The sequence below is a fragment of the Pseudomonas sp. JR33AA genome, assembly GCF_021378985.1.
Taxonomy (GTDB): domain Bacteria; phylum Pseudomonadota; class Gammaproteobacteria; order Pseudomonadales; family Pseudomonadaceae; genus Aquipseudomonas; species Aquipseudomonas alloputida.
Genome location: NZ_JAJSAW010000002.1, coordinates 340,301 through 396,571, shown reverse-complemented (window position 1 = coordinate 396,571; position 56,271 = coordinate 340,301). Strand labels below are relative to the sequence as shown.

At 63.0% G+C, this 56,271-nt stretch carries 53 protein-coding genes and 2 pseudogenes (2 of these 55 only partly in view); 35 read left to right on the top strand and 20 right to left on the bottom strand.

The window, feature by feature from the left end:
• Window positions 1-853, bottom strand: partial view of a carbohydrate porin gene (locus tag LVS58_RS05125; RefSeq protein ID WP_233690141.1) — the 5' portion only. It extends 482 nt beyond the left edge of the window; the window shows 853 of its 1,335 coding nt (coding positions 1-853); the start codon lies at window positions 851-853; its stop codon lies off the left edge, out of view.
• Window positions 854-1,147: 294 nt separating this feature from the next.
• On the bottom strand, window positions 1,148-3,193 hold the full coding sequence (locus LVS58_RS05120; RefSeq protein WP_233690140.1) for a TonB-dependent receptor: 2,046 nt from the start codon (window positions 3,191-3,193) through the stop codon (window positions 1,148-1,150).
• A gap of 161 nt (window positions 3,194-3,354) precedes the next feature.
• Between LVS58_RS05120 and LVS58_RS05115 the strand changes: the two genes are divergently transcribed.
• Both LVS58_RS05115 and LVS58_RS05110 read left to right on the top strand, forming a co-directional pair.
• Window positions 3,355-3,576, top strand: a complete 222-nt coding sequence (locus LVS58_RS05115) for a VF530 family DNA-binding protein (RefSeq protein ID WP_003252112.1) — start codon at window positions 3,355-3,357, stop codon at window positions 3,574-3,576.
• Window position 3,577: 1 nt separating this feature from the next.
• Window positions 3,578-4,213: a Pr6Pr family membrane protein gene (locus tag LVS58_RS05110; protein ID WP_233690139.1), complete on the top strand. Its 636-nt coding sequence runs from the start codon at window positions 3,578-3,580 to the stop codon at window positions 4,211-4,213.
• Window positions 4,214-4,368: 155 nt separating this feature from the next.
• On the opposite strand, the gene LVS58_RS05105 is transcribed toward LVS58_RS05110, so the two are convergent.
• The 4 genes from LVS58_RS05105 to LVS58_RS05090 all read right to left on the bottom strand — a co-directional run bounded on the left by LVS58_RS05105 (window position 4,369) and on the right by LVS58_RS05090 (window position 11,894).
• Window positions 4,369-8,895, bottom strand: a complete 4,527-nt coding sequence (locus LVS58_RS05105) for a hemagglutinin repeat-containing protein (RefSeq protein WP_233690138.1) — start codon at window positions 8,893-8,895, stop codon at window positions 4,369-4,371.
• Window positions 8,896-8,922: 27 nt separating this feature from the next.
• Complete coding sequence (locus LVS58_RS05100; protein WP_233690137.1) at window positions 8,923-10,605, bottom strand: ShlB/FhaC/HecB family hemolysin secretion/activation protein; 1,683 nt, start codon at window positions 10,603-10,605, stop codon at window positions 8,923-8,925.
• Between the two features lie 160 nt (window positions 10,606-10,765).
• The gene (locus tag LVS58_RS05095; RefSeq protein ID WP_010952551.1) at window positions 10,766-11,320 is read right to left on the bottom strand and encodes a L,D-transpeptidase family protein; all 555 of its coding nucleotides are present in this window, start codon (window positions 11,318-11,320) and stop codon (window positions 10,766-10,768) included.
• 22 nt (window positions 11,321-11,342) lie between these two features.
• Window positions 11,343-11,894 (bottom strand): NUDIX hydrolase, encoded by a 552-nt coding sequence (locus LVS58_RS05090; protein ID WP_233690136.1) that lies wholly within the window; start codon window positions 11,892-11,894, stop codon window positions 11,343-11,345.
• Window positions 11,895-12,017: 123 nt separating this feature from the next.
• On the opposite strand from LVS58_RS05090, the gene LVS58_RS05085 reads away from it, so the two are divergent.
• The 5 genes from LVS58_RS05085 to purT all read left to right on the top strand — a co-directional run bounded on the left by LVS58_RS05085 (window position 12,018) and on the right by purT (window position 15,302).
• Window positions 12,018-12,617, top strand: coding sequence for a CoA pyrophosphatase (locus tag LVS58_RS05085; RefSeq protein ID WP_003252125.1), 600 nt, complete (start codon window positions 12,018-12,020; stop codon window positions 12,615-12,617).
• Window positions 12,618-12,661: 44 nt separating this feature from the next.
• Window positions 12,662-13,186 carry a gamma carbonic anhydrase family protein gene (locus tag LVS58_RS05080; RefSeq protein WP_233690135.1) on the top strand — a complete coding sequence of 175 codons (525 nt, stop codon included), beginning with the start codon at window positions 12,662-12,664 and terminating at the stop codon, window positions 13,184-13,186.
• On the top strand, window positions 13,176-13,379 hold the full coding sequence (locus tag LVS58_RS05075) for a DUF1289 domain-containing protein (RefSeq protein WP_233690134.1): 204 nt from the start codon (window positions 13,176-13,178) through the stop codon (window positions 13,377-13,379). The genes LVS58_RS05080 and LVS58_RS05075 overlap by 11 nt, the downstream gene beginning before the upstream one ends.
• Window positions 13,380-13,576: 197 nt before the next feature.
• Entirely contained in the window at window positions 13,577-14,044 is a 468-nt protein-coding gene (locus LVS58_RS05070; protein ID WP_003252131.1) for a VUT family protein, read from the top strand.
• Window positions 14,045-14,120: 76 nt separating this feature from the next.
• Entirely contained in the window at window positions 14,121-15,302 is a 1,182-nt protein-coding gene (gene purT, locus LVS58_RS05065) for a formate-dependent phosphoribosylglycinamide formyltransferase (RefSeq protein ID WP_233690133.1), read from the top strand.
• Between the two features lie 37 nt (window positions 15,303-15,339).
• Here purT and LVS58_RS05060 read toward each other — a convergent pair whose 3' ends face one another.
• From LVS58_RS05060 to LVS58_RS05050, 3 genes are all read right to left on the bottom strand, one after another.
• Window positions 15,340-16,638, bottom strand: a complete 1,299-nt coding sequence (locus LVS58_RS05060; protein WP_233690132.1) for an MFS transporter — start codon at window positions 16,636-16,638, stop codon at window positions 15,340-15,342.
• 266 nt (window positions 16,639-16,904) lie between these two features.
• Window positions 16,905-18,110, bottom strand: a complete 1,206-nt coding sequence (locus tag LVS58_RS05055; protein ID WP_233690131.1) for a transporter associated domain-containing protein — start codon at window positions 18,108-18,110, stop codon at window positions 16,905-16,907.
• A gap of 9 nt (window positions 18,111-18,119) precedes the next feature.
• Window positions 18,120-18,929, bottom strand: coding sequence for a cytochrome C assembly family protein (locus tag LVS58_RS05050; protein ID WP_233690130.1), 810 nt, complete (start codon window positions 18,927-18,929; stop codon window positions 18,120-18,122).
• Between the two features lie 299 nt (window positions 18,930-19,228).
• Between LVS58_RS05050 and ffh the strand changes: the two genes are divergently transcribed.
• From ffh to LVS58_RS05020, 6 genes are all read left to right on the top strand, one after another.
• Window positions 19,229-20,605, top strand: a complete 1,377-nt coding sequence (gene ffh, locus LVS58_RS05045; RefSeq protein WP_003252139.1) for a signal recognition particle protein — start codon at window positions 19,229-19,231, stop codon at window positions 20,603-20,605.
• Window positions 20,606-20,863: 258 nt separating this feature from the next.
• Window positions 20,864-21,115 carry a 30S ribosomal protein S16 gene (gene rpsP, locus LVS58_RS05040; RefSeq protein ID WP_003252142.1) on the top strand — a complete coding sequence of 84 codons (252 nt, stop codon included), beginning with the start codon at window positions 20,864-20,866 and terminating at the stop codon, window positions 21,113-21,115.
• Between the two features lie 5 nt (window positions 21,116-21,120).
• Window positions 21,121-21,657 (top strand): ribosome maturation factor RimM, encoded by a 537-nt coding sequence (rimM, locus tag LVS58_RS05035; protein ID WP_233690129.1) that lies wholly within the window; start codon window positions 21,121-21,123, stop codon window positions 21,655-21,657.
• 3 nt (window positions 21,658-21,660) lie between these two features.
• The gene (gene trmD / locus LVS58_RS05030) at window positions 21,661-22,413 is read left to right on the top strand and encodes a tRNA (guanosine(37)-N1)-methyltransferase TrmD (RefSeq protein WP_003252146.1); all 753 of its coding nucleotides are present in this window, start codon (window positions 21,661-21,663) and stop codon (window positions 22,411-22,413) included.
• 42 nt (window positions 22,414-22,455) lie between these two features.
• Window positions 22,456-22,806, top strand: a complete 351-nt coding sequence (gene rplS, locus LVS58_RS05025; RefSeq protein ID WP_003252148.1) for a 50S ribosomal protein L19 — start codon at window positions 22,456-22,458, stop codon at window positions 22,804-22,806.
• Between the two features lie 94 nt (window positions 22,807-22,900).
• Entirely contained in the window at window positions 22,901-23,308 is a 408-nt protein-coding gene (locus tag LVS58_RS05020; RefSeq protein ID WP_003252150.1) for an acyl-CoA thioesterase, read from the top strand.
• Window positions 23,309-23,311: 3 nt separating this feature from the next.
• Here the strand turns inward: LVS58_RS05020 and LVS58_RS05015 are convergent.
• Together LVS58_RS05015 and LVS58_RS25215 are read right to left on the bottom strand one after the other, a co-directional pair.
• Window positions 23,312-23,491 (bottom strand): annotated as a pseudogene (locus tag LVS58_RS05015) (hypothetical protein); the annotation flags it as partial.
• 17 nt (window positions 23,492-23,508) lie between these two features.
• Window positions 23,509-23,622, bottom strand: a pseudogene (locus LVS58_RS25215) (hypothetical protein); the annotation flags it as partial.
• Between the two features lie 93 nt (window positions 23,623-23,715).
• Here LVS58_RS25215 and xerD point away from each other — a divergent pair.
• The 6 genes from xerD to LVS58_RS04985 all read left to right on the top strand — a co-directional run bounded on the left by xerD (window position 23,716) and on the right by LVS58_RS04985 (window position 29,277).
• Window positions 23,716-24,612, top strand: coding sequence for a site-specific tyrosine recombinase XerD (gene xerD, locus LVS58_RS05010; RefSeq protein WP_014860525.1), 897 nt, complete (start codon window positions 23,716-23,718; stop codon window positions 24,610-24,612).
• A gap of 153 nt (window positions 24,613-24,765) precedes the next feature.
• The gene (locus LVS58_RS05005; protein WP_233690128.1) at window positions 24,766-25,509 is read left to right on the top strand and encodes a DsbC family protein; all 744 of its coding nucleotides are present in this window, start codon (window positions 24,766-24,768) and stop codon (window positions 25,507-25,509) included.
• A gap of 83 nt (window positions 25,510-25,592) precedes the next feature.
• On the top strand, window positions 25,593-26,897 hold the full coding sequence (locus LVS58_RS05000) for a homoserine dehydrogenase (RefSeq protein WP_233690127.1): 1,305 nt from the start codon (window positions 25,593-25,595) through the stop codon (window positions 26,895-26,897).
• Window positions 26,898-26,956: 59 nt separating this feature from the next.
• Window positions 26,957-28,366 (top strand): threonine synthase, encoded by a 1,410-nt coding sequence (gene thrC, locus LVS58_RS04995; protein ID WP_233690126.1) that lies wholly within the window; start codon window positions 26,957-26,959, stop codon window positions 28,364-28,366.
• Window positions 28,367-28,496: 130 nt separating this feature from the next.
• Entirely contained in the window at window positions 28,497-28,916 is a 420-nt protein-coding gene (locus LVS58_RS04990) for a histidine kinase (RefSeq protein WP_233690125.1), read from the top strand.
• A gap of 79 nt (window positions 28,917-28,995) precedes the next feature.
• The gene (locus LVS58_RS04985; protein ID WP_233690124.1) at window positions 28,996-29,277 is read left to right on the top strand and encodes a DUF3509 domain-containing protein; all 282 of its coding nucleotides are present in this window, start codon (window positions 28,996-28,998) and stop codon (window positions 29,275-29,277) included.
• Between the two features lie 186 nt (window positions 29,278-29,463).
• On the opposite strand, the gene LVS58_RS04980 is transcribed toward LVS58_RS04985, so the two are convergent.
• Complete coding sequence (locus LVS58_RS04980; RefSeq protein ID WP_233690123.1) at window positions 29,464-30,339, bottom strand: TIGR02285 family protein; 876 nt, start codon at window positions 30,337-30,339, stop codon at window positions 29,464-29,466.
• Window positions 30,340-30,359: 20 nt separating this feature from the next.
• Window positions 30,360-31,559: a CaiB/BaiF CoA transferase family protein gene (locus tag LVS58_RS04975; protein WP_010952569.1), complete on the bottom strand. Its 1,200-nt coding sequence runs from the start codon at window positions 31,557-31,559 to the stop codon at window positions 30,360-30,362.
• A 130-nt stretch (window positions 31,560-31,689) separates the two neighbouring features.
• Here LVS58_RS04975 and LVS58_RS04970 point away from each other — a divergent pair, with 130 nt between their 5' ends.
• From LVS58_RS04970 to LVS58_RS04960, 3 genes are all read left to right on the top strand, one after another.
• The gene (locus LVS58_RS04970; protein ID WP_003252169.1) at window positions 31,690-32,232 is read left to right on the top strand and encodes a YaeQ family protein; all 543 of its coding nucleotides are present in this window, start codon (window positions 31,690-31,692) and stop codon (window positions 32,230-32,232) included.
• A gap of 8 nt (window positions 32,233-32,240) precedes the next feature.
• On the top strand, window positions 32,241-33,950 hold the full coding sequence (gene recJ, locus LVS58_RS04965; protein WP_233690122.1) for a single-stranded-DNA-specific exonuclease RecJ: 1,710 nt from the start codon (window positions 32,241-32,243) through the stop codon (window positions 33,948-33,950).
• A gap of 248 nt (window positions 33,951-34,198) precedes the next feature.
• Window positions 34,199-35,305 (top strand): NADH:flavin oxidoreductase/NADH oxidase, encoded by a 1,107-nt coding sequence (locus LVS58_RS04960; RefSeq protein ID WP_233690121.1) that lies wholly within the window; start codon window positions 34,199-34,201, stop codon window positions 35,303-35,305.
• A 68-nt stretch (window positions 35,306-35,373) separates the two neighbouring features.
• Here the strand turns inward: LVS58_RS04960 and LVS58_RS04955 are convergent, their stop codons facing one another.
• The 7 genes from LVS58_RS04955 to ydcS form a co-directional block, all read right to left on the bottom strand.
• The gene (locus LVS58_RS04955; protein ID WP_233690120.1) at window positions 35,374-35,706 is read right to left on the bottom strand and encodes a type II toxin-antitoxin system HicB family antitoxin; all 333 of its coding nucleotides are present in this window, start codon (window positions 35,704-35,706) and stop codon (window positions 35,374-35,376) included.
• A complete protein-coding gene (locus LVS58_RS04950; protein ID WP_076403670.1) occupies window positions 35,703-35,957 on the bottom strand; it encodes a type II toxin-antitoxin system HicA family toxin in 255 nt (84 codons plus the stop codon). Before LVS58_RS04950 ends, LVS58_RS04955 begins: the two co-directional genes overlap by 4 nt.
• A 128-nt stretch (window positions 35,958-36,085) precedes the next feature.
• Window positions 36,086-37,510, bottom strand: coding sequence for a gamma-aminobutyraldehyde dehydrogenase (locus LVS58_RS04945; RefSeq protein ID WP_233690119.1), 1,425 nt, complete (start codon window positions 37,508-37,510; stop codon window positions 36,086-36,088).
• A gap of 17 nt (window positions 37,511-37,527) precedes the next feature.
• Window positions 37,528-38,334 carry an ABC transporter permease gene (locus LVS58_RS04940; RefSeq protein ID WP_233690118.1) on the bottom strand — a complete coding sequence of 269 codons (807 nt, stop codon included), beginning with the start codon at window positions 38,332-38,334 and terminating at the stop codon, window positions 37,528-37,530.
• Window positions 38,324-39,235, bottom strand: a complete 912-nt coding sequence (locus LVS58_RS04935; RefSeq protein ID WP_233690117.1) for an ABC transporter permease — start codon at window positions 39,233-39,235, stop codon at window positions 38,324-38,326. The genes LVS58_RS04940 and LVS58_RS04935 overlap by 11 nt, the downstream gene beginning before the upstream one ends.
• 1 nt (window position 39,236) lies before the next feature.
• Window positions 39,237-40,268, bottom strand: a complete 1,032-nt coding sequence (locus LVS58_RS04930; RefSeq protein WP_233690116.1) for an ABC transporter ATP-binding protein — start codon at window positions 40,266-40,268, stop codon at window positions 39,237-39,239.
• A 148-nt stretch (window positions 40,269-40,416) separates the two neighbouring features.
• On the bottom strand, window positions 40,417-41,568 hold the full coding sequence (ydcS, locus tag LVS58_RS04925; protein ID WP_233690115.1) for a putative ABC transporter substrate-binding protein YdcS: 1,152 nt from the start codon (window positions 41,566-41,568) through the stop codon (window positions 40,417-40,419).
• A gap of 215 nt (window positions 41,569-41,783) precedes the next feature.
• Here ydcS and LVS58_RS04920 point away from each other — a divergent pair, with 215 nt between their 5' ends.
• The 13 genes from LVS58_RS04920 to LVS58_RS04860 all read left to right on the top strand — a co-directional run.
• The gene (locus LVS58_RS04920) at window positions 41,784-42,458 is read left to right on the top strand and encodes a tellurite resistance TerB family protein (RefSeq protein ID WP_233690114.1); all 675 of its coding nucleotides are present in this window, start codon (window positions 41,784-41,786) and stop codon (window positions 42,456-42,458) included.
• A gap of 83 nt (window positions 42,459-42,541) precedes the next feature.
• A complete protein-coding gene (locus LVS58_RS04915) occupies window positions 42,542-44,164 on the top strand; it encodes a methyl-accepting chemotaxis protein (RefSeq protein ID WP_233690113.1) in 1,623 nt (540 codons plus the stop codon).
• A gap of 5 nt (window positions 44,165-44,169) precedes the next feature.
• Window positions 44,170-44,676: a chemotaxis protein CheW gene (locus LVS58_RS04910; RefSeq protein ID WP_233690112.1), complete on the top strand. Its 507-nt coding sequence runs from the start codon at window positions 44,170-44,172 to the stop codon at window positions 44,674-44,676.
• Window positions 44,673-45,947 carry a CheR family methyltransferase gene (locus LVS58_RS04905; RefSeq protein WP_233690111.1) on the top strand — a complete coding sequence of 425 codons (1,275 nt, stop codon included), beginning with the start codon at window positions 44,673-44,675 and terminating at the stop codon, window positions 45,945-45,947. Before LVS58_RS04910 ends, LVS58_RS04905 begins: the two co-directional genes overlap by 4 nt.
• A complete protein-coding gene (locus LVS58_RS04900) occupies window positions 45,944-46,609 on the top strand; it encodes a chemotaxis protein CheW (RefSeq protein WP_233690110.1) in 666 nt (221 codons plus the stop codon). Before LVS58_RS04905 ends, LVS58_RS04900 begins: the two co-directional genes overlap by 4 nt.
• Window positions 46,606-48,903: a hybrid sensor histidine kinase/response regulator gene (locus LVS58_RS04895; protein ID WP_233690109.1), complete on the top strand. Its 2,298-nt coding sequence runs from the start codon at window positions 46,606-46,608 to the stop codon at window positions 48,901-48,903. The genes LVS58_RS04900 and LVS58_RS04895 overlap by 4 nt, the downstream gene beginning before the upstream one ends.
• The gene (wspF, locus tag LVS58_RS04890) at window positions 48,900-49,913 is read left to right on the top strand and encodes a Wsp signal transduction system protein-glutamate methylesterase WspF (RefSeq protein ID WP_233690108.1); all 1,014 of its coding nucleotides are present in this window, start codon (window positions 48,900-48,902) and stop codon (window positions 49,911-49,913) included. The genes LVS58_RS04895 and wspF overlap by 4 nt, the downstream gene beginning before the upstream one ends.
• 51 nt (window positions 49,914-49,964) lie before the next feature.
• A complete protein-coding gene (gene wspR / locus LVS58_RS04885) occupies window positions 49,965-50,969 on the top strand; it encodes a Wsp signal transduction system regulator diguanylate cyclase WspR (RefSeq protein WP_233690107.1) in 1,005 nt (334 codons plus the stop codon).
• 143 nt (window positions 50,970-51,112) lie between these two features.
• Window positions 51,113-52,208 (top strand): peptide chain release factor 2 gene (gene prfB / locus LVS58_RS04880; protein ID WP_061405587.1). Its coding sequence is split into 2 segments (ribosomal slippage): window positions 51,113-51,184 and window positions 51,186-52,208, totalling 1,095 coding nucleotides; the frame shifts between segments, so codons are not numbered across the junction.
• 93 nt (window positions 52,209-52,301) lie between these two features.
• Complete coding sequence (gene lysS / locus LVS58_RS04875) at window positions 52,302-53,804, top strand: lysine--tRNA ligase (protein WP_233690106.1); 1,503 nt, start codon at window positions 52,302-52,304, stop codon at window positions 53,802-53,804.
• A 203-nt stretch (window positions 53,805-54,007) separates the two neighbouring features.
• The gene (locus LVS58_RS04870; RefSeq protein WP_003252210.1) at window positions 54,008-54,712 is read left to right on the top strand and encodes a TetR/AcrR family transcriptional regulator; all 705 of its coding nucleotides are present in this window, start codon (window positions 54,008-54,010) and stop codon (window positions 54,710-54,712) included.
• 30 nt (window positions 54,713-54,742) lie between these two features.
• Complete coding sequence (locus LVS58_RS04865) at window positions 54,743-55,291, top strand: hypothetical protein (protein WP_233690105.1); 549 nt, start codon at window positions 54,743-54,745, stop codon at window positions 55,289-55,291.
• A 26-nt stretch (window positions 55,292-55,317) separates the two neighbouring features.
• Window positions 55,318-56,271, top strand: the 5' portion of a protein-coding gene (locus LVS58_RS04860; RefSeq protein ID WP_233690104.1) for a flavohemoglobin expression-modulating QEGLA motif protein. 324 nt of this gene lie beyond the right edge of the window; 954 of the gene's 1,278 nt are visible here — the first part of the coding sequence; its start codon is at window positions 55,318-55,320; its stop codon lies beyond the right edge, outside the window.

Genomic DNA, 56,271 nt, shown 5'->3' with positions numbered 1-56,271 from the left:
TGGCGGCCGGCTGACCGTTGCTGTCCTTGAGAACATCTTGTGCCTTGGCATTACTGTAGTAGTAGCCGGCACGATATTCCCCTTTCAAGCCTTGGATGCGTGGGGCCCATACCAGTTCGAACGGCATTACCGCACCTTGGGTGCCGCTGCCGCTGAGCTTGAAACCATTGCCAGATTCGAGGTTGGAAGGGTTCTGCTCGTAGACGCCGACCTGTGCGTACAGCTCGGGGGTAAGGTTGTAGCGCACGCGCAGGGCCCACTGGCTGACTGGCCAGTTGTACCAGATGCCACCTACCCAGTTGCCCACCTGCGAGCCGCAGAAGGCCAGGTTCTGGAAGTCGCAAGGGAAGCTGTTGAAGTCCTCGCCTTCACCGAAGCGGCCGAATTTCACATCCAGCGCACCCTCGAAGTACTTCTGCTTGATCCACATCTGCGTCAGCCGCCAGGTTTCGCCGCGGCCCCAGACTTCCTGGGCGGAGGTGAAGCCGCCGACACGCGGGTCGTTGATGCGGTCGTTGCTGATGTTGTCGCCGTGGCGCTCGGTGACGGTCAGCTGGAATTCGGTGTCGTGCCAGCCGAGGATCTTGTCCAGGTCCAGGTGGCTGCCAAAGGTGAACTGGTCGCTGTAGCGCGCGGTGCGGTCGTGGTCGTAGCCGCCGTGCAGGTTGCTGCCCATCTCGCCGGTGTAGCCAAGGGTGAAGTCGTAGCCCTTTTCCAGCAATTCGCTGCGGGTTCCCCCCCAGTCGCCAAGCATCCACGGGGAATCGCTGGCGAACATTTCGCTGGCGCTGACGGGGGTTGCCAAGGCACTGAGGGCGAGGCCGATGTAACAGGTTTTAGGCAGTTGGAGCATGAGATAGCGCTATCTTTTGATTATTGAAAAAACGGCAAGCGCATCGAAGGGCGTACCCTTCAATGGATATGGCGACAAGGTTGTTCGATGAAGCGTTTCAGCTTGCGGCGGGAGGATATAGGGGAAGTTATAAGAAAAAAAGACAAATTGTCGCAGAGGATTGTTGTTGAACGGGCAACAGTCGTTGTTAATCGAGGCAAGTGTAGGAGCGGGTTCACCCGCGAATGCGCCGGTTGCACTTCCATCGTATTCGCGGGTGAACCCGCTCCTACACCGATCTTCGTCGTTTGTGGTTCAGAAGGTCGTACGCAACCCCACTTCCACACTACGCCCCGGTGCCGGTGCGATATCGCGCAGGATCGAACTGGCGTAGCGCACGGTCTGGTCGGTGAGGTTTTCGCCGCGCACAAACGCCAGCCACTGGCTCTGGCCAATGTCGAAGCGGTAGCCAACGCTCGCCCCCAAGGTGGTGTAGCCATCGGTGCCGGTTTCGTTGGCGGGTTTGCGGTGCTGCGACGCAGCGTGCTGCACGTCTACCCGCGCCTGCCAGCGGTCCAGTTCCCAGACCAGGCCGCTGTTCAGGCGCAGCGGAGCGATGCGGGGCAGTGGCTCGCCGCTGTCCAGGTTCTTGGCCCGGGTGTAGTCACCAGACAACTCCAGCGCAAAGCTGCCGTAACGGTTCTCGACCAGCTGCCAGCGGTCCTGGGCCTCAACCCCGTAGAAGCGCGCCCGCACCCCTTGATACTGATATTCCGGGTAGCCGTCGCCATGATCGTGGTCGTGGTCATCCTCGTCATGGTCGTGATCATGCCCCCCCTCACGCAGGTTGCCGGTGCCGATCAGGCCGATGTAGTTGCGAAAGTGGCTGTAGAACACCCCGACACTGCCCTTGTGGGTGCCGTTGTCAAAGCGCAGCGCCAGGTCGGCGGAAATGGCCTTTTCCTTGTTCAGGCTGGCATCACCGACTTCAAAGGCACCGGTGGCCACGTGGGCGCCGTTGGCATACAACTCGTAGAAGGTCGGGGCGCGCTCGGTGTAGCCGAGGCTGGCCGCCAGCGACCAGACCGGGTCGAGCTGGTACACCGCGCCTGAAGACAGGCTGAAGGCGTTGAAGCTGCTGGCGCTGTCGGCGTCGACGAAGTGCTCGTTGCCTTTGGCGTCCGGGTCTACGCGGGTGTGCTCCATGCGCGCGCCCAGGCTCAGGTTCAGGCGTTCGGTGGCTTGCCACTGCTCCAGCATGAACAGCGCCAGGCTGTCGGTATCGGTGTGCGGGACGAAAGCTTCCTCGCCCAGGGCGGAGAATTCGTTGCGGCTGACCTGGGCACCAATTACCCCTTCCACCGGCCCGAGCGGCTGGTGACGCGCTTCGATGCGCGCTTCGTAGCCCTTGTTCTTGAAGGTGGTATGGACCTCGCCCTCCTCGATTTCGCTGTGTTCGTAGTCGGTGTAGCCGGCATCTACCTTGACCGAGCTGAACGGGCCGTCGAGGTCGCGCAGTTCGGAGGCGAAGGCGTAGTGATCCTGTTTCATGTCCAGGCGCACGCCGGGCTCGGCCACCGAGCCGTAGTTGCTGTCGTAGCGGCTGTACGACAGGCCGGCGTAGCCGTGGTCCCAGTGGTAGGAACCACCGATTGCGCCGCCGTCCTGGCGGCCGTCGCTGTTTTCCAGGCGGTGTTTACTGCCGGGCTCGTCGGCATCGCGCACCTTGGCGCTGCGTGCGTAGCCCGGGATGCGCAGGTCGTTGAACTGGCGGCTGTTGGCGTCCAGATGCAGGGCGAAGGCGCCATTGCCGGCCTCCAGCTTACCGGCGCTGCTGCGGGTGGTGTCGGCACCGCCGTAACGCAGTTCACCGGCACCGTGGATGCCTTCGATCGGCGAGTCCGGAATGCGGTTGTCAAAGGTGTTGACCACGCCGCCGATCGCGTTGCCGCCATACAGCAAGGCGGCCGGACCACGGACGATTTCGACGCGGTCGACCGTCACCGGGTCCAGGGGGACGGCGTGGTCATAGGACAGCGACGAAGCATCCAGAGCGCCGACGCCGTTGCGCAGAATGCGGATGCGGTCGCCGTCCAGGCCGCGAATGACCGGTCGGCTGGCGCCAGGGCCAAACCAGGTGGAGGCGACACCGGGCTGCTTGTTCAGGGTTTCACCCAGGCTGCCGTGCTGTTGTTGCAGCAGGTTTTCGCCTTCGAGCACGGAACTGGGGGCGGCCAGTTGGCGGTTACCCAATGGGTTGGCGGTGATGACCTGCGGCTCGAGTTCTACAGCCTGGCTGGGGGATGCAGCCAGCCAGAGTGCGACGGCAAGGGGAGAGAGACGAAGCGGTGTGTACAGCATGAGGATGGGGCGTTCCTTGGCAGATGTTTTAATGTTACAACATAACATAACTATTCCATCACAGAGGTTTTGCCCCTGACCAGCGATTTTTCTGTCGACTCGACGGATCCCTCCCACCACTACACTCGTGTAAGGTGCGCATCTTTCCTACGGAGCACAGCATGAGCACGGCCCAACACAACGCGCTGCACGGCAAGACCCTTGAACAGATCCTCACCGAGCTGGTGGCGCATTACCAATGGCAGGGCCTGGCCGAGCGCATCGATGTGCGCTGCTTCAAGAGCAACCCGACCATCAAGTCGAGCCTGACGTTCCTGCGCAAAACACCGTGGGCGCGGGAGAAGGTCGAGCAGCTGTACGTGAAGCTGCAGCGTCAGGCCTGACATGTCGCGTCGCCCTTGGCTGACCGGCATGGCTGCGCTTGGCTGGTTCGGCCTGGCCGTGCAGGTGAACCTGGTACTGCTGGCGCGTTGGCAGGAACAGGCCAGCCTGATTGGCGGCCTGATCAATGTGTTTGGCTACTTCACCGTGCTGACCAATACCCTGGTGGCGACGGTGCTCAGCTATGCCGCGTTCGGTCGGGAAGGCCGTGGCAAACGCTTTTTCCTGTCGCCCTCGGTTAGCTCAGCAGTGGCTGCCAGTATCGTGCTGGTGGCGCTGGCCTACAGCGTGCTGCTGCGTCATTTGTGGCAACCACAGGGTTGGCAATGGCTGGCGGACGAGTTGCTGCACGACGTGATGCCGGTGCTGTATGCCTTGTACTGGTGGTGCGAGGTGCCCAAGGGCAGGTTGCGGCTATGGCATTTGCTGGTGTGGGCGGTGTACCCGGCGGTCTACTTTGGTTATGCGCTGTGGCGGGGGAGCGAGATTGGCGTGTATGCCTACCCGTTCATCGATGTGGCCAGCCTGGGATATGGGCAGGTGATGCTCAACGCCCTGGGGGTGCTGGCGGGTTTCTGGGGGATAGGGCTGGTGTTGCTTGGGCTGGATCGGTGGCGGGGGCTGCAAAGGCTGGTTTGACCTGTACCGGCCTCTTCGCGGGCAAGCCCGCGCCCACAGAGAAATCACATGCCCAGGGGGCTGTGGTATTCGCTGTGGGGCGGGGGACTCGCGGTGCCCAACAGCAGGGCACAAGACTTCTGGTGTCCCCAAATGGCCAGGGCCGCGATTGCGTCTTAGTGCTTCTTCCCTTGCATGCTCGAAACCCATTGCTCGCTGCGACTATGCCCACTGGTTCTCAACACGCCCAGGTCCAGCGCATTTTCACCATCCGCCGCCATTTTGCTTGTGGCTATCTCGGCGATCGCCGTGCCCAGATCCACCGGTGAGTTTGACGCATCCAGCGACAGGTCTCGGCGATAGTCATTACCGCTTAGCGTTTCCTGGGTAACTGAATGGGCGTCGAGCTTCACGTCGCCTTTGGCCGACTGCAAGCGTGCCCCCACCAGATGAGCATTGCCCCCGACCTGCAGGTCGATGCCGTCGTTGCTTTTAAGTGTGGTCTGACGCGCCACGTTGTCGCGCATTGCATGCGACACGTCGAGGCTGACGGTTGGCGAGAACCCTGGGTCTGCCTTGCTCAGGGCAGAACCGGCCGTTTTCTCGACCTTGCCTCCCAGCGGCCCTGCCACCGAGCTGGCCGCGTTGACATAGCCCTGCGGGTTTTTCTCTTGGCTCAGCCTGACATCGCCCTTCACGCTCAGGGCGTTGACGCTGTCTTTGAGGCTGGCGATGCGCAGGTCACCGTCGATCGTGCCGCTAATATGCCCGGCATTCAGGCTGGCACTCTCGATGCGGGTATCGCCGCGGCTTTGCAGGTCGATGCGCTCGGCGCGCAGGTCACTGGTATTCCAGGTGAGGTTGTCGCGTTTGTCGAGCTCTACCTTGAGCCGGCCATGCAGGCCGCGGGTGTCCAACGCGCCTTTGGCCATGTTGAAACCGGCGCCGGCCGAGATGTCGAGGTTGTCGCGCCGCTCCTGGCTGGAAGAGGCTTCAACCAGCATGCCGCCATTCGAGGCGTCGAGGGTTATCTGTTCGGCCGAGGCCTGCAGGCCTTGCAGGTGCAGGGCGATGTCCTCGCGGGCGCTGCTGGTCAGGGTCAGTGTGCCGTTGCTGGCAAACCGGGCATCGACCGCCTGCCGTGCCTGTTCGTCCTGCTTGCCGTGGCTGAAGTGGCCGCCTAGGGCCCCCCCTTTGGTCTGGCCCACCTTGGCCGCCAGCTCCATGCCGCCCCCCAGGTTGGCGCCTGTGGTCTGCTGGGTGTGGCTGGCCGCCTTGACCTGCAACTGGCCGCCGCTTTGCACCCGTATGTTGCCGGTCTTGGCCTCGCGGTTGCCCATGCGGGTGCCTTCGAGCAACAGGTCGCCGGCGCTGGTCAGTTGTACTTCGCCCTTGGCGTCGATTTGTGCCACTTGTGCCTTGCTCTGCGTGCTCAGCTTCTGGCCATGGTCCAGATAGCCCCGGCCATCGACACCGGTGCTGCCCGGGCGGTTGCCGACTTTGGCCCAGGCATTGCCATCGAGCTGACGTGACTGCTGTTCGGCCTGGTCGGTCGCCTGGGGTAAGGCCAGCGACCCGGCACTGTGCATGACCACGCTGCCTTCGCCGCCATCGATGCGGGCCCCTTCGTAGCGGCCATCGCTGCCAAGCTGTACCTGGATACCCTGTTGCCCGTAAAGGCTGCCGGCTACCGCGGTGCTGGCAGTATCCTTTTTGTCCAGCGACCCCCCTTTGCCGGCGGCGCGTACGTTCAGGTCCTCGCCGGTGCTGGTGTCCAGGCGCGCGTCGCCACCATACGCCAGGCGTTGAACGGTGGATTCCTGGGTATTTTCGGCGGCGTTCATCTGGTGCTGCTGCGCCTCGATTTTCAGCGAGCCGGCATTGGCCCGCCAGGCTGTGCCCTGGTCGGCCAGTGTGTCAGTCTTGACCTCGACCTTTGCTGCGGACAACTCGCTGACCTGAGCAATGCCACGGCGCTGGTTTTCCAGGCGCTTGAGGTGTTCGACCGTCATGTCGGCACCCACGCTGGGCGGTGCCATGGCGTCTTCGGGCGAGGCTTGCTGGAAGCGTGCGGCTTCCTCACCCAGCACCAGGCGTTCGATAGGGCGAGTCAGGTCTCGGTATTCGAGACTGGCGCCCAGGCTACCCGACCAGTCGTCACGGCTTTGTTCACGTTCATGGGTATCCTGCGCTGCACGGTTGTCGATGCGTTTGGCGGCCACCTGCAGGGTGTTGCCGGCCTCGACGTGCGCCGCCTCGGTGAGCAGTGCATCACTGCGCAATTTCAGGTCTGCGCTGGCCTGCAACTCGCTGCGCTGCACCTTGCTGTCGCGTTCGGCTTGCCCCTCGCGGTTGTGATGGCCTTCGAACAAACTGCCCAGGCGATCGATGCCACCGGTTACCGTCAGCCCGCCACCACTTTCGGTGGTACGGGTGGTGGTGTCGCGGTCGTTGCGGGTCGCCCCCAGTGTCACTTCCCGCGCCTGCACATCCAGGTCGCCGGCAGTGGCCTGGGCCTTGCTGCCGTTGACCTGCAGGTGCGCGCCGCTGCGCATGCCCACCGAGGCGCCCTTGAGCTCACTGGCAACCTGGCTGGTCGTGCGCTGCTTGCTGGTGGTGGTCACGACCTCATACGCCACGCCAGCCGCGTATTGGCGAGACTCGGGCCTGCCATCCTCGGCTTCCTGGGTCTGTCTGGAGCTGGCCGTAAAACCACGTTGTTGGTCGCGGGTTTCGCGTTCATCCACCGATTGCGCACTGCCAATCAGCAGGTCGCCTTTGGCCTCGACTTGCAGATGCTTGCCCGCTTCGACCTTGGCGCCCTGGATGCGCATCTCTTCGGCGCTGGCCAGGCGCAGGTTGCTGGTCGAGCTGACGTCGCTGACCAGTACCTGCTGTTTGCGGTCCGTGCTTTCGTGCTGGCTGCCGATCAGGCCGAACAGTTTACTGTCGCTGGTGCGCTGGGTGGAGGTCGTGCTGCCATGGCCTGCCTCGATGGCCAGCGAACCTTTCTCGCTGTAGAGCACCGCGTCCTGTTTACCGAACACGATGCTGCCCTTGATGGCGACCTGGTCGGCGCTGACTGTGAGCTCGCCATTGCTGGTTATCGTGCTGCCTGCAACGACCTGGCCCTCGGTGTCGTTACCGTTGCGGTCACCAAAGAATGTGCCGGATACCAGGTCGCCTCGGTAGTCGCGTTGGGTACCGTGTTCCTGCAAGGTGGTGGTGCCGATGTCTGCCTGTTTTGCCTGGATAGCCAGATCGCCGCGGCTGTGCAGGCTGCTGCCTTGCACGTTGAGGTTGCCGCTTGCCTTTACCGAGAGGTGCCCGGCGCTCAGGGTACTGCCCTTTGCGGTTTCCTTGAGCTGGTCGCTATCGCTGTCACCGCGCCATAAGTCCTTGCGATGACGCACCTGCTGTTCGGTGCGTTTGCTGTCGATGCCGGCGATGATGTCCAGGCCGGCACCGCTGTCGACTGTCAGCTCGTTTCCGGCGTCCACCTTCGCTGCGGTCATGCGCAGGTCGTCGCCGGACTGCAACAGCACGCTGTCAGTGCCCAGCAATTGACTGCCCTGTTGCTGCTGTTGGGTGGTGGTGGTCTTGCGGTTATAGGTTTCGCGGGTGACGAACCAGAACTTCTTGTTCCAGCTGTCACTGTCGTGCTTGATGTGTTCGATTGCCTTGGCGTCCAGTGTGAGCTTCTTGCCAGCCCTTGCTTCGATTCGCGGCGCCTGGCCGGCGACCGTTTCAAGCACCAGGTCATCGGCAGCGGTGAGTTTCAGCACGCCGCGCTCGCTGCGCAGTTCGGTTGGGCGGTCGCCACTGCCACTGACATGCAGGCCCCCGGCCGAGCTGATGTCGACCCCCTCGGTGCCCAGAATCTGCGGGGCACCTACACGCACACCTGCGCCTTCGGCCGTACTTACCACACGGATACGCCCGGCGCGCATGGCACCGAACAGGCTGGCATCAATGCTCGAAGAGGGGCTGGGCAGGTGTTCGACCACCTCGCCGCTGCGGCTGTCGATACGGTTGCGACCGACAGTGATGTCGAGCGTTTCGCTGGCCATGAGCAGGCCTTTGCTGTCCACGCGCGGTGCGATCAGTTCGAGTGCGCCACCGGCGTTGCCCTGGCCATGCTCCAGTACCTGCAGGGTGCCACTGGCCGTGAGCGTATCGAGGTACCTGAGCTGTTGCTCCTCGAATTGCGGGGTGCCCACCACGAAACCCGCGCGGGTGGTGTTGATGAAACTGCCGCCATTGAGGGTGATGCCATTGGGGTTGGCCAGTATGTAGTCGGCCGGGCGCCCGAAGATTTCCTGCGGCCCCTCGATCAGCGAGGCGTTGCGGCTGACCACTTCGTTAAGAATGGTCGAGGCGGCCTGGCCCTGGAACTGCGGGTTGGCCGCCAGGGCACCGGCCAGTTGCGACTGCCCGGCAGCGGTGGCGTTGTTCAGCACCAGGCCCGGGGTGGCAACGTTGTAGTCGATGAACTGGTTGTGTGACAGCCCCTTGGCGTTGGGCGGCACGATGTCGATCACCGGCACCCCGTGGCCATTGTGGATGACCGGGGTACCCCCGGGGCCGCTGGCTGCTTCCAGCCCTGCCTGCGCCAGTGCGGTGCTGGACCCGAGCACGGCGAGGAAGATTGCCCAGCGCAAGGTATCCGGGCGAACAGGCGGTAACTGCGAGAGTGTTTGCATTTTCTCGTTCTCTTTGTTGTGGGTGAATCAGATGCTCAGGGTCCAGTCCAGCACCCAGAAGCCGGGCTCCAGCAGCGGGCGGGGCAGGTCACTGGTGTACAAGGCGCGTTGGTAGTCCAGGCGCAGGCGGCTGCCGGGCAGGCTCAGTTCCAACCCTGCGGCGGCCCCGGCCAGGCGCTGTGACGGTTTGCCTTCGGCGGTGCGAACCCAGCCCAGGTCCAGGCCGATGTAGGGGCGTATCTCGAAGGGGTGGGCCCAGGTCAGTGGCAGCGCTTGGCTGAACGTATTGCGCCAGACGGCGCTGCTGGCACCGGAATAGGTGTGCAGACGAAAGCCGCGGACTGCCGAATCGTCGCTCACCAGCAGCTGTTCGACGGCAGGCAGCGGGTCGTGGCTGTACTGCATGGCCAGCTCGCTCTGCCAGCGCCAAGGGCTGGGTGCCGGGCCTTGACGCAGGTGCAGCAGGTTGGCGCGGTACTTGCGAAAGTCCGGGCGCAGGCGTTGAGCGCCCAGGGGTGAGCGGTCGGCACCCAATGCTTCAATGCCTTGGGCAATGCCGAAGTAACCGTTCCACAAGCCACTTTCAAGCCACAGCAAGTTGATGCCGGCCTCTACCGTGGCCAGCGTCGGGCTCTGCTGGACGATAACCGCACCCGCGCTGCGGTTGATCAGCTGCTTGCGGTCCAGCCGGGCGCTGGCGCTGAGCATGCCTTGCTGGTTGCGCCACACTACCCGTTCGACACTCAGGCCCTGATAGCTGCTGCTGCCGTCGGCAGCCTTGTCGCTGTAGGGGAGGGGGGCTTGATAGCTTAGCTGGCTGGCGCTGAGGGCAAAGGTCCAGGCGCCATAGGGGATGCTGTAGTACAGCGATATGCCTTGGCTGTGGCCGGGCGTGTCGAGCACCGTGCGGGTCAACGACAGGCGCAGCTCATCATTGAGGCCAAGCGGGCTGTCCAGGCCAATACCGAGGTTGACGCGGTGGCGGCCGGTCAGCTCGCTGCCCCGGTTGTCGAAGCGGCTGTCCAGGTGCCAGCGTGAAGCCACCTTGCCCGGCTGCACGACCACGCGGGTGCCGCCCTGCAGTTCGCCGGGCAGCAAGGTGGCGCCCAGTTCATAGGCGCGTAGGCGGTTGAGCTGGTCCAGGCCTTGCTCAAGGTCGGGCAGGTACAGTGGCTGCCCGAGCAGGCCAGGGAAGGCGCCGGAGAGGGACAGGGGCAGGTCGGGGCCTGCCAGTTCGATGGTTTCGACAAAGCCTTCGACAATGACGATGTCCAACGGCATGCCCTCTTCTGGGGGCTGCCGCAGGTAAGGTCGGCTGGTTGGGTAGCCGGCTTGTACATAGCGTTGGGTGATGGCTTTGAGCAGCCGGTTGATGTCGGCGATGCCCATGCAGGCAGGCGTGAGAGCACGAATGGTTGGCGCCAGTGCCGAGTTCGAAAGCCGGTGCATGCCCGCCACGCGCACGCCATCGACGGCCCAGCAGCGATCGTCGTGCGGGGGGCGGGAAATGGTGTTGGTCGATTCAGCCGGGACGGGTATACGCCGCCAGCGTTCCAGCCGCTGCTGTTGCTCCAGTTGCCGCAGCCCATGCTGTTGATCGCGCAGCTGCTGGCTGGCAGGGTCGTCGGCCAGCACCTGGGGAATGGACAGCAAGCCTGACAGGCAACTGGCCGACAGCCAATGGGCGATGCGGTGAATCAGGCACGGCATTGAAGCACCCCGCAAATGATGTACGGTTTTCGTACTCGTCTGCGGGGATGCTAAAAATTAAGTCACTCGTCTGGATGCAGTACCCTGCCTAAGGACCTGTCAGGCAAGTTCTAGCAAAATGGTGGGAAGGTTCCTACAGCCTGTGCCGAAAGGCCCTATATCAAGGCCTGATCTCGATCAGCGTTCCATCCCGCACCAGGTCCCACACTTCCTGCATGTCGCGGTTGCGCATGGCAATGCAACCATCCGTCCAGTCCAGGGTATGGAAGTACCACTCCGGGTATTCATCGTTGATCGGTGTGCCATGAATCATGATCATGCTGCCGGCGTTCACGCCTGCCCGGGTAGCGCGGGCGGCATCGCTGATGTTCGGGTAATTGATGTGCATCGCCAGGTTGAAGCGGTCGCTCTGCTTGCGCCAGTCCAGCCAGTACAAGCCCTCAGGGGTTTTCTTGTCGCCTTCGCGTTCCTTGGCGCCCTTGGGCTGCTTGCCCAGCGAGATGCGGTAGGTTTTCAGCGGCTCGCCACGGCTGATCAACTGCAGGCGGCGCTCCGACTTGATCACCAGCACCTTGTCGATCAACGGTTGCATGGCTTGCTGTGAAGGCGATGGGGTTTGCGCTGCCGGCGCGGGCTTGCGGATGATGGTTTCGGTGAAGGCCGCCTGGGACACCGAGGTCACGCAAAGGCAGAAGAGGGCAAGCAACCAGCGCATGTAACAGTATCCCTGAAGGCTTTTAGGTGTGTGGCGAAACGTTCATCGGCGGCAGGTATTCATGGCCTATGGGGTAGTGCTGGCCGATGCGGTCGCGATAGTAGCATTCTAGTGTGCGAGTGACGGTGCGAAAAGCCAGCGCGTTCCACGGTATCTCATGTTCCTCGAACAGGCGCACCTCCAGGCTTTCGACACCCACGGCAAAGTCCAGGTCCGCCAGCTCGGCGCGGAAGAACACATGCACCTGGTTGATGTGCGGCAGGTCGAACAGCTGGTACAGGGACGTCGGCCCGACCCGGGCGCAGGCTTCCTCGACGGTTTCGCGGCGCGCGGCCTGGTCGAGGGTTTCGCCGTTTTCCATGAAACCGGCAGGCAGGGTCCAGAAACCCCGGCGCGGTTCAATGGCGCGGCGACACAGCAACACCTGGCTGCCCCAGGTCGGCAACACGCCGGCCACGATGTTGGGGTTCTGGTAATGGATGGTCTGGCAAGAGCCGCAGACATACCGCAGGCGGCTGTCGCCCTCGGGGATCCGCTGAGTGACCGGTTGGCCGCACGCGCTGCAGAATTTCATGTGTGGTTCCTTGTGTTCACGGCTATCTTGGCGCGGCCATCGTGCCGCCGCAAGCGCTGGGGGTTGGGTGCTTCGCGGCTTTGGTGCATCATGCAATACAGGACCTGGATACGAGCGTGCGCAATGCTGGACGAGCTACTTCGCCGAATGAGCAACCACCAACCCGCGTCATTGGAAACCGACAGGCGGTTCCCCGAAGCGGCGGTTCTCTTGCCCATTACCCGCAGCGAAGCGCCCGAACTTGTCTTGACCCTGCGCGCCAAGGGCCTGTCTACCCACGGTGGTGAAGTAGCCTTTCCCGGTGGCCGCCGCGACCCGGAAGACCCGGACCTGGTCTTTACTGCCTTGCGCGAGGCCGAAGAAGAAATCGGCCTGCCCCCTGGCCTGGTGGAGGTGATTGGCCCGCTCAGCCCGCTGATTTCGCTGCATGGCCTGAAAGTGACGCCATTCGTCGGGCTTATTCCGGACTTCGTCGAATATCGCGCCAATGATGCCGAGATCGCGGCAGTATTCACCGTGCCGCTGGAATTCTTCCGCCAGGACCCGCGCGACCATACCCACCGTATCGATTACCAGGGGCGTAGCTGGTATGTGCCAAGTTACCGCTATGGTGAATACAAGATCTGGGGGTTGTCGGCGATCATGATCGTCGAGCTGGTCAACCTGCTGTTCGATGCCGGTATCAGCCTGCATCAGCCCCCGGAGCGTTACATCGAAAATTGAGCGGGGCCTACCCCGCCGTCTGCGTCGCAGCCTGAGGAGCAAGCATGAAATATCGCCTGGGCGACCTGCGGGTCGAGAGCCACCCCACCAGTTGGGCCGCACCCAACGCCACGCTCATTGGCAGCGTGCGCCTGCAAGCCCATGCCAGTGTGTGGTTTGGCGCGGTGTTGCGCGGTGATAACGAGCTGATCGACATCGGCGAAGGCAGCAACGTGCAGGATGGCACGGTGATGCACACGGACATGGGCTCGCCTCTGACCCTGGGCAAGGGTGTCACGGTAGGTCACAACGCCATGTTGCATGGCTGCACGGTCGGCGACTACAGCCTGGTTGGTATCAATGCGGTGGTTCTCAACGGCGCGCGTATCGGCAAGCACTGCATCATCGGCGCCAACGCGCTGATTGCCGAAGGCAAGGAAATCCCCGACGGTTCGCTGGTGATGGGCTCGCCCGGCAAGGTGGTGCGCGAGCTGACCGAGCAGCAGAAACGCATGCTGGAAGCCAGCGCCGCACATTACGTGCACAATGCCCAGCGCTATGCGCGGGATCTGGTGGCTGATGATGAGTGACGTGGTCGAGCGGCCGGTGGCTTCGCCGTGTGTGAGCATTTGTGCGCTGGACGAGCAGGATATCTGCACCGGCTGCCAGCGTACCGTGGCCGAGATTGGCTGCTGGGGGCGGATGGACAACGACGAGCGCCGGGCGGTGCTCAAGCGTTGCCATGAGCGGGCAGTGGAAGCCGGCCTCATCTTGCAGGCCTGACGCGAACCTTTGTAGGAGCGGGTTTACCCGCGAACACCGGCGAAGCCGGTGCCATGCACTGCAGTGGCAGCTTCGCGGGCACGCCCGCTCGCACAGGGACAGCGTCAGCCTTGAGGGTTGCACAACATCTGTGGGCGCGGGTTTACCCGCGAACGGCCCGGCGGTAATCTGTACGGCTTGCCCACAGACAGCCCGCCATGTTCTATCTGATTGCCTATATCAGCAGCGTAGTGCTGATCAACTACGCCTTCTCCAGTGCCCCGCATCTGGACATCATCTGGTCCGCCTGGGGCGGCCTGGTGTTCATCCTGCGCGACATGGTGCAAACCCGCTTCGGTCACGGCGCGCTGGTGGCCATGCTGGCGGCGCTGGTGTTGTCCTATGTCACCTCGGAGCCGGCCATCGCCCTGGCCAGCGCCACTGCGTTCTTCATTTCCGAGCTGATCGACTGGCTGGTGTTCAGCATCACCCGCCGGCCATTACGCGACCGCCTGTGGCTCAGTTCGGCGCTGAGCATCCCGGTGGATACCTTCATTTTCTTCGGCATGATCGGCGCCCTGACCCCGGCGGTGATTGGCACCGCCATGGCCTCGAAGTTTGCAGGCGTCACCGCGGTGTGGCTGGCCATGGCATTTCGCGCCCGGCGGGCCGCCGTGGCCGGTTGATGGTGTAGAATAGCGGTCCTTTTTCAGCGGGTGGCGCCTAGCCTGGCGCGGCCCCGGACGCCTTCGAGGACCTGAAATGACCCGTATCGGAACCCCATTGTCGCCCACCGCGACCCGTGTACTGCTTTGCGGCTGTGGCGAGCTGGGCAAGGAAGTGGTAATCGAGCTGCAGCGCCTGGGCGTCGAAGTCATCGCCGTCGACCGTTACGCCAATGCTCCGGCAATGCAGGTGGCGCACCGCAGCCATGTGGTCAACATGCTCGATGGCGTTGCCCTGCGCGCGGTGATCGAAGCCGAGAAACCGCACTACATCGTTCCGGAAATCGAAGCCATCGCCACCGCCACCCTGGTCGAGCTGGAGAACGAAGGCTTCAACGTCGTGCCCACCGCCCGCGCCACCCAGCTGACCATGAACCGCGAAGGCATCCGCCGCCTGGCTGCCGAAGAGCTGGACCTGCCAACCTCGCCGTACCACTTCGCCGACACCTATGAAGACTACGCCAAGGCCGTAGCCGACGTGGGTTACCCGTGTGTGGTCAAGCCGGTGATGAGCTCGTCGGGCAAGGGCCAGAGCCTGCTGCGCGGCGATGCCGACCTGCAGGCGTCGTGGGACTATGCCCAGGAAGGCGGCCGCGCTGGCAAGGGCCGGGTGATCGTCGAAGGTTTCATCGACTTCGAATATGAAATTACCCTGCTGACCGTGCGCCACGTGGGTGGCACTACCTTCCTTGAACCCGTCGGCCACCGTCAGGAGAAGGGCGATTACCAGGAGTCCTGGCAGCCACAGGCCATGAGCCCGAAGGCGCTGGCCGAATCGCAGCGCGTGGCCAAGGCGGTCACCGATGCCCTCGGCGGTCGCGGCCTGTTTGGTGTGGAGCTGTTCGTGAAGGGCGACCAGGTGTGGTTCAGCGAAGTGTCGCCGCGCCCGCATGACACCGGTCTGGTCACCCTGATTTCCCAGGACCTGTCGCAATTCGCCCTGCATGCCCGCGCCATTCTCGGCCTGCCGATTCCGGTGGTGCGTCAGTTCGGCCCGTCGGCCTCGGCAGTGATCTTGCCTGAAGGCCAGTCCCGGCAGGCCAGCTTCGCCAACCTGGGCGCAGCGCTGAGCGAGCCGGATACCGCCATTCGCCTGTTCGGTAAGCCGGAAATCAACGGTACCCGGCGCATGGGTGTGTGCCTGGCGCGTGACGAGTCGGTCGAACTGGCGCGTGCCAAGGCGACGCGTGCAGCGCAGGCGGTCAAGGTCGAGTTCTGATCCGAGCGTGCTGGGGCCGCAAAGCGGCCCCAGTGGCTTACAGCGCGGTATCCCGCGTCTCTTTCAGGCAAAGCACGGCAATCAGGCTGATCACCGCCGCCGCCGACACATAACCCCCCACCCAGCTCAAACCCCCCATGCTCACCAGCTTCTGGGCAAAGAACGGAGCCGCCGAGGCACCGACGATACCGCCCAGGTTATACGCCGCCGAGGCACCGGTATAACGTACGTGAGTCGGGAACAGCTCTGGCAGCAGTGCACCCATCGGCGCAAAGGTCACGCCCATCAGGAACAGCTCGATGGCCAGGAACAGCGCCACACCCGTGGTCGATCCCGAGGTCAGCAGTGGCTCCATGGTAAAGCCCGAAGCGATCGCCAGCAGGCCGCCGACGATCAGTACCGGTTTGCGCCCGTAACGGTCACTCAGCCAGGCTGACAACGGTGTAGCCAGTGCCATGAACACCACCGCGAAGCACAGCAGGCCAAGGAACGTTTCGCGGCTGTAGCCCAGCGTGGTCACGCCGTAGCTCAGCGAGAACACCGTGGAAATGTAGAACAGTGCATAGCACACCACCATGGCCGCAGCGCCCAGCAGGGTTGGCAGCCAGTATTTCGAGAACAGGTCGACCACTGGCATTTTCACCCGCTCGTGGCGGGCAACGGCCTTGGCGAACACCGGGCTCTCTTCGAGCTTCAGGCGCACGTACAGGCCCACCAGCACCAGTGCGGCGCTGAGCAGGAACGGAATGCGCCAGCCCCACGCGCGGAACTGCTCGTCGCTGAGCACCAGTGCCAGGGTCAGGAACAGGCCGTTGGCCGCCAGGAAGCCGATTGACGGGCCCAACTGGGGGAACATGCCGAACCAGGCCCGCTTGCCTTGCGGGGCGTTTTCGGTCGCCAGCAAAGCCGCGCCACCCCATTCGCCGCCCAGGCCCAGGCCTTGGCCAAAACGCAGCAGGCAGAGAATGATCGGCGCCCACACGCCAATGCTGTCATAGCCCGGCAGCACGCCAATGGCGGTGGTGGATACGCCCATCAGCAGCAGCGAGGCGACCAGCGTCGACTTGCGGCCAATGCGGTCGCCGAAGTGGCCGAACAACGCCGAGCCCAGGGGCCGGGCGAGGAAGGCGATACCGAAGGTCAGGAAGGCGGCCAGCATTTGCGCGGTGCCCGACCCGGACGGGAAGAACACCGGGCCGATTACCAAGGCTGCGGCGGTGGCGTAGACGTAGAAATCATAGAACTCGATGGCGGTGCCGATGAAGCTGGCAGTGGCGACCCGCGCAGGCGAGTTGACGGGTGTGGCAGGCGCTTGGGCGTAAGTGCTGGTTGTCATTGAGTAGGTCCCTGACAGTCTGGTCCGGCCCCATGGGCTTGGCCCGCAGTGGCGTGCCTTGTAAAAGGCGCGGTGACGCGGACGCCGGAGCGTTTTGTTGTATGCGCCCGACTGACAATGGCCCAAAGGGGGTAGGGGCGGGGCGGGTACTGTTCAGGGTGTTGACGCAGGACCGTAGGGCGTATCAGTGGAGCGGACTGGCCGTGGAGCGCCGGTGCGGGTAGCAGGCGTGACGGCGGGGCTGGGTAAGCGTGACCCGAGTATAGCTACCGGGTCACGGTCCACACCAGTACCTTGCTGGCGCAATTGTCCTCTGTTTCAAGGATTTCCAGGCGATAGCGGCCAATCTTCAGGCAAACAGCGCTTTCCGGGATGCTTTCCAGCGCTTCGGTAACCAGCCCGTTGAGGGTTTTCGGCCCGCCGTCGCAGGGCAGGTGCCAGCTCAGGGTGCGGTTGATTTCGCGTAAGGAAGCGGTGCCATCGATGACGAAGGTGCCATCGGGTTGCGGGTGCACATGCGGGTTTTCCAGGCTTTGCTCGTCCTCGAACTCGCCGACGATCTCTTCGAGAATGTCTTCAAGGGTGACGATACCCAGCACTTCGCCGTACTCGTCCACGACCACGCCCAAGCGGCGTTGCTGCTTGTGGAAGTTCAACAACTGCATTTGCAGGGGCGTGCTTTCCGGTACGAAATAGGGTTCGTAGCAGGCGCTGTGCAGCGCTTCCAGGGTCAACTCCGCCTTGGGCAGCAGGTGGCTGATCAGCTTGGTATTGAGGATCGCTTCGACCTGGTTGATGTCGTTGTGGTAGACCGGCAGGCGGGTATGACGGCTGACGATCAACTGGTCGATGATGCGTTCGATCGGCTCGTCGAGGTTGATGCCATCCACTTCGTTGCGCGGCACCAGGATGTCGTTGACGGTGATCTTGTCCAGCGACTGCAGGCCGTCGAGTAGGCCATTGCGAGGCGCTTCGTGCTGTTCATCCTCATCGAATTCGTCGGCATCCTGCGTGTGCAGGGCCACAGCTGTGGGCTGTGCGCGGAATGGGCGCAGCATGAGCTTGGCGGCGCCGTCCAGCAGGCAGGCCAGTGGCTGCAGCAGTGCCAGAGGCACTTTCAGCAGGCTGGCACCAAGGCTCACGAACGCCTGCGGGTTACGCCGGGCCAGGCGCCGCGGCAGGTATTCGGCAAACACCAGCAACATGAGGGTCGCAGCCAGGCCTGCCAGCCAGAAGCCGTGCTCGCCACTCTGGCGCTGGCCCACCAGGCAGGCCAGCCCCAGCACCAGCAGCTTGCCCAGGCTGGCGCACAGTACCAGGGCCTGGGCTGGCAGCACGGGATGGCCGTCTTCGCCGGCGCTCGATGCGCCGTTGAGCTGCAGGCGGGCAGCATCCACTGCGGTGAACAGTGCTGACCACAAAAGGGCCAGTGCCAGTGTGCCGAATAGCGGTGCGTACGGCAGGGTGTTCATGGGCGGCCGTCAGATATGCAAGATGAATTCGCGAACCAGCTTGCTGCCGAAATAGGCCAGCATCAGCAGGCAGAAACCGGACAGCGTCCAGCGGATGGCCATGTGGCCACGCCAGCCCAGGCGGGTGCGGCCCCACAGCAGCACGCTGAACACCACCCAGGCGACACAGGCCAGCAAGGTCTTGTGCACCAGGTGCTGGGCGAACAGGTTGTCGAGGAACAGCCAGCCGGAGATCAGCGACAGCGACAGCAGGCACCAGCCGGCCCAAAGGAAGCCGAACAGCAGGCTTTCCATAGTTTGCAATGGCGGGAAGTTGCGGATCAGCCCGGACGGGTGCTTGTTCTTAAGCTGGCGGTCCTGCAGCAGCAACAGCAGCGACTGGAACACCGCGATGGTGAACAGCCCGTAGGCCAGGATAGACAACAGGATATGCGCAAGGATGCCCGGTTCTTCATTGATCAGCGGTACCGTACCGGGTGGTGCGAACTGGGCCAACAGCGCGGTCACCGCCCCCAGCGGGAACAGTAGCACCAGCAGGTTTTCCACGGGTATGCGCAGGCAGGCCAGCAGGGTCAGGGAGATGACGGCGACGGCAATCAGGCTGGCGGCGCTGAAGAAGTCCAGGCTAAGGCCCAGTGGGGTGATCAGCTGGAAGAACAGCGCACCGGCCTGCGCCAGGACCGCAACGACACCCAGCAGGCCAAGCAGGCGCTTTTCGGCCTTGCGGCCCTGGGACAGGTATGAGCCCTGGTAGATGGTCGCCGCTATATATAGGCCGGCAGCGATCAGATTGGGGATGAGGCTGGGTGAGGAGACCATAAGTCCTGGTTGGCGAGCCTTAAAGAGACGGAGTTTGGCATAGATTCCGCTGATCAAGGAAGACTGGAGGCTTGTGTCAGGGCATTCGCGGGCTCGCCCGCCCCCACAGGTATGGCGCAGGCCTGCAAGCAGTGAGGATCGCGCGCCCGCGAAGGGGCCAGCACAGCCACCGAATATCTCCCAAGGTGTGCGTCGCCGCTGCACTTCGCTATAATCGCCGCCTTGCTGTGCCCGGCGGGTGTGTATTTCCCCCCTGGCACCTGACAAACCTCGGCTTTACTGGGCCTGAAAGGATCACCATGTTCGAAAACCTGACCGACCGCCTGTCACAGACGCTGCGCCATGTCACCGGCAAGGCCAAGCTGACCGAAGACAACATCAAGGACACGCTGCGCGAAGTGCGCATGGCCCTGCTCGAGGCCGACGTTGCCCTGCCGGTAGTCAAGGATTTCGTCAACAGCGTCAAGGATCGTGCGGTCGGTACCGAGGTGTCGCGCAGCCTGACCCCGGGCCAGGCCTTCGTGAAGATCGTCCAGGCCGAGCTGGAAAGCCTGATGGGCGCGGCCAACGAAGACCTTGCACTGAACGCTGCCCCACCGGCTGTTGTGCTGATGGCGGGCCTGCAGGGCGCCGGTAAGACCACCACCGCCGGCAAGCTGGCGCGCTTTCTTAAAGAGCGCAAGAAAAAGAGTGTGATGGTGGTGTCCGCCGACGTCTATCGTCCGGCGGCGATCAAGCAGTTGGAAACCCTGGCCAACGATATCGGCGTCACCTTCTTCCCGTCCGATATCAGCCAGAAGCCGGTGGCCATCGCCGAAGCCGCCATCCGTGAAGCCAAGCTGAAGTTCATCGACGTGGTCATCGTCGACACCGCCGGCCGTCTGCACATCGACGCCGACATGATGGACGAGATCAAGGCGCTGCACGCTGCCGTCAAACCGATCGAGACGCTGTTCGTGGTCGACGCCATGACCGGCCAGGACGCGGCCAACACCGCCAAGGCCTTTGGCGAAGCGCTGCCGCTGACCGGCGTGGTGCTGACCAAGGTCGACGGTGACGCCCGTGGCGGTGCTGCGCTGTCGGTACGTGCAATCACCGGCAAACCGATCAAATTCATCGGTATGGGTGAGAAGACCGAGGCCCTCGAGCCGTTCCACCCCGACCGCGTCGCTTCGCGCATCCTCGGCATGGGCGATGTGCTCAGCCTGATCGAGCAGGCCGAGCAGACCATCGACAAGGCCAAGGCCGACAAGCTGGCCAAGAAGCTGAAGAAGGGCAAGGGCTTCGACCTCGAAGACTTCCGCGACCAGCTGCAGCAAATGAAGAACATGGGCGGCCTCGGCGGCCTGATGGACAAGCTGCCAAGCATCGGCGGGGTCAACCTGTCACAAATGGGCAACGCCCAGGGCGCGGCCGAAAAGCAGTTCAAGCAGATGGAAGCGATCATCAACTCCATGACCCCGGCCGAGCGCCGCGACCCTGACCTGATCAGCGGCTCGCGCAAGCGCCGTATTGCGTTGGGTTCCGGTACCCAGGTGCAGGACATCGGCCGGCTGATCAAGCAGCACAAGCAGATGCAGAAGATGATGAAGAAGTTTTCTGCCAAAGGCGGCATGGCCAAGATGATGCGCGGCCTCGGTGGGATGCTGCCAGGTGGCGGCATGCCAAAGCTGTAACCCCTGATTCGGGTGCCTGCCTTTTGTCGGGCAAGCGCCCAGAACCCCGCGGTAGCGGGGCAACGGCCGCGAATTTCGCGGCGCAACCGGCAAATCTGGACGGCAAGGTGAGGCCTTGCCGAAAAAGTCATTTGCAAATGTCCGTGTATTCCCCGAGAATATGCGGCCTTTTGGGCACCCGTGTGCCTATTTGGCATTCAGATTTGCAGTACCAGCTGCTGTATCAACTGCAGCACCGACTATAGGAACGATGTTCACATGGTAACCATTCGTCTGGCCCGTGGCGGCTCGAAAAAGCGCCCATTCTACCACCTGACCGTGACCAACTCGCGTAACGCCCGTGACGGCCGTTTCGTTGAGCGCGTAGGTTTCTTCAACCCGATCGCTGCTGGCGCCGAAGTCAAGCTGTCGGTCAACCAAGAGCGCGTCACCTACTGGCTGAGCCAGGGCGCACAGCCGTCTGAGCGTGTTGCTCAGCTGCTGAAGGAAGCTGCCAAGGCCGCTGCCTGAATAGTATGAACGCGACGCCAGAAAAGGCTGACGACCTCATCGTCGTTGGCAAGATTTTTTCGGTTCACGGCGTTCGCGGCGAGGTGAAGGTGTATTCCTTTACCGATCCGATTGAAAACCTGTTGGATTATCCGCGCTGGACGCTCAAGCACGAAGGCAAGGTAAAGCAGGTCGAGCTGGTCAGCGGTCGTGGCTCCCAAAAGGGCCTGGTCGTGAAGTTGAAAGGTCTCGAGGATCGTGATGAAGCCCGTCTTCTGAGCGGTTACGAAATCTGCATCCCGCGGAGCCTTTTGCCCAACCTGGCTGCCGACGAGTACTACTGGTACCAGTTGGTAGGTCTGAAGGTCATCAACCAGGACGAACAACTGTTCGGCAAGGTCGATCACCTGTTGGAGACCGGTGCGAACGATGTAATGGTGGTCAAGCCCTGCGCAGGCAGCCTGGATGATCGCGAGCGTCTGTTGCCCTATACGGAGCAATGTGTGCTGGCAATCGACCTGGAAGCAGGCGTGATGCGGGTCGAATGGGACGCGGACTTCTAAACGATGGGTAACCTTCGCGTAGACGTCATCACGTTGTTCCCCGAGATGTTCTCGGCCATCACGGAGTACGGCATTACCAGCCGCGCGGTGAAACAAGGGTTGCTTCAGGTGACTTGCTGGAACCCGCGGGACTACACCACAGATCGTCACCACACGGTAGATGATCGGCCGTTTGGCGGTGGTCCGGGCATGGTGATGAAAATCAAGCCTCTGGAAGACGCCCTGGTTAGCGCCAGGCAGGCGACCGGAGCAGCGGCAAAGGTGATCTACCTTTCGCCACAAGGCCGCAAGCTGACTCAGCAGGCGGTCAAAGGCCTGGCCGAACAGGAATCGTTGATCCTGATCGCCGGTCGTTATGAAGGCATCGACGAGCGCTTTATCGAGGCTCATGTCGATGAGGAGTGGTCGATTGGCGACTATGTGCTTTCCGGTGGCGAGCTGCCGGCCATGGTGCTGATCGATGCGGTTACGCGACTGCTGCCCGGAGCTTTAGGGCATGTGGACTCGGCGGAAGAGGATTCCTTCACCGACGGTCTGCTCGATTGCCCGCACTACACCCGGCCTGAGGTGTATGCGGATCAGCGTGTTCCCGACGTGTTGCTAAGTGGCAACCATGCACATATCCGGCGTTGGAGGATGAAGCAGTCCCTTGGTAGGACCTTCGAACGACGCGCCGATCTTCTGGAAAGTCGCTCACTTTCTGGAGAAGAGAAGAAGCTGCTCGAGGAATATCTCCGCGAGCGGGACGATAGTTAAACGTATCGATGGTGGATCGCGTATCCATCTTAGGAGCACAGCATGACCAACAAGATCATCCAGCAGCTCGAAGCCGAGCAGATGAGCAAGGAAATCCCGACCTTCGCACCAGGCGACACCGTTGTCGTTCAGGTTAAAGTGAAGGAAGGTGAGCGTTCCCGTCTGCAGGCGTTCGAAGGCGTCGTTATCGCCAAGCGTAACCGCGGTCTGAACAGCGCCTTCACCGTGCGCAAGATCTCCAGCGGCGTTGGCGTAGAGCGTACCTTCCAGACCTACAGCCCGCAAATCGACAGCCTGGCCGTGAAACGTCGTGGTGACGTGCGTAAAGCCAAGCTGTACTACCTGCGCGACCTGTCCGGCAAAGCCGCTCGCATCAAGGAAAAACTGTCCTGAGTGCAGTTTGCCCGGTGGCCGAGGCCGCCTAGCGAGAAAAAAGCAGCCTTCGGGCTGCTTTTTTGCGTTTTGAACCCCCAAGAATTCGATTGCCATGACGACCCGAGACCAGGAAATCCAGCGCCGCACCGAGCTGTCGGTTACCCGCGTGACCAAGGCGGTGTTCCCCAATACCACCAACCACCACAACACCCTGTTCGGCGGCACCGCCCTGGCCTGGATGGACGAAGTGTCGTTCATCGCGGCCACGCGTTTCTGTCGCCTGCCGCTGGTGACCGTGTCTACCGACCGTATCGATTTCAAGCACCCGATTCCGGCAGGCTCGATCGTCGAGCTGGTGGGTACGGTGATCAAGGTCGGCAATACCAGCTTGCAGGTGCAGGTGGATGTGTTTGTCGAGAACATGTACCTGGATGGCCGTGATCGGGCGATCCATGGGGTGTTCAGCTTCGTCGCCATCGACGAGGACAAGCGCCCGGTGCCCGTGCTGCCAGGCACCTGAGCATCACGGTTGCGCTGCTGGCTCGATCAATGCCACCAGGATCCAGCCCGGTTGTGGCTGCAACGGGTTATCAGGGCTGGCTACATGAACCCAGCCCTGGCCATCGCGCGCGAACAGCAAGTTTGCCCGCTCGCCATGCAGCGCCTGGTAGGCATCCCAGCCAAAGCCTTCGGTCAGGTTGGTCACACCGGCAAAAGTGAGTCGAGCCATCCCAGCGCTGGGCCGGCAAGGATCCCGGCCAACAACAAAAACAGAATCGCCGGGAGCTTCTGGCGCCAGGCCAGCCACTGGCAGGCGAGCGCTGCTGCCCACACTCAAAAGGATCTGCTGTTCGCTCATGCGGGCTCCCTATGCCGGCGTTGTTATGAAAGACTAAGCGCCATTTCGTCGTTTGCCACCGAGATTTCATGCCCGCCCTCGACCACCCCCTGATCGACCAGTTCCTTGACGCCCTATGGCTGGAAAAAGGCCTGTCCGACAATACCCGCGTGTCCTACCGTAGCGACCTGGCCCTGTTCAATGGCTGGCTGCAGGAGCATTCGGTAGCGCTGCCGGACGCCGGCCGCGACCTGATCCTCGATCACCTGGCCTGGCGCCTGGATCAGGGCTACAAGCCACGTTCCACGGCGCGTTTCCTCTCCGGCCTGCGCGGCTTCTTCCGTTACCTGCTGCGGGAAAAGCTGGTGGCCATCGACCCGACCCTGCAGGTCGACATGCCGCAATTGGGCAAGCCGCTACCCAAGTCGCTGTCCGAAGCCGACGTCGAAGCCCTGTTGCAGGCACCGGACCTGGGCGAAGCCATTGGCCAGCGCGACCGTGCCATGCTCGAAGTGCTCTACGCTTGCGGCCTTCGGGTTACCGAACTGGTCAGCCTGACCCTCGACCAGGTCAACCTGCGCCAGGGTGTGCTGCGGGTGATGGGCAAGGGCAGCAAGGAACGTCTGGTGCCCATGGGTGAAGAAGCGGTGGTGTGGTTGGAGCGCTACCAGCGCGATGGTCGCGCCGAACTGCTCAATGGCCGTCCCAGCGACGTGCTGTTCCCCAGTCAGCGCGGCGAGCAGATGACGCGCCAGACCTTCTGGCACCGTATCAAACACCACGCACGGGTTGCCGGCATCGACAAGCCGCTGTCGCCGCACACCCTGCGGCATGCCTTCGCCACCCACCTGCTCAACCACGGTGCCGACTTGCGGGTGGTGCAGATGCTGCTGGGTCACAGTGACCTGTCTACCACGCAGATCTATACCCACGTCGCCAAGGCCCGCCTGCAGCAGTTGCACGCCCAGCACCACCCGCGTGGATGAATGTTTTTCATGTTCCGCCGGCCGGTCCTTGCGAGCCCCTTCACTGGCAGCGTGATGTGGTAGGCTTGGGCGGTTTGCACCAAGGGCCGCACGGCCACCGCGTATTTTCCGCAGGTGGCGCCCTCCGGCCCCTGTCCGCCTTCAGGAGTTCCCATGCGCGTGACCCAGTTTTTCGCCGCCGCCGCGTTGGCGCTGGCCAGTACCTTTGCCGTTGCCGCGGTAACCGATAGCAACGCCGGTGCCGAGCAGGCCATCCGTAAATCGTTGCAGAACCTCGAGTTGGAAGTGCCCGTGGAAAGCGTGGCAAGCAGCCCGCTCAACGGCCTGTATGAAGTCAGGCTGCAGGGCGGCCGCGTGCTGTACGCCAGCGCTGACGGCCAGTTCGTGATGCAGGGCTACCTGTTCCAGATCCAGGACGGCAAGCCGGTCAACCTCACTGAAAAAACCGAACGCCAAGGTATCGCCAAGCTCATCAACGGCATTCCAGCCGCCGAGATGGTGGTTTATCCTGCCAAAGGCGAGACCAAGTCGCACATCACCGTGTTCACCGACACGACCTGCCCTTACTGCCACAAGCTGCACGCCGAAGTGCCCGAGTTGAACCGTCGCGGTATCGAAGTGCGCTATGTCGCCTTCCCGCGCCAGGGCCTCGGTTCGTCGGGTGATCAGCAGTTGCAGGCGGTGTGGTGTTCCAGCGACCGCCGTGGGGCGATGGACAAAATGGTCGAAGGTGAAGAAATCAAGGCCGCCAAGTGCACCAACCCGGTCAGCAAGCAGTTCCAGCTGGGTCAGTCGATCGGTGTCAACGGCACGCCGGCCATTGTTCTTGAAAGCGGCCAGGTCATTCCGGGCTACCAGCCGGCACCGCAGGTCGCCAAGCTGGCACTTGCCAAGTAATCCAGTTCAGTACGCCGTCGTCATGGGGTGACGGCAAGTTTCACGGTCGGCAAACGTGTCGGCCGTTCAATGGGGAGTTCACAGTGAAACCGGTCAAAGTAGGCATCTGTGGGTTGGGGACCGTCGGTGGCGGAACCTTCAATGTACTTCAGCGCAACGCCGAGGAGATTGCCCGCCGTGCCGGGCGCGGTATTGAAGTGGCACAGATCGCCATGCGCTCGCAGAACCCGAACTGCCAGATTACCGGTACCCCCATTACCGCTGACGTGTTCGAAGTTGCAAGCAACCCGGAGATCGACATTGTCATCGAGCTGATCGGTGGCTACACCATCGCCCGCGACCTGGTGCTCAAGGCCATCGAAAACGGCAAGCACGTGGTCACCGCCAACAAGGCGCTGATCGCCGTGCATGGCAACGAAATCTTCGCCAAAGCCCGCGAGAAGGGCGTGATTGTGGCCTTCGAGGCGGCCGTAGCCGGTGGCATCCCGGTGATCAAGGCCATCCGCGAAGGCCTGTCGGCCAACCGCATCAACTGGCTGGCGGGCATCATCAACGGCACCGGCAACTTCATCCTCACCGAAATGCGAGAGAAGGGCCGTGCCTTCCCGGACGTACTGGCCGAAGCTCAGGCGCTGGGCTACGCCGAAGCCGACCCGACCTTCGACGTAGAAGGCATCGACGCTGCGCACAAGCTGACGATCCTGGCGTCCATCGCGTTCGGTATCCCGCTGCAGTTCGACAAGGCCTACACCGAAGGCATCACCCAGCTGACAACGGCAGACGTGAACTACGCCGAGGCGTTGGGCTACCGCATCAAGCACCTGGGTGTGGCGCGTCGCACCGCCGAAGGTATCGAGCTGCGCGTGCACCCGACGCTGATCCCGGCCGACCGTCTGATCGCCAACGTCAACGGCGTGATGAACGCTGTCATGGTCAACGGTGATGCTGCCGGCTCTACTCTGTACTACGGTGCCGGCGCGGGTATGGAGCCTACCGCTTCGTCAGTGGTCGGCGACCTGGTCGACGTGGTCCGTGCCATGACCTCCGACCCGGAAAACCGTGTGCCGCACCTGGCCTTCCAGCCAGACGCGCTGTCGGCCCACCCGATCCTGCCGATCGAGGCCTGCGAAAGCGCCTATTACCTGCGCATCCAGGCCAAGGATCACCCGGGCGTACTGGCCCAGGTCGCCAGCATTCTCTCGGAGCGCGGTATCAACATCGAGTCGATCATGCAGAAGGAAGCCGAGGAACAGGATGGCCTGGTGCCCATGATCCTGGTCACCCATGGCGTGGTCGAGCAGCGTATCAATGACGCCATCGTCGCCCTGGAAGCCCTGCAGGACGTGGTCGGCAAGGTTGTGCGCATTCGCGTCGAGCAGCTCAACTAACAAATACTGCCGATGGGCCGCCAGCGCGGCCCCGGCCCCAGCATCGAAGGTTTGCACCCATGCGCTATATCAGTACCCGCGGCCAGGCACCGGCCCTGAATTTCGAAGACGTGCTGCTGGCTGGCCTGGCCAGCGACGGCGGCCTCTACGTGCCGGAAAACCTGCCACGCTTTACCCAGGAAGAAATCGCCTCGTGGGCCGGCTTGCCCTACCACGAGCTGGCCTTCCGCGTGATGCGTCCGTTCGTTGAAGGCAGCATTGCCGACGCCGACTTCAAGAAGATCCTCGAAGAAACCTACGGCGAGTTCGCCCACGCTGCGGTTGCCCCGTTGCGTCAGCTGAACAGCAACGAGTGGGTGCTGGAGCTGTTCCACGGCCCGACCCTGGCGTTCAAGGACTTTGCCCTGCAGTTGCTCGGTCGCCTGCTTGACCATGTGCTGGCCAAGCGCAACGAGCGCGTGGTCATCATCGGTGCCACCAGCGGTGATACCGGTTCCGCCGCGATCGAAGGCTGCCGCCGTTGCGACAACGTCGACATCTTCATCCTGCACCCGCACCAGCGTGTATCGGAAGTGCAGCGCCGTCAGATGACCACCATCTTTGGCGACAACATCCACAACATCGCCATCGAAGGCAACTTCGACGACTGCCAGGAAATGGTCAAGGCCAGTTTCGCCGACCAGTCGTTCCTCAAGGGCACCCGCCTGGTAGCCGTCAACTCGATCAACTGGGCGCGGATCATGGCCCAGATCGTCTACTACTTCCATGCAGCCCTGCAGCTGGGTGGCCCGGCGCGCTCGGTGGCGTTCTCGGTACCCACCGGCAACTTCGGCGATATCTTCGCCGGCTACCTGGCGCGCAACATGGGCCTGCCGGTCAGCCAGCTGATCGTCGCCACCAACCGCAACGACATCCTGCACCGCTTCATGAGCGGCAACCAGTACGTCAAGGAAACCCTGCACGCGACCCTGTCGCCGTCGATGGACATCATGGTCTCGTCCAACTTCGAGCGCCTGCTGTTCGACCTGCATGGCCGCAACGGTGGCGCGATTGCCGAACTGATGGCCAACTTCAAGCAAGGTGGCGGCTTCAGTGTCGAGCAAGACCGCTGGACCGAAGCCCGCAAACTGTTCGACTCGCTGGCTGTCAGCGACGAGCAAACCTGCGAGACCATCGCAGACGTGTTCGCCGCCACCGGTGAAGTGCTCGATCCGCATACCGCAATCGGCGTGAAGGCTGCCCGCGAGTGCCGCCGCAGCCTGGACACGCCAATGGTGGTACTGGGGACTGCGCACCCGGTCAAGTTCCCGGACGCGGTGGAGAAGGCCGGTGTGGGCAAGGCGCTGGAACTACCCGCGCACCTCAGCGATCTGTTCAGCCGTGAAGAGCGTTGCACGGTCCTGGCCAATGACCTGAAGGCTGTACAGGGCTTTGTCAGCCAGCACGGCAACCGCGGCAAGCCGCTGTAATTGCATTGCGTTTGGGGCTGCCGAGCAGCCCCAACGTCTCAGCCTTTTCCCTCCGATCTATCAGAAACTTCCTATTCGGCTTGCCAGGTGTCAAGCATAAATTAGCCGGTCCTCCCATCAGGAGCGGCTCATGCACCAGCCCTATGTGTTGATTCACCAGGCTCGCCCATCCCACCAGATCCTCTTGCACCAGGCCCTCAATGGCCAAGGCGTCTTCAACGTGCGCATCAGCGAAAGCGTCGCTGACCTCGACGCCTGCCTCTGCGCTGAGCGTCGCCCTGACTTGCTGATCCTCGACCACGCCATTTCAGCCCGGGCCGGCCTTGCTTTGCTCGCCCAGCCGCGGCGAGTGCGCGCATTGCTGTTCGTCGGCCAGCCTGCCCCAAAGCGTCGAAACCTTGCCCAGGAGGCCAGAAAGCGCGGCATGTGGGTGCTCGACGAGTTGCCCTGGCCGCTGTCGATGCCACGCCTGCAGCACGCCTTGCAAACACTGCAGGTGCGCCCAGGGTCGCGTATTCAAACTGTCATGCCAGCCCCGCATGCTCACTGAAGCGGGCGCGGTTTGACGAACTTTCTGCGGCGCCTGCTGGTCAGTTACTTTAGGTCCCACCACGCAGCGAGTGATCCGGATGGAAAGAATCTGCAGCCTGCTCAACGAAGCCCTGACGCCCTATCAGACCCACCTCGGCATCGCCGACCCCAGCGGTAATCGTCAACTGACCGTTCACGACCCCCTATCAGGTATCACCTTGCGGCGCACCGTCAGCGAGCGCCAATTGCAGGAGCAACGCCTGCTGATCGACCTCGTGGACGGCTTGCACCGAGACCTGCAGATCGCTGAGGGGCGGTTGCAGCCTTGTGTGATCGCGGCATTGCAGCATCGCCAGCATCCGCAGGGAACCTTTGCCTGAGTCGCCTATCAGACAGGGTAGGGGCAGCCAGCCAGTGCTTTGCTCCGGCGCTGGCAAGGCTGTCACGGGAAGTCCTCAAGGGCTTTCGCTTGGCCCCGGGCGTCTTCCCCTGCGCCTGGGGTTTCTTTTTTCGGGCGAACACCTATTCCCGGTTGCTCCTGCAACGACCGTGTATAACGGTTGGGCTTATTTGTCCTCAAAGAAATGTTGGCTTTCCTGCAGATAGTTCTCCCGCAATGCTGGGTCCAGCCAACGGGCATACAACCCTGGCAACACATCCCGGCGCAAGGCAGGCAGCAACTGGTCGATGTGCGCAACTGCTGCACGCCCCAGTTCACTGTCCGAACACCCTACATGCAGAAACTGGTAGCGATTCGCGCCCTGCACGGTATGAAACTGGTAGTCAGCCAGTGACCCGCCTTGTTGCTGGATCAGGTAGCGAACTTCAGGCCAGTAGCCGAGCACCAGGCGCAGGCGGCCCAGCTGCTGCATCTGCAGCAGGTTGGCGGTGGCCTCGTTACCGTAGTGACGGCTGAGCGCGCTGTCGGGCAACTGGCGCAGGATGTTGTCGATCTGCGTGCCGTAGCTGCGCTCTGCGACAATCCCCAGCTTCAGCGGGGCCTTGCTCAGCAGGCCATGCAGGTCCACCTGCTGGCCGTCGAGGTAGGGTGCCACCAGCGCCTGGTTTTCCTTGCGCAGCACCAGGCCGCCGCTGTGCACGCCCAGCGATGGAACGGAAAAATGCACATACTCGGCCCGTTCCGGCGTCCACAGCAGGGTTGGGTCGCAGGTAAAGGTTTCACGGTCTTGCAGCATCTGCAGGCTGCGGGCGCGGTTGACCCGCACGATGCTGTGTTCGTACTCGGGCATTTGCCTTATCAGCAGCGGTAACAACTGGTCAATGACCCCCCGTCCTTCTTCCGGGCCTTCAAAAATGGTGAACGGTGGCAGGTCGCGTACCAGCCAGAAGAGCTGCTCCTTGGCACTTGCTGGCTGCAACAGCAACGCAGGCAGCAGCCCGCAGAGCAGGACCAGATGGCGTAGACAGCGGGGCGCGCACATGGAACCGGTCAGCGCCAGGATCAGACCGTGCCTGCTGCGCGCAGGCTGGCGATGGCCGCTGCGTCGTAGCCCAGGCTGCCGAGCAGCGCCTCGGTATGCTCACCCAACGCCGGGCCGACCCATTCGCTGGAGCCGGGTGTTTCCGACAGCTTGGGGACGATGCCGGGCATGTGGAATGGCTTGCCATCCGGCAGCTTGGCCTGCAGGAACATCTCGCGTGCCAGGTACTGAGGGTCGTTGAACATGTCTTCAGCCGAATAGATACGGCTGGCCGGCACTTCGGCAGTGGTCAGCACCTGCATCAGTTGTTCCAGTGGCAGGCTGTTGGCCCAGCGGTCGATTACCCCGTACAGCTCGTCACGACGCAGGTCGCGGCCGTCGTTGCTGGCCAGGGTCGGGTCATTGGCCAGGTCATCGCGACCGATGGCCTGCATGAAACGCTTGAAGATCGCATCACCGTTGGCGCCGATCTGCACATGCTTGCCGTCGGCGCTTGTGTGGATGGAGGAGGGGGTGATGCCCGGCATGATGTTGCCGGTGCGTTCGCGGATGAAACCGAACACATCGAACTCCGGGACCATGCTCTCCATCATGGCAAAGATCGCCTCGTACAGGGCCACGTCCACTACCTGGCCCTGACCGCCATTGACTTCCCGGTGGCGCAGCGCCATCAGCGCGCCGATCACCCCCCACAGGGCGGCAATCGAGTCCCCGATGGAAATCCCGGTGCGCACCGGCGGGCGGTCATCAAAACCGGTGATGTAGCGCAGGCCGCCCATTGACTCGCCGACGGCACCGAAGCCTGGCTGGTCTTTCATCGGCCCGGTCTGGCCAAAGCCAGACAGGCGCACCATCACCAGGCGCGGGTTCAGCGCATGCAGCACATCCCACCCCAAACCCAGTTTTTCCAGCACGCCCGGGCGAAAGTTCTCGATCAGGATGTCGGCCTCGGCCAGCAGGCGCTTGAGGATATCGCGGCCCTCGGGGTGCTTGAGGTTGAGGGTGAGCGACTGCTTGTTGCGGGCCTGCACGAACCACCACAGCGAGGTGCCCTCGTACAGCTTGCGCCACTTGCGCAGCGGGTCGCCGCCGTCGGGCGATTCGACCTTGACCACTTCGGCGCCGAATTCGGCACAGATACGCGAGGCGAACGGCCCGGCGATCAGGGTACCGAGTTCGACAACTTTGAGGCCGGCGAGGGGTTTGCTGGGCGTCGACATGGGGTATCCGTGGCAGTTGGGCAGAGCCGTGGTTTTATCACACGTCGGTTTCGCCGGGTACTGCTGCGGGGCATGGAAGGTGCGGATGGGGTAGACTGTGCCACTTTCTTTTGCACGAAGCCCGTCGACCATGGCCCAGCCGTCCACCACCTACAAGTTCGAACTGAATCTCACCGACCTTGATCGCAACGTCTACGAAAGCGTCAAACAGACTATCGCTCGGCACCCTTCGGAAACCGAAGAGCGCATGGCAGTTCGTTTGTTGGCGTACGCGCTCTGGTACAACGAGAACTTGTCGTTTGGCCGCGGCCTGTCGGATGTCGATGAGCCGGCGCTGTGGGAAAAGAGCCTGGACGATCGCGTGCTGCACTGGATTGAAGTTGGCCAGCCTGATGCCGATCGCCTCACCTGGTGCTCGCGTCGTACCGAACGCACCAGCTTGCTGGCGTACGGCAGCCTGCGCGTGTGGGAGGGTAAAGTGGTGAGCGCGGTCAAGAACCTGAAAAACCTGAGCATTGCCGCTGTGCCGCAAGAGGTGCTGGAAACCCTGGCGACCGACATGCCGCGTAGCATCAAGTGGGATGTGATGATCAGTGAGGGTACGGTGTTCGTGACCGACGACCGTGGCCAGCATGAAGTACAACTGCAGTGGCTGCTTGGTGAGCGTGGTTAAAGCAACCTATGCGTATCGAACCTCGCCCGCTGCCGCCGACCCTGCCATTTCTGGGTAACCTGCCACCCTTGCTGACCCGCCTTTACGCCGCGCGCGGCGTGCAGAGCGAGGCCGAGCTGGACAAAAGCCTGGCACGCCTGCTGCCGTACCAGCAGCTCAAGGGCATCGAGGCCGGTGTGGACCTGCTGGTCGAAGCCATCGACCAGCGCCAGCGCATCCTCATCGTCGGCGACTTCGATGCCGACGGTGCCACCGCCAGCACCGTGGGGGTACTGGGCCTGCGTCTGCTGGGTGCGGCCCATGTCGATTACCTGGTGCCCAACCGCTTCGAGTACGGCTACGGCCTGACCCCGGAAATCGTCGAGGTGGCGCTGCAGCGCCAGCCGCAGTTGCTGATTACCGTGGACAACGGTATCTCCAGTGTCGACGGGGTGGCGGCCGCCAAGGCCGCCGGGCTCAAGGTGCTGGTCACCGATCACCACCTGCCGGGCGAGCAGTTGCCCGACGCCGATGCCATCATCAATCCCAACCAGCCGGGCTGCAGCTTTCCGAGCAAGTCACTGGCCGGGGTAGGGGTGATCTTCTATGTGTTGATGGCCCTGCGCGCTCGCTTGCGCAGCCTTGGGCGCTATGAGGCGCAGCCACAGCCGAACATTGGCGAACTGCTCGATCTGGTGGCGCTGGGCAGTGTGGCGGACGTGGTGCCGCTGGATGCCAACAATCGCATCCTGGTGCACCAAGGCCTTGAGCGCATCCGCGCCGGCCGAGCCCGGCCGGGGCTGAAGGCCATTCTCGAAGTGGCCCGCCGCGACCATCGTCGTATTACCTCGACCGACCTCGGTTTCATCCTTGGGCCACGGCTGAACGCTGCCGGTCGCCTGGACGACATGAGCCTGGGCATCGAATGCCTGCTGTGCGAGGACGCGGCCCTGGCCCAGGACATGGCCCAGCAACTGGACGACCTGAACCAGGACCGCAAGTCCATTGAACAGGGGATGCAGCGTGAGGCCCTGGCCCAGCTCAAGGACCTGCCGGTCGAGTCCATGCCCTACGGCTTGTGCCTGTTCGATGCCGATTGGCACCAAGGGGTGATCGGTATTCTGGCTTCGCGTCTGAAGGAGCGTTACCACCGGCCGACCATTGCGTTCGCTGATGCTGGCGACGGCATGCTCAAAGGTTCGGCACGCTCGGTGCCGGGGTTCCATATTCGCGATGCGCTGGATGCCGTGGCCGCGCGTCACCCGCAACTGATCAGCAAGTTCGGCGGCCACGCCATGGCTGCCGGGTTGTCGTTGCCAGAGGCGAATTTTCCGGCCTTTGCCGAGGCGTTCGATGAAGAGGTGCGGCGTCAGCTGCGCGAAGAAGACCTGACCGGCCGGCTGCTGTCCGACGGCAGCCTGGCGGTAGAGGAGTTTCACCTGGACCTGGCCAAGGCCCTGCGCCATGCCGGCCCATGGGGCCAGCACTTCCCTGAGCCGCTGTTCCATGGCGTGTTCCAGTTGGTGGAGCAGCGTGTGGTCGGTGAGCGGCACCTGAAGGTGGTGCTCAAGAGCGAGTGTGGTTCGGTACGGCTGGATGGCATTGCCTTCGGCGTCGATCGCGAAGTGTGGCCGAACCCGACCGTGCGTTGGGTCGAGTTGGCGTACAAGCTGGATGTGAACGAGTTTCGGGGCAATGAAAGTGTGCAGTTGATGATTGCCCACATGGAGCCGCGCTGACGGTTTTGCGGGGCTTGCCTTGATTCTTGTGGTGTGGCGGAAATCCAGCGCCGCCCGCGCGGCGCTCGATCTCACTGGCGACAACACTTTCGAGCCTGGCACCCCCATCCCGCACCCCACCCAAAATCCCATGGAACCTCCCCCCCACCCATTCTGGTCTAGTCTGAAGTTATGACCGGACCTGGGCCAGGGACGTGCAATTGAGTGTTCGGGCCGGATCACCATTGGAGTCCTTGGGAGGTGCCCTCATGAGCCTGCTGCTCGAGCCTTACACCCTGCGTCAACTGACCTTGCCCAACCGCATCGCCGTGTCACCCATGTGCCAGTATTCCGCGGTCGATGGCTTGGCCAACGACTGGCATCTCGTCCATTTAGGCAGCCGCGCCGTCGGTGGCGCCGGCCTGGTATTCACTGAAGCCGTGGCGGTGACCGCCGATGGCCGTATCACTGCCGAAGACCTGGGCCTGTGGGACGACGCCCAGATCGCGCCGTTGCAACGCATTACCCGCTTCATCAGTGCCCAGGGGGGCGTGCCTGGCATTCAGCTGGCCCACGCCGGGCGCAAAGCCAGTACCTACCGCCCATGGCTAGGCAAACAAGGCAGCGTCAAACTGGAAGAGGGCGGCTGGCAGCCGGTGGGGCCGTCGAAGATCGCCTTCGATCCGCAGCACACACCTCCACGCGAGTTGAGCCAGGACGAGATCCAGGAGGTGATCGCGGCCTTCGTCGCCTCGACCGAACGCGCCTTGAAGGCTGGATTCAAGGTGGTGGAAATCCATGCTGCCCATGGTTACCTGCTGCACCAGTTCCTGTCACCGCTAAGCAACCAGCGCCGTGACCAATATGGCAGTTGCTTCGAAAACCGTATCCGCCTGACCCTGGAGGTGGTCGAGGCCGTGCGCAAGGCTTGGCCTGCCGAATTGCCGCTGTTCGTGCGGGTATCGGCTACCGATTGGGTAGAGGATGGCTGGAACCCGGATGAAACCGTCGAACTGGCACGCCGCCTGCGGAGTTTGGGCGTGGATCTGATCGATGTCTCTTCGGGCGGCACCTCGGTCAACGCCGAGATCCCTACCGGCCCTGGCTACCAGACCCGCTTTGCCGAGCGCGTGCGCAAGGAATCGGAAATCGCCACCGGCACTGTGGGCATGATCACCGAACCGGCCCAGGCCGAGCACATCCTGCGCACTGGCCAGGCCGATATCATCTTCCTCGCCCGCGAACTGTTGCGCGACCCGTACTGGCCACTGCATGCCGACGACGACCTGGGCGGCAACAAAGCCACCTGGCCGGCGCAGTACCAACGCGCCACGAGCAGGGCCAACCCGATTCACGAGTCGGATTTGCGCGACTGATCCAAGCCTTGCGCGGCCCCTGCAGGAGCGGCCTTGTCTCGCGAAAGGGCCGCAAAGCGGCCCTGGGTTCAGCTATAGGCAGCCTTGCTGAGAATATCGCTTACCCATTGATTGATGCTCTTTTCGGCTAGCTCCGCCTTGGCCGCCACACTGGCGTGAAGGGTAGGCTCAAGGCGTAGGCTGAGTTTGCCGGAATACGTTTTCTGCGGTTCCCGCCCAAGGCGTTCGCAAGTCTCAAGATAATCGTCAACGGCTTCTTCAAATGCATGGCGCAACTCACTGATCGATTCGCCATGAAAACCTATCACGTCGCGAATGCCGGCGACATGGCCGATCAGCAACTGGTCTTCGTCGCTGTATTCGATACGAGCGGCGTATCCGCGGTAAGTCATTACATTCATGGTAATACTCCTGCCTGCTCAATGAACTGGCGGGCGTCTCTTAGTTGATAGGGCTTGGCGTGCCTGTCCGGATGAGGGCGGTGGAAGGTTGCCACTGCTCCATTGAGTTCAAAGCGAACCCGTGATCCTCTGCCTTCTATGACCCTGGCGCCCAGCGATACCAGCAGAGACTCCACCCGCGCCCACTCCAGTGTTCTGGGAACCGGCCTTTTAAGTAATGCTTCAAGTGTGGCTTGCTGATGATTATTCATGGTATCAGATTATGATACCAGCCATGCAGGCTCAATGGATGTGCAGTAGGAGGGAGTAGATCACGGTTGAAGGAAAATTCTGAGACGTTGACCGAGGGGCATTCAGGACCCTCGGTCAACGCGAACCCTTAGTGCTTGATCATCACATGCCGCACACAGGTGTAGTCCTCCAGCCCATACATCGACATGTCCTTGCCATACCCTGAATGTTTCTGCCCGCCATGGGGCATTTCGCTGACCAGCATGAAGTGGGTATTCACCCAGGTGCAGCCGTACTGCAAGCGCGCCGCCAGGCGGTGGGCGCGGCCGGTGTCGTGGGTCCATACCGATGAGGCCAGCCCGTAGTTGGAGTCGTTGGCCCATTCCAGTGCCTGCGCTTCATCGGTGAAGCGGGTCACCGAAACCACCGGGCCGAACACTTCGTTGCGTACGATCTCGTCGTCCTGCAGAGCATCGGCCAGCACGGTGGGCTCGAAGAAAAAGCCATCGCCCGCTATCGGCTTGCCACCGGTTACCAGACGAATATGCGGTTGGGCGATGGCCCGCTGCACCAGCCCTGCGACCTTGTCACGATGCTGGGCACTGATCAATGGCCCCAGCTCGGTGTCCTCGGCCTCTTGCAGGCCAGGTTTCAGGCTCGCTACTGCTTCACCCAGGCGTTCGACGAAGCGCTCGTAAATCCCGTCCTGTACGTACAGGCGACAGGCTGCGGTGCAGTCCTGGCCAGCGTTGTAGAAGCCGAAGGTACGGATGCCATCGATGGCGGCGTCGATGTCGGCATCGTCGAAAACCAGCACAGGCGCCTTGCCGCCCAGCTCCATGTGCATGCGTTTCACGCTGTCGGCGGTGGCGCTGATGATGTGCGCGCCAGTGGCGATCGAACCGGTCAGCGACACCATGCGCACCTTGGGGTGGGTTATCAACGGGTTGCCGACCGTCTGGCCGCGGCCGAACAGAATGTTCAGCACGCCTGGCGGCAGCAGGTCCTGGGCCAGCTCACCCAGTCGCAGGGCGGTCAGCGGAGTCAGTTCGGAAGGTTTGATCACCACCGTGTTGCCGGCTGCCAGGGCCGGGGCAATCTTCCAGGCCAGCATCATCAGCGGGTAGTTCCACGGTGCGATGGAGGCCACCACCCCCAACGGGTCGCGGCGGATCATCGAGGTGTGGCCCGGCAGGTACTCGCCCGCCGCCGAGCCGCCCAGGCAGCGCGCAGCACCGGCAAAGTAACGGAACACGTCGGCAATCGCCGGGATTTCGTCGTTCAGTGCAGCGCTCAGGGGCTTGCCACAGTTCTGCGATTCCAGCCGGGCCAGTTCATCGCCATGGGCTTCGATGGCGTCGGCCAGCGCCAGCAAGGCCTGCGAACGTTCCTTAGGGCTGGTTTGCGACCAGCTGTCGAAGGCCTGGTCTGCAGCGCGCACAGCGCTGTCCACCTGTGCCTCGGTGGCTTCGTTGATCTGCGCCAGGGCAGTGCCCAGCGCCGGGTTGAGCACGGTCCAGGCCGGGCCTTGGCCAGCGACCAGCTGGCCATTGATCAGCATCTGCGTTTGCATCGGGGGCTCCTCCAGGGTCATTTTCCACCGCCCGCGACGCTATCGCCGCCACGGGTCAGGTAATAGGCGCCAAGAATCGGCAGCATGGTCACCAGCATCACCAACATGGCGACAACATTGGTCACGGGCACGTCGCGCGGGCGGCTGAGCTGGTTGAGCAGCCAGATCGGCAGGGTACGCTCGTGGCCGGCGGTGAACGTGGTGACGATGATTTCATCGAACGACAAGGCAAAGGCCAGCATGCCGCCCGCCAGCAGCGCCGAGCCGAGGTTGGGCAGGACGATGTAGCGAAAGGTCTGCCAACCGTCGGCGCCAAGGTCCATCGAGGCTTCGATCAGGCTTTGCGAGGTTCGCCGCAGGCGGGCGATCACATTGTTGTAGACGATCACCACGCAGAACGTGGCGTGGCCGACTACGATGGTGAACACCCCGGGCTCTATCCCTAACGTCTTGAACGCCGAGAGCAGGGCGATGCCGGTGATGATGCCTGGCAGGGCGATGGGCAGGATCAGCACCAGCGAAATGCTCTCCTTGCCGAAGAAGCTGCGCCGATACAGCGCCGCCGAGGCCAGCGTACCGAGCACCAGGGCAATCAATGTGGCCAGGCAAGCCACCTGCAGCGACAGCTTGATTGCCTCGAGCACATCGGGCCGGGCAAAGGCCACGTTGATCCACTTCAGGGTAAAGCCCTTGGGCGGAAAGCTGAACGCCGCGTCTTCGGTGTTGAAGGCGTACAGGAAGATGATCAGGATCGGGAAGTGCAGGAACAGCAACCCGCCCCAGGCCGCCAGGCGCAGCCCTGCAGACGCTTTTTCAGAGTGCATCGAAGGCCCCCAGGCGCTTGACGATGGCCAGGTATACCGCGATCAGCACGATGGGCACCAAGGTGAACGCGGCGGCCATCGGCATGTTGCCGATCGCCCCTTGCTGGGCGTAGACCATGCTGCCGATGAAGTAGCCGGGCGGGCCGACCAGTTGCGGCACGATGAAGTCGCCCAGGGTGAGCGAGAAGGTGAAGATCGAGCCGGCGGCGATGCCGGGGATCGACAGCGGCAGGATCACCTGCACGAAGGTTTGCCCTGGCCGTGCGCCCAGGTCCGCCGAAGCCTGCAGCAGCGACGGGGGCAAGCGCTCCAGCGAGGCCTGGATCGGCAGGATCATGAACGGCAACCAGATATACACGAAGACCAGGAAGCGCCCCAGGTGCGAAGTCGACAGCGTGCTGCCGCCCACGCCCGGCACGGCCAGCACCGCCTGCAGCAGGCCATCCAGGTGCAACTGCTGGACGAACCATTGGGCCACACCGCCCTTGGCCAATAGCAGGGTCCAGGCATAGGTCTTGACGATGTAGCTGGCCCACATCGGCATCATCACCGCGATGTAGAAAAACGCCTTGGTCTTGCCGCTGGTGTAACGCGCCATGTAATAGGCGACGGGGAAGGCCAGTACCGCGCTGGCCAGCGACACCGCCACCGCCATGCCCAGGGTGCGCAGGATGATGTCGAAGTTCGACGGGTTGAACAGCGCGGCGAAGTTGCCCAGGGTCAGGTCCGGGGTCACCGCCATGGTGAAGTCGTCGAAGGTATAGAAGCCCTGCCACAGCAGGTTCAGCAGCGAGCCGAGGTAAATCGCGCCAAACCAGGTCAGCGGCGGTATCAACAGCAGTGCCAGGTACAGGCTGGGGCGCCGATACAGCAGGTTGGACAGGGCGCGCAGTGTGCTCATGTCAGCGGCCCTCGGTTTCCTGCAGCACCGTCATGGCCTCGCGGGGCCAGTGCGCCTGCAGGCGTTGCCCGGGCTGCCAGGCCTGCACCTGCTTTTGCCAGCGATCATTGGCCTGGCTTACTGCCAGCAGTTGACCGTTGTCCAGCTGCAGTTCGTAGCGGGTGGCGCTGCCTTGGTACTGGACATCACGTAGCACGCCGCTGACCTGGACTTCATGGCTGGTCACTACCGGGTCGCCCAGGCGAATGTGTTCGGGACGGATAGAGAAGGGCGCAGGGCTGCCGTTAAGCTGCATGGCCAGCTCGCCACGTACCACGTTGGAAGTGCCGACGAATTCAGCGACGAAGGTGGTAGCGGGCTTCATGTACAGGTTGCGCGGGGTGTCGACCTGTTCGATACGGCCGCGGTTGAACACCGCGACCCGGTCGGACATCGACAGCGCTTCGGTCTGGTCGTGGGTGACGAAGATGAAGGTGATGCCCAGTTGGCGTTGCAGCTTTTTCAGTTCGCCCTGCATCTGTTCGCGCAACTTCAGGTCCAGCGCGCCCAGTGGCTCATCGAGCAGCAGTACCCGCGGCCGGTTGACCAACGCCCGGGCCAGGGCCACGCGCTGGCGCTGGCCACCGGACAGCTGCGCCGGCTTGCGCGCGCCATAGCCGGCCAGGGCCACCATGGCCAGGGCTTCTTCGGCGCGGCTGTGGCGTTCGGCCTTGGCCACACCTTTTACCTTCAGGCCATAGGCGATGTTGTCCAGCACGTTCATGTGCGGGAACAACGCATAGTCCTGGAACACTGTGTTGACGTCACGTTGGTAGGGCGGCAGGCCAGCGGCCTCGACCCCTTGGATGCGGATCGAACCGCTGGAGGGTTGCTCGAAGCCTGCGATCAGGCGCAGGCAGGTGGTCTTGCCCGAGCCGGAAGGGCCGAGCATGGAAAAGAACTCGCCATCGATGATGTCGATGCTGACCTGGTCGACGGCCGTGACCTCGCCGAAAGTGCGGGACACCTGGGTGAACTGGACGGCTAGGGGCATGCGTGGGCTCCGGACAACAACGGTTCTCCTGTGCCGGCCTCTTCGCGGGTGAACCCGCTCCTACAGGACGCGCCACCCTTGCAGGCGGTGAAGAACCTGTGGGAGCGGGCTTGCCCGCGAAAAGGCCGGTACAGGCATTCAGGCAACCTCAGCGACCACCCATGATCGCAATGTAGTCCTGGGTCCAGCGGCTGTAAGGCACGAACTTGCCCCCTTGGGCCTGCGGTGTTTTCCAGAAGGCAATCTTGTCGAAGTTGTCGAAGCCGTTGGTCTTGCAGCCCTCGGCCCCCAGCAGCTCGCTGCCGGTGCACGCTGCCGGCACAGCCGGCAACGAGCCGAACCAGGCCGCCACATCGCCTTGCACCTTAGGTTGCAACGACCAATCCATCCATTTGTAGGCGCAATTGGGGTGCTTGGCCTCGGCGTGCAGCATGGTGGTGTCGGCCCAGCCGGTCGCGCCCTCCTTGGGAATGGTCGAGGCCACTGGCTGGTTCTCGGCCTTGAGGCCATTGACCATGTAGCCCCAGGAGCTGGAAGCAACCACACCTTCGTTTTTCACATCGCTCATCTGGACCGTGGCGTCATGCCAATAGCGGTGGATCAGCGGTTGTTGCTGGCGCAGCAGTTCCAGCACGGCCTTGTATTGTTCCTCGTTCAGTTCGTACGGGTCCTTGATGCCCAGTTCGGGCCTGGCCGACTTCAGGTACAGCGCTGCATCGGCGATGTAGATCGGCCCGTCATAGGCTTGCACGCGGCCCTTGTTCGGCTTGCCGTCGGGCAGGTTCTGCGGCTCGAACACCACGCTCCAGCTGGTGGGGGCCTGCTTGAAGGTGCTGGTGTTGTACAGCAGCACGTTTGGCCCCCACTGGTACGGTGTGCCGTACACCTGCTTGTCGACCACATACCAGCCACCGTTTTGCAGGCGCGGGTCGATGGTCTTCCAGTTGGGGATCAAGGCGGTGTTGATCGGTTGTACGCGCTTGCCTGCAATCAGCCGCAGCGATGCATCGCCCGAGGCGGTGACCAGGTCATAGCCGCCCTTGGTCATCAGGCTGACCATCTCGTCCGAGGTGGCGGCCGTTTTCACGCTGACCTTGCAGCCGGTTTCCTTTTCGAAACCGGTCACCCAGTCGTAGGCCTTGTCGCTTTCACCGCGTTCGATGTAGCCGGGCCAGGCGACGATGTCCAGGCGCCCCTCGCCGGCCCCCAGGGCCTTGGGCGCTTCGGCGGCCTGCAGGCTGGCGCTGGCCAGCATGGCGCAGGTGGTGGCGCCGAGCAATGCGGTCTTGTGCACTGACATGGTGTTCCCTCTTCTTGGCGATCTTGTTCGGGCAGTCATGAGGCAAGCAGTGAAGCAATTGTTATAAGCGTAGTGCGTGAGTGCGAGGTATTGGCGATATCGAGTCTAGTTGGCTTTTTGCCCGCTAACGCAACATCCTGAAGCAAATCCTGCATGGCGTGTGCTCGGCCAAGCCTTACTCTGGCGTTTGAATCTTCTTACGTGGAGACACGCGAATGAATACCCGGGGCTTGCTTGATCAACTCCTTAAATCCGGCCAGCAACTGCTCGAAAAGCAGGGGGGCGCCACCAAGCCTGGCAACCCTTCAGGTGGGTTGGGCGGGTTGTTGTCCGGCGCAGGGGGCGGCCTGTTGGGCGGGGGCGCTCTGGGCCTGTTGCTGGGTAGCAAGAAGGCTCGCAAGTACGGTGGCAAAGCCCTGACATACGGTGGCCTCGCCGCGCTGGGGGTGCTGGCCTACAAGGCTTACGGCAACTGGCAGGCGAACCAGCGGGTGGCTGCAGCCGAGCCTCAAACCCTCGACCGCCTGCCGCCGGCCCAGGCCGAGCTGCACAGCCAGGCGGTACTGCGCGCCCTGGTGGCGGCGGCCAAGTCCGATGGGCATATCGACGAGCGCGAGCGCGCGCTGATCGAGGGCGAATTCACGCGCCTGGACAGCGACCGCGAATTGCACCACTGGCTGCATGCCGAGTTGAACAAGCCGCTGGACCCTGCCGAAGTGGCCCGTGCTGCACAAACGCCGGAGATGGCTGCCGAAATGTACCTGGCCAGTGTGATGATGGTCGATCAGGAAAACTTCATGGAGCGTGCCTACCTGGACGAGCTGGCACGCCAGCTGCAACTGGACCCGGGCTTGCGCCAGGAGCTGGAAAGCCAGGTGCAAAATTCCTAACGCCAGGCACAGCAATACCCTAAGCCCTCTAGGCTATACTTCGGCGATTTTTCCCGCTCGTTGTGAATTCCTGAGGGCTGAATGTGAAGAACTGGACCTTGCGCCAACGGATCCTGGCAAGTTTCGCCGTGATCATCGCCATCATGCTGCTGATGATCGTGGCTGCCTACTCGCGGTTGGTGACTATCGAAACCGCCGAAGAGGCGGTGGGGACCGACAGCATTCCCGGCGTCTACTACAGCTCGATGATCCGCAGCGCCTGGGTCGACAGCTACGTCACCAGCCAGCAACTGGTGGGCCTGTCCAACCATCGTGAAATCACTTCGGCCGACATGGAGCTGTTCAAGAGCTTCGAAGGCCGGCTGAAACAACACATGGCCAGCTACCAGGCCACCATCCGGGACAAAGACGACCAGGCTCGCTTCGACAGCTTTGTGAAACTGGAAGAGAACTACCTCAAGGTCGTCGGTCAGGTGCTCGATGCGTACCGCGAACACAACTACGGCGAGGCCCAGCGGCTGATCACTGATGTCCTCACCCCGACCTGGGTGGATGGGCGCAACCACCTCAATGAAGTAATCGAGAACAATCGGGTCTCTGCCGATGCCGCCACCAACGAGATCGTCAGCGCTGTCAGCACGGCCAAGGGCAGCATGGTGGTTTCGCTGTTGCTGGCAATCGTTGCTGCCGGCATCTGCGGCCTGCTGCTGATGCGCGCCATCTCGGCGCCCATGCAGCGTATCGTGCATGCCCTCGACAAGCTGCGCTCCGGTGACCTGAGCATGCGCCTGAGCCTGGACCGCAAGGACGAATTCGGTGCCATCGAAAGCGGCTTCAACGAAATGGCCGAGGCACTGGCCAACCTGGTGGCCCAGGCCCAACGCTCGTCGGTGCAGGTGACCACTTCGGTCACCGAAATTGCCGCTACGTCCAAGCAACAGCAGGCCACCGCCACCGAGACGGCCGCAACTACCACCGAAATTGGCGCCACCTCGCGGGAAATAGCCGCGACTTCGCGGGACCTGGTGCGCACCATGACCGAAGTGACTACGGCTGCTGATCAGGCTTCCAGCCTGGCAGGTTCCGGGCAGCAGGGCCTGGCCCGCATGGAAGAGACCATGCACCAGGTGATGGGCGCTGCCGACCTGGTCAATGCCAAGCTCGGTATCCTTAACGAGAAAGCCAGCAACATCACCCAGATGGTGGTCACCATCGTCAAGGTTGCCGACCAGACCAATCTGCTGTCGCTCAACGCCGCCATCGAAGCGGAAAAGGCTGGCGAATATGGCCGCGGCTTTGCCGTGGTAGCGACCGAAGTGCGCCGCCTGGCCGACCAGACCGCCGTGGCCACCTACGACATCGAGCAGATGGTGCGCGAGATCCAGTCGGCAGTGTCGGCCGGTGTCATGGGGATGGACAAGTTCTCCGAAGAAGTGCGCCGCGGCATGTTCGAGGTGCAACAGGTGGGCGAGCAACTCAGCCAGATCATTCACCAGGTGCAAGCCTTGGCGCCGCGCGTATTGATGGTCAACGAAGGCATGCAGGCCCAGGCCACCGGAGCCGAGCAGATCAACCAGGCACTGGCCCAGCTCAGCGATGCCAGCACCCAGACTGTCGAGTCGCTGCGCCAGGCCAGTTATGCCATCGATGAGCTGAGCCAGGTGGCCGCGGGCCTGCGTGGCGGCGTGTCGCGCTTCAAAGTCTGACTGCGATGAACGACTTGCAACCGCGCACGGCGTGGGCGGAGAACGCCAAGGGGGCGTTGTACCTGCAGTTTCGCATCCAGGCGCAGCGTTTTGCGCTGAGCGTGCACGAGGTGATCGAAGTGCTGCCGCGTCAGCCGCTCAAACCGATCGCCCAGGCACCTGACTGGGTTGCGGGTATCCTCGCCCATCGTGGCCAGCTGATACCGGTCATAGACCTTGCCGCCCTGAGCTTTGGCCAGCCGGCGGTGCAACGTACCAGCACTCGCCTGGTGCTGGTGCACTACCGGGGCGGCCTGCAGCTTGGCCTGATCCTGGAGCAGGCCACCGAAACCCTGCGTTGCCAACCGGACGAGTTCCAGCCCTACGGGGTGGACACAGGTGAAGCGCCTTATCTGGGGCCGGTACGCCAGGATGCCCAGGGCCTGCTGCAGCGCATCGAAGTCAATGACCTGCTGCCCGACACCGTGCACCACTTGCTGTACACGCAAGACCCGACAGGGATGCCTACATGAACGAACAGCGTTTCTTCAGCTTCTTGCGCGAGCGTATTGGCCTGGACGTGGAGTCGGTGGGCGCGCCCATGGTCGAACGCGCGCTGCGTCAACGTTGCGTGGCTGCGGGCGCGATGGACCTGGACGACTACTGGCTGCGCCTGCAGCAATCGGCAGATGAGCAACAGGCGCTGATCGAAGCGGTGATCGTCCCGGAAACCTGGTTTTTCCGTTACCCCGAATCTTTCACTGCGCTGGCCAGCCTGGCCCATAAACGGCTGGCTCAACTGGCTGGCGCGCGCCCGCTGCGATTACTCAGCCTGCCGTGTTCTACCGGCGAGGAGCCCTATTCGCTGGCCATGGCCTTGTTTGACGCCGGGTTGGCGCCAGGGGCATTCCTTGTCGATGGCATGGACATCAGCCCAAGTTCGGTAGCCAAGGCCGTGCAGGCGGTGTACGGGCGCAATGCGTTCCGTGGTAGCGAACTGGGTTTTCGCGAGCGTTACTTCGATGTTCTGGACGAAGGCCACCGCCTGCATGAGCGGGTACGCCAGCAAGTCACCCTGCGGGTGGGCAATGTGCTTGACCCGGCGCTGGCCAGCCGCGACGGCCTGTATGACTTCGTGTTCTGCCGCAATCTGTTGATCTATTTCGACGTACCGACCCAGCAGCGTGTGTTCGAAGTGCTCAAGCGCTTGCTGCATCCGCAGGGTGTGCTGTTCATCGGCCCGGCTGAAGGCAGCCTGCTGGCCCGCATGGGCATGCGTCCATTGGGGATCGCCCAGTCGTTTGCCTATGTGCGTCACGAAGGCGACAGCAGCCCCTTGGCGGCGGCTCCTGCCCAACCCGCCAAGCGTGCGTTCACGGCGTTGCCCGCACCGGTTTATCCGCAGCCCAGTGTGCCGTTGCCGCGTCCGCTGCGTGTGCTGCCGGTGGCGGCCAGGCCAGCGCCAACCCGCGAGCATAGGGACGAGGGGGCCAGCGAGTTGCTGGCTGGCATTGCCCGGCTGGCCAATGCCGGCGCCAGCGAGCAGGCCCGCAGCGAATGCCAGCGCTACCTGAGCCAGTACCCGCCGTCGGCACAGGTGTACTACTGGCTGGGTTTGCTCAGTGATACCGAAGGCGATGCGCAGCAGGCGCTGAGCCACTATCGCAAGGCCCTGTACCTGGAACCACAGCACCCCGAGGCGCTGGTGCACCTGGCCGCCTTGCTGGCGGCCCAGGGTGACCTGGCCGGTGCTCGGCGCCTTCAGGAACGCGCGGCGCGGGCTGGTCGGGGGTCTGAACGATGAGCAGTGAATCCGCGATGCAGTTGCTCGCCGAGGATGACGCGCATATCGACGACTGCTGGAACCGCATTGGCGTGCGCGGCGACAAGCAGTGCCCACTGCTGGAGCGGCATGTTCATTGCCGCAATTGCGAGGTGTATGCCGCTGCGGCCACGCGTTTGCTCGACCGCTATGCGCTGATGCAGGAGCACCAGGCTGCGGCGGTGCAGCCGGACGTGGAAAACATCGGTCGTTCGATGCTGCTGTTCCGTCTGGGCGAAGAGTGGCTGGCGCTGGCCACCGCCTGCCTGGCAGAAATCGCCCCGTTGCAGGCGGTGCATTCATTGCCGCACCAGCGCTCGCGGCTGCTGCAGGGGGTTGCCAATGTGCGCGGTGCGTTGGTGCCGTGCCTGTCACTGGCTGATTTGCTGGGGGTGAAGGCCGGCGCCACCGAGCAACGCAGCGCACGGGCAATGCCACGTATGCTGATTCTGGCCGCCGAAGGTGGCCCGGTGGTGATGGCTGTCGAGGAAGTCGACGGTATTCACCGGCTCGACCCGCAGTTGCTGGGCAGTGGCCGGGACGCCACACGCTTCACCGCCGCAGTCCTGCAGTGGCGCGGCCGCAGCGTGCGGGTTCTGGACGATCAACATTTACTGTCTGCCGTGCAGCGGAGCCTGTCATGACCCCAGAGCAAATGCGCGACGCATCGTTGCTCGAACTGTTCAGCCTGGAGGCCGAGGCGCAGACCCAAGTGCTCAGTGCCGGCCTGATGGCACTGGAGCGCAACCCCACCCAGACCGACCAGCTCGAGGCCTGCATGCGCGCTGCCCACTCGCTCAAGGGGGCCGCGCGCATTGTCGGGGTGGATGCTGGCGTCAGTGTCGCCCACGTCATGGAAGATTGCCTGGTGGCGGCCCAGGAAGGCCGACTGCGGCTGACCGCCGAGCATATTGACGCGCTGTTGCAAGGTACCGACCTGTTGATGCGTATTGCCACACCCGGCGATGCCGGTGCGCAGGCGACCTTGCCGGTATTTCTTGCGCAGATGGCCAGCCTGCTCGACTCGGGCGCCTCTGCCATGCCGGTCGTGCCGCTGGCTGCATCCGTGCCGCCGGAGCTGCCGCAGGCAACCCTGCCGCCTGCACCCGTGGTAATGCCAACCGAACCGCCGGAGCCCGACCCCGAACCCGCCCTGCGGCGCAAGGCCGGCAAGCGCGCGGGCGAAGGTGCCGAACGGGTACTGCGGGTCACAGCCGACCGTCTTAATAGCCTGCTTGACCTGTCCAGCAAGTCGCTGGTGGAAACCCAGCGACTCAAGCCATACCTGGCTACCCTGCAGCGCCTCAAGCGCATGCACGGCCAAGGTATGCAGGCGCTTGACGGCTTGCGCATGCAACTGGAAGACACTGGGCAGGGCAGCGAAGTGCTCGAAGCCTTGGCACAGACCCAGCGCCTGCTGGCAGAGACCCAGCAGATTCTGCAGCAGCAGGCGGCCGACCTGGATGAGTTTGGCTGGCAGGCCAGCCAGCGTGCGCAGTTGTTGTATGACACCGCCCTGGCCTGTCGGATGCGGCCGTTCGCCGATGTGCTGACCGGGCAAAGCCGCATGGTCCGCGACCTGGGCCGTTCGCTGGGTAAACCGGTGCGGCTGGTGGTGGAAGGGGAGAAGACCCAGGTCGACCGCGATGTGCTGGAAAAGCTCGAAGCACCGCTGACCCACCTGTTGCGCAATGCTGTCGATCACGGCATCGAGTTGCCCGAGCGGCGCTTGCTGGCGGGCAAGCCGGACGAGGGGGTGATCCGCCTGCGGGCTTCACACCAGGCGGGCATGCTCAGCCTGGAGCTGATCGACGATGGCGCCGGTATCGACCTGGAGCGCCTGCGCAGCAGCATCGTCGAGCGCGCCCTGTCGCCCGCCGACACGGTGGCGCGGATGAGTGAGGCGGAACTGCTGACATTCCTGTTCCTGCCCGGTTTCAGCCTGCGTGACAAGGTTACCGAAGTGTCCGGGCGCGGTGTGGGGCTGGATGCGGTACAGCACTTGATCCGCGAGCTGCGCGGCTCGATCGAACTGACCCAGGTGGCAGGGCAGGGCTGTCGCTTCCATCTTCAGGTACCGCTGACCCTGTCGGTCGTTCGCAGCCTGGTGGTCGAGGTGGGCGGTGAGGCTTACGCCTTCCCGCTGGCGCATATCGAACGCACGCTGGAAGTGACCGCCGAACAGATCGTGCAGATCGAAGGGCGCCAGCACTTCTGGCACGAAGGCCGGCACATTGGCCTAGTGGCGGCCAGCCAGTTGCTCAATCGTCCCGCTGGGCAAAGCGACGAGGCCAGCCTGCGGGTAGTGGTCATTCGTGAGCGCGAGGAGCTGTACGGTGTGGCCGTGGAACGGTTGGTGGGGGAGCGGGTGCTGGTCGTGATGCCGCTCGACCCACGCCTGGGGAAGGTGCAGGACATTTCCTCCGGCGCCTTGCTCGATGATGGCTCGGTGGTCCTGATTGTCGATGTCGAAGACTTGCTACGCTCGGTGGAAAAACTGCTCAGCACGGGCAGCCTGGAGCGCATCGAACGCGGCAGCAGCGGCGCCCGTGGTGTAGTGCGCAGACGCGTCCTGGTGGTCGACGACTCGCTGACCGTGCGCGAACTGCAGCGCAAGCTGCTGGGCAACCGTGGCTACGACGTCGCCGTGGCGGTGGACGGTATGGACGGCTGGAACGCCCTGCGCAGTGAGGACTTCGACCTGCTGATCACCGACATCGACATGCCGCGCATGGACGGCATCGAACTGGTGACCCTGGTGCGCCGCGACCAGCGCCTGCAGTCGTTGCCGGTGATGGTGGTGTCCTATAAAGACCGTGAGGAAGACCGACGGCGTGGCCTGGACGCCGGCGCCGACTACTATTTGGCAAAGGCCAGTTTCCACGACGATGCGTTGCTGGATGCTGTGGTGGAGCTGATCGGAGGGGCTCAGGGATGAAAATCGCCATCGTCAATGACATGCCCCTGGCCGTCGAAGCGTTGCGCCGGGCGGTCGCCCTGGAGCCCGCACACCAGGTCGTGTGGGTGGCCAACAACGGTGCCGAGGCGGTGCAGCGCTGCACCGAGCAGTTACCGGACCTGATCCTCATGGACCTGATCATGCCGGTGATGGACGGTGTCGAGGCGACCCGGCGGATCATGGCCGAAACCCCGTGCGCCATCGTCATCGTCACAGTCGACCGTAAACAGAACGTACACCGGGTATTCGAGGCCATGGGCCATGGCGCCCTTGATGTGGTCGACACCCCTGCGCTGGGTGCTGGCGATGCCCGCGAAGCAGCGGCGCCATTGCTGCGCAAGATCCTCAATATTGGCTGGCTGGTCGGCCAGCAGCGTACACCTGCCGCAAGGTCGGTGGCTGCGCCGCTGCGCGAGGCTTCCCAGCGCCGCGGGTTGGTGGCGATCGGGTCTTCGGCGGGTGGCCCTGCAGCACTCGAAGTGTTGCTCAAGGGCTTGCCGGCAGCGTTTCCGGCGGCCATCGTGCTGGTCCAGCATGTGGACCAGGTGTTTGCCGCAGGCATGGCCGAATGGCTCAGCAGCGCAGCAGGCCTGCCCGTACGCCTGGCCCGTGAAGGCGAACCGCCGCAGCCCGGGCAGGTACTCCTGGCCGGTACCAACCACCACATTCGCCTGCTACAGAGCGGCCAACTGGCCTACACTGCCGAACCTGTGAATGAAATCTACCGGCCCTCGATCGATGTGTTCTTCGAGAGCGTGGCACGTTACTGGAATGGTGATGCGGTGGGCGTGCTGCTCACCGGCATGGGCCGCGACGGTGCCCAGGGCCTGAAGCTGATGCGTCAGCAGGGCTTTCTGACCATTGCCCAGGACCAGGCCAGCAGCGCGGTGTACGGCATGCCCAAGGCTGCTGCGGCTATTGATGCCGCCGTGGAAATTCGCCCGCTGGAACGCATTGCCGGGCGCTTGACTGAATTTTTCGCAAAATGACGAAATGTATTGAATCACGCCGCCAGGCCGGTAGTGATCGGGTGAACAATGATGAATGATTTACCGATCGAAGGTTTCGCGACCCCCAACGAGAACTCGGCGATGGTGCTGCTGGTCGACGACCAGGCCATGATCGGCGAGGCCGTGCGGCGCGGCCTGGCCAATGAAGACAACATTGATTTCCACTTCTGTGCCGACCCGCACCAGGCGGTGACCCAGGCCATGCGCATCAAGCCTACGGTAATCCTCCAGGACCTGATCATGCCTGGCCTGGATGGCTTGACCCTGGTGCGCGAGTACCGCAACAACCCGGCCACGCAGGACATCCCGATCATCGTCCTGTCGACCAAGGAAGACCCGCTGGTAAAGAGTGCGGCGTTTGCCGCAGGGGCCAACGATTACCTCGTCAAGCTGCCTGACACCATCGAACTGGTGGCACGCATCCGTTACCACTCGCGCTCCTACCTGACCCTGCTGCAGCGCGACGAAGCCTACCGTGCCCTGCGCGTCAGCCAGCAGCAGTTGCTTGATTCCAACCTGATGCTGCAGCGCTTGATGAACTCCGATGGCCTGACCGGGCTGTCCAACCGCCGCCACTTCGACGAATACTTGGAGCTGGAATGGCGCCGGGCCATGCGTGAACAGCAGCAGTTGTCGCTGCTGATGATCGACGTGGACTACTTCAAAGCCTATAACGACAGCTTTGGCCACCTGGCCGGTGACGAGGCCTTGCGCCAGGTGGCCGAAGCCATCCGTAGCTCATGCTCGCGGCCAACCGACCTGCCGGCGCGCTATGGCGGCGAAGAGTTCGCCCTGGTGCTGCCCAACACCACGCCAGGCGGCGCGCGACTGGTGGCCGAAAAGCTGCGCCAGACCGTACTGGGCCTGGGCATCCCACATACTGCGCCGACGGCTGATACATTCTTGACCGTGAGCATCGGCCTGGCCACCCAGACTCCGGCGATCGGCAGCCACTGCCGGCAGCTGATTTTGGCGGCCGATAAAGGTCTTTACCTGGCCAAGAACGGTGGGCGTAACCAAGTCGGCATCGCCTAAGCGCTTGGAGACGGCGCCGCCGCTCCCCAATAGACCGCGCGGGTTGCCCTATCTGCGTACGACCGCCCGGCGGGTCTGCCGCCATGCTGCGGACTCGGTTATACTCGCGGGCTTTTCACCGAATTCGCACGAGTAGCCCGCCCATGGAAATCCAACCGATCCTGAACACCATCAAGGACCTCACCGAGCGTTCCCAGTCAATTCGGGGGTATCTTTGACTACGATCACAAGCATGACCGCCTGATCGAAGTCAACCGCGAGCTGGAAGACCCCAACGTCTGGAACAAGCCCGAATACGCCCAGGCATTGGGCCGCGAGCGTGCCATGCTGGCCCAGGTCGTCGAGACCCTGGACAAACTGTCCAACGGCCTGGGTGACTGCCAGGACCTGCTCGACATGGCCGTCGAAGAAAATGACGAAGGCGCCGTCGGCGACGTCGTGACCGAGCTTGAAAGCCTGGAAGAAAACCTGGCCCAGCTTGAGTTCCGTCGCATGTTCAGCGGCGAGATGGACATGAACAACGCCTACCTGGACATCCAGGCCGGTTCCGGTGGTACCGAAGCGCAGGACTGGGCCAACATCCTGCTGCGCATGTACCTGCGCTGGGCCGACAAGCGTGGTTTCGACGCCACCATCATCGAGCTTTCCGAAGGCGAAGTGGCCGGTATCAAAGGTGCAACCGTGCACATCAAGGGCGAGTACGCCTTTGGCTGGCTGCGCACCGAAATCGGCGTGCATCGCCTGGTGCGCAAGAGCCCGTTCGACTCCGGTGCCCGTCGCCACACTTCGTTCTCGGCGGTGTTCGTGTCGCCCGAGATCGACGACAAGGTCGAAATCGAGATCAACCCGTCCGACCTGCGCATCGACACCTACCGCTCCTCCGGGGCCGGTGGTCAGCACGTGAACACCACCGACTCGGCGGTCCGTATCACCCACGTGCCGACCAACACCGTGGTGGCTTGCCAGAACGAACGTTCCCAGCACGCCAACAAGGACACCGCCATGAAAATGCTGCGGGCCAAGTTGTACGAACTGGAAATGCAGAAGCGCAACGCCGCCTCGCAAGCGCTGGAAGACAGCAAGTCGGACATCGGCTGGGGCCACCAGATCCGCTCTTACGTACTGGATGATTCGCGCATCAAGGACTTGCGCACCGGCGTCGAGCGTAGCGACTGCCAGAAAGTCCTGGACGGCGACCTCGACCAGTACCTGGAAGCGAGCCTCAAGCAGGGCCTGTAATTCGCACCCCCATGCCGCGCTATATGGCCAGCCGCCGGTAGCGCGTGCCCTGCCCGGAACGGGCAACGAATACCTGATGGAAAGAATGACGACATGAGCGACCTGAAGACCGAATCGCAAGACCTGCAACAGGAAGAAAACGCCCTGATCGCCCTGCGCAAGGAAAAACTTGCCGCCGAGCGTGCCAAGGGCAATGCCTTCCCCAACGACTTCCGTCGCGACAGCTACTGCAACGACTTGCAGAAGCAGTACGCGGACAAGACCAAGGAAGAGCTGGAAGCAGCCGCGATCCCGGTCAAGGTAGCCGGCCGCATCATGCTCAACCGTGGTTCGTTCATGGTTATCCAGGACATGACTGGCCGTATTCAGGTCTACGTCAACCGCAAGACCCTGCCGGAAGAAACCCTGGCCGCAGTCAAGACCTGGGACCTGGGCGACATCATTAGCGCCGAAGGCACCCTGGCCCGTTCCGGCAAGGGCGACCTGTACGTTGAAATGACCACTGTACGCCTGCTGACCAAGTCGCTGCGCCCGCTGCCCGACAAGCACCACGGCCTGACCGACACCGAGCAGCGCTACCGCCAGCGCTACGTCGACCTGATGGTCAACGAAGAAACCCGCCACACCTTCCGTGTGCGTTCGCAGGTGATCTCGCACATCCGCAAGTTCCTCATCGAGCGTGACTTCCTCGAAGTCGAGACGCCGATGTTGCAGACCATCCCGGGCGGCGCCGCTGCCAAGCCGTTCGAAACCCACCACAATGCCCTGGACATGGCCATGTTCCTGCGTATCGCGCCGGAGCTGTACCTCAAGCGTCTGGTGGTGGGTGGCTTCGAAAAAGTGTTCGAGATCAACCGCAACTTCCGCAACGAAGGCGTTTCGACCCGTCACAACCCCGAGTTCACCATGCTCGAGTTCTACCAGGCCTACGCCGACTACCGCGACAACATGGACCTCACCGAGGAACTGTTCCGCGAGCTGGCGCAACTGGTACTGGGCTCTACCGACGTACCGTACGGCGACAAGGTATTCCATTTCGGCGAGCCGTTCGTACGCCTGTCGGTGTTCGACTCGATCCTCAAGTACAACCCGGAGCTGACCGCTGCCGACCTGCAGGACGTCGACCGCGCCCGTGAGATTGCCAAGAAGGCCGGCGCCAAGGTGCTGGGCCACGAAGGCCTGGGCAAGCTGCAGGTGATGATTTTCGAAGAGCTGGTCGAGCACAAGCTGGAACAGCCGCACTTCATTACCGAGTACCCGTTCGAAGTGTCGCCGCTGGCCCGTCGCAACGACGACAACCCAGCCGTTACCGACCGTTTCGAGCTGTTCATCGGTGGCCGCGAGATCGCCAACGCCTACTCCGAGCTCAACGATGCCGAAGATCAGGCCGAGCGCTTCCTGGCCCAGGTGGCCGAGAAGGACGCGGGTGACGATGAAGCCATGCACTATGACGCCGACTTCGTTCGTGCGCTGGAGTACGGCATGCCGCCGACCGCCGGTGAAGGCATCGGCATCGACCGCCTGGTGATGCTGCTGACCAACTCGCCGTCGATCCGCGACGTCATCCTGTTCCCGCACATGCGTCCACAGGCCTGAGTGAATTGAACGAGCCGCCTTTCGAGGCGGCTTTTTCTTGCCTGAAGCTTTATGTTGTCAGTGCTGGCCTCTTCGCGGGTGAACCCGCTCCTACAAAGACCCCACAGGCCTCGGCATTGTGCGGCCCTTGTAGGAGCGGGTTCACCCGCAAGAGGCCAGCACTGACGAAACACTGCCCATGAGGTTCTCCCGTGACACCCGCCATGCCTGACCAAGGCGCCGCCGGCATAGCCACCGCCGTCGCCGAAAGCGTGCAATACCAAGGCCGCAAGACTGCCCGCCAAGGCAGCGAACAGCGTCGCCAGTTGATACTCGATGCCGCCATGCGCATTGTCGTGCGCGATGGCGTACGCGGTGTGCGCCACCGTGCGGTGGCCGCCGAAGCCGGTGTGCCATTGTCGGCCACCACCTATTACTTCAAGGACATCGAAGACCTGCTCACCGATACCTTTGCCCAGTACGTCGAGCGCAGTGCGGCTTACATGGCCAAGTTGTGGGCCAACACCGAGGTGGTGTTGCGCCAGTTGCTGGCACAGGGCGATGGCAGCCCGCAGGCACGGGCGCGGCTGGCTGACGAGGTGGCGCGCATGACCGCCGACTATGTTCAGCGGCAACTGCTGAACCGCCGTGACTTCCTGATGGCCGAGCAGGCCTTCCGCCAGGAAGCGTTGCTGTGCCCGCGACTGGCCGAGCTGGTGTGCGCGCATGAGCAAATCCTCCTGCACGGCACTCGGCAATTGCTGCAGGTCGTGGGCTCGCGGCAGCCGGAGCAGGATGCTCAGATGTTGACGGCGATTATCGAGCAGTTGGAATATCAAGGCCTGCTCAAGCAAGCGAATGCGCAAGCCGATGGGCAGATGCTCGCTATGCTTACCCGGTACCTGCAGCTGGTGCTGGCATCGGCCTGAGCCGAGTACGACTTATTCAAGGAGAACCTGATGAAAGCCTGGCGTGTGGTGTTGTTGACTTTGTCATTCCTGCTGCTGGGCGGTTGTCTGGTGACCTTCCATGAGCCCTTGCCCAGCAACCAGGCAGCGCCCAAGGCCTTGCTCGGCAAGTGGAGTAGCAAGGACGCCTGGGGGGAGCCGCTGAAACTGGTGATCAGCCGTAGCGGTGGCGACGCCTACAAGGCAGTGGCCACGGCCAAGGGCAAGGCGCCTGAAGAGTACGTGTTCACCGTGTCACGCCACGGCAACCGCTGGTACTTGTCGGCTGGCGTGCCCAAGCGCCTGGGCGGCAATTTCCTGATCGCCGGCTTCGATATCGTTGATGGCAAGGAACTGGTGGTCTACAACCTGGATGTCGAGCAGGTACAGCAGGCGGTGGACAACAAGGAACTGACCGGTCGTAGTACCGAAGTGCCGGACGACAACGGCGATGGCGTGCTGATCGATAGCCCGGCGGCGCGGGTGCTGGCCTACCTGGACGACCCGGCCAACTCCGACCTGTTCGTTGAAGTGGCGCGGTTCCAGCGTTCCGGCAAGTAGTTGCCTGTACCAGAAAGGAGTCACCGGTGGACGAATACCAGCAAACCATCCGCGCCCTGTCCGACCGTATCGTCGCGGCACAGACGCCTATCCGGGTCCTGGATGCGGTGAAGTGGGACGACAACATCCGCCAGGGCTTTCTCAAGGCCAAGGGCAAGGAGCCGCCGGCGGTCGATCGTGCCTACTACCAGTCGCGCCCGCTGTCGTTCGACTCCAGCGCGGTCAAGGCCGAGTTCCAGGGCATCGAGCGCGACATCATTCGCCAGTTGGGCCAGTTCAACCCGGTCGGGCAGATCATGAAGCGCATGTGCCGCGAATACCGCATGGTCGTGCGCATGCTTGAAGCGCGCGGTACCGAGGACTTCGGCCTGATCTCCCAGGAGTTGTACGGCGCCGCCTCGGATGCCTTCCACGCCGGCGACCCGACCCTGGCCGACCTTGGCCTGATGCTGTCGGACTACCTGAACAACATCGATGGCCGTGGCGACCTCAAGGATGAGCCAAAGAATCTCACCGCCAAGCAGGCGGTGGAGATCCTCCAGCACCGGCTGAACAACGTCTTCGGCGAGGCCGAAGGTACCATTCGCGTGTTCGAGTCCGACGGAATCGTCGCCGACGCCGCAGCCGGTGCCGACTACATCAAGGTGCGTGCCGATGCCATGTTCAACGCCCGCGATGTGCGTGCCCTGGAGGTGCACGAAGGGTTGGTGCATGTCGGTACCACGCTCAATGGCCTGAACCAGCCGATCTGCACCTTCCTGGCCAAGGGCCCGCCCTCGTCGACGGTAACCCAGGAGGGCCTGGCGATTCTCATGGAGGTGATCGCCTTTGCCTCCTACCCCAGCCGCCTGCGCAAGCTCACCAACCGCACCCGTGCCATCCACATGGTCGAAGAGGGCGCAGACTTCATGCAGGTCTACGGCTTCTTCCGTGAGCAGGGCTTCGAGATGGCGCAGAGCTACAGCAACGCCAGCCGAGTG

Coding starts and splice junctions, on each gene's coding strand:
- LVS58_RS05120 (WP_233690140.1), bottom strand. CDS start 3,193: ATGCTGTACACACCGCTTCGTCTCTCTCCCCTTGCCGTCGCACTCTGG.
- LVS58_RS05115 (WP_003252112.1), top strand. CDS start 3,355: ATGAGCACGGCCCAACACAACGCGCTGCACGGCAAGACCCTTGAACAG.
- LVS58_RS05110 (WP_233690139.1), top strand. CDS start 3,578: ATGTCGCGTCGCCCTTGGCTGACCGGCATGGCTGCGCTTGGCTGGTTC.
- LVS58_RS05105 (WP_233690138.1), bottom strand. CDS start 8,895: ATGCAAACACTCTCGCAGTTACCGCCTGTTCGCCCGGATACCTTGCGC.
- LVS58_RS05100 (WP_233690137.1), bottom strand. CDS start 10,605: ATGCCGTGCCTGATTCACCGCATCGCCCATTGGCTGTCGGCCAGTTGC.
- LVS58_RS05095 (WP_010952551.1), bottom strand. CDS start 11,320: ATGCGCTGGTTGCTTGCCCTCTTCTGCCTTTGCGTGACCTCGGTGTCC.
- LVS58_RS05090 (WP_233690136.1), bottom strand. CDS start 11,894: ATGAAATTCTGCAGCGCGTGCGGCCAACCGGTCACTCAGCGGATCCCC.
- LVS58_RS05085 (WP_003252125.1), top strand. CDS start 12,018: ATGCTGGACGAGCTACTTCGCCGAATGAGCAACCACCAACCCGCGTCA.
- LVS58_RS05080 (WP_233690135.1), top strand. CDS start 12,662: ATGAAATATCGCCTGGGCGACCTGCGGGTCGAGAGCCACCCCACCAGT.
- LVS58_RS05075 (WP_233690134.1), top strand. CDS start 13,176: ATGATGAGTGACGTGGTCGAGCGGCCGGTGGCTTCGCCGTGTGTGAGC.
- LVS58_RS05070 (WP_003252131.1), top strand. CDS start 13,577: ATGTTCTATCTGATTGCCTATATCAGCAGCGTAGTGCTGATCAACTAC.
- purT (WP_233690133.1), top strand. CDS start 14,121: ATGACCCGTATCGGAACCCCATTGTCGCCCACCGCGACCCGTGTACTG.
- LVS58_RS05060 (WP_233690132.1), bottom strand. CDS start 16,638: ATGACAACCAGCACTTACGCCCAAGCGCCTGCCACACCCGTCAACTCG.
- LVS58_RS05055 (WP_233690131.1), bottom strand. CDS start 18,110: ATGAACACCCTGCCGTACGCACCGCTATTCGGCACACTGGCACTGGCC.
- LVS58_RS05050 (WP_233690130.1), bottom strand. CDS start 18,929: ATGGTCTCCTCACCCAGCCTCATCCCCAATCTGATCGCTGCCGGCCTA.
- ffh (WP_003252139.1), top strand. CDS start 19,229: ATGTTCGAAAACCTGACCGACCGCCTGTCACAGACGCTGCGCCATGTC.
- rpsP (WP_003252142.1), top strand. CDS start 20,864: ATGGTAACCATTCGTCTGGCCCGTGGCGGCTCGAAAAAGCGCCCATTC.
- rimM (WP_233690129.1), top strand. CDS start 21,121: ATGAACGCGACGCCAGAAAAGGCTGACGACCTCATCGTCGTTGGCAAG.
- trmD (WP_003252146.1), top strand. CDS start 21,661: ATGGGTAACCTTCGCGTAGACGTCATCACGTTGTTCCCCGAGATGTTC.
- rplS (WP_003252148.1), top strand. CDS start 22,456: ATGACCAACAAGATCATCCAGCAGCTCGAAGCCGAGCAGATGAGCAAG.
- LVS58_RS05020 (WP_003252150.1), top strand. CDS start 22,901: ATGACGACCCGAGACCAGGAAATCCAGCGCCGCACCGAGCTGTCGGTT.
- xerD (WP_014860525.1), top strand. CDS start 23,716: ATGCCCGCCCTCGACCACCCCCTGATCGACCAGTTCCTTGACGCCCTA.
- LVS58_RS05005 (WP_233690128.1), top strand. CDS start 24,766: ATGCGCGTGACCCAGTTTTTCGCCGCCGCCGCGTTGGCGCTGGCCAGT.
- thrC (WP_233690126.1), top strand. CDS start 26,957: ATGCGCTATATCAGTACCCGCGGCCAGGCACCGGCCCTGAATTTCGAA.
- LVS58_RS04990 (WP_233690125.1), top strand. CDS start 28,497: ATGCACCAGCCCTATGTGTTGATTCACCAGGCTCGCCCATCCCACCAG.
- LVS58_RS04985 (WP_233690124.1), top strand. CDS start 28,996: ATGGAAAGAATCTGCAGCCTGCTCAACGAAGCCCTGACGCCCTATCAG.
- LVS58_RS04980 (WP_233690123.1), bottom strand. CDS start 30,339: ATGTGCGCGCCCCGCTGTCTACGCCATCTGGTCCTGCTCTGCGGGCTG.
- LVS58_RS04975 (WP_010952569.1), bottom strand. CDS start 31,559: ATGTCGACGCCCAGCAAACCCCTCGCCGGCCTCAAAGTTGTCGAACTC.
- LVS58_RS04970 (WP_003252169.1), top strand. CDS start 31,690: ATGGCCCAGCCGTCCACCACCTACAAGTTCGAACTGAATCTCACCGAC.
- recJ (WP_233690122.1), top strand. CDS start 32,241: ATGCGTATCGAACCTCGCCCGCTGCCGCCGACCCTGCCATTTCTGGGT.
- LVS58_RS04960 (WP_233690121.1), top strand. CDS start 34,199: ATGAGCCTGCTGCTCGAGCCTTACACCCTGCGTCAACTGACCTTGCCC.
- LVS58_RS04955 (WP_233690120.1), bottom strand. CDS start 35,706: ATGAATGTAATGACTTACCGCGGATACGCCGCTCGTATCGAATACAGC.
- LVS58_RS04950 (WP_076403670.1), bottom strand. CDS start 35,957: ATGAATAATCATCAGCAAGCCACACTTGAAGCATTACTTAAAAGGCCG.
- LVS58_RS04945 (WP_233690119.1), bottom strand. CDS start 37,510: ATGCAAACGCAGATGCTGATCAATGGCCAGCTGGTCGCTGGCCAAGGC.
- LVS58_RS04940 (WP_233690118.1), bottom strand. CDS start 38,334: ATGCACTCTGAAAAAGCGTCTGCAGGGCTGCGCCTGGCGGCCTGGGGC.
- LVS58_RS04935 (WP_233690117.1), bottom strand. CDS start 39,235: ATGAGCACACTGCGCGCCCTGTCCAACCTGCTGTATCGGCGCCCCAGC.
- LVS58_RS04930 (WP_233690116.1), bottom strand. CDS start 40,268: ATGCCCCTAGCCGTCCAGTTCACCCAGGTGTCCCGCACTTTCGGCGAG.
- ydcS (WP_233690115.1), bottom strand. CDS start 41,568: ATGTCAGTGCACAAGACCGCATTGCTCGGCGCCACCACCTGCGCCATG.
- LVS58_RS04920 (WP_233690114.1), top strand. CDS start 41,784: ATGAATACCCGGGGCTTGCTTGATCAACTCCTTAAATCCGGCCAGCAA.
- LVS58_RS04910 (WP_233690112.1), top strand. CDS start 44,170: ATGAACGACTTGCAACCGCGCACGGCGTGGGCGGAGAACGCCAAGGGG.
- LVS58_RS04905 (WP_233690111.1), top strand. CDS start 44,673: ATGAACGAACAGCGTTTCTTCAGCTTCTTGCGCGAGCGTATTGGCCTG.
- LVS58_RS04900 (WP_233690110.1), top strand. CDS start 45,944: ATGAGCAGTGAATCCGCGATGCAGTTGCTCGCCGAGGATGACGCGCAT.
- LVS58_RS04895 (WP_233690109.1), top strand. CDS start 46,606: ATGACCCCAGAGCAAATGCGCGACGCATCGTTGCTCGAACTGTTCAGC.
- wspF (WP_233690108.1), top strand. CDS start 48,900: ATGAAAATCGCCATCGTCAATGACATGCCCCTGGCCGTCGAAGCGTTG.
- wspR (WP_233690107.1), top strand. CDS start 49,965: ATGAATGATTTACCGATCGAAGGTTTCGCGACCCCCAACGAGAACTCG.
- lysS (WP_233690106.1), top strand. CDS start 52,302: ATGAGCGACCTGAAGACCGAATCGCAAGACCTGCAACAGGAAGAAAAC.
- LVS58_RS04870 (WP_003252210.1), top strand. CDS start 54,008: ATGCCTGACCAAGGCGCCGCCGGCATAGCCACCGCCGTCGCCGAAAGC.
- LVS58_RS04865 (WP_233690105.1), top strand. CDS start 54,743: ATGAAAGCCTGGCGTGTGGTGTTGTTGACTTTGTCATTCCTGCTGCTG.